The following is a 55,470-nucleotide window of genomic DNA, read 5'->3' on the forward strand; positions in this document are numbered from 1 at the left end:
CTCCGACATGCCACTGGCCACCACCGAGGCACCGACGACGACCTCCGCCATCCGCAGCACCTTCGACAAGATCGCCGGTGGCCTGAAGGTGGAGGTCGGTGATTGCGTCGAGATCGGCCACAACGGCGACACCGCCACCCTCGGCAAAGCCGCCTGTGGCAGTGCGACTTCCAACTACAAGGTCATCGACAAGGTGTCCGAGAACGCCGTCTGCCCCAGCGATGCCGACCGCACGCTCAACGACACGCTGCGCGGCATCAACCGCGCCGCCCTCTGCCTGGACATCGACTGGGTAGTCGGCGGCTGCATGGACCCGAACAAGGACAACCCCAAGCGCATCGACTGCGCCACCAAGGGCATCCCCGATGGCGTCCGCGTAGTCGATGTCAAGCAGAACACCACGAACGTCAACGTCTGCTCCGCCAGCGACCGCGGAATCGTCTACCAACAACGCCAATTCGTAGTCTGCGTCCACCGGCTGTAGACCAGCACGCCGGCTTCCCCCTGTCTCCGAACGTTATTCGCTGACTGCCAGCCGAGGGTGATCGAGCAGCGCTCCCCACGCCGCGGCCCACGGGAAGCGCTCAACCGAGTCGCCGTCGGCGTTCGGCTCATGATCTTCGATCAGCATGGTCACGCCCCACTCCGAAAGCTTGCGCACCGCCTCCCGCACGGCGGGAAAGTTGATCAGCGCTCGATTGGTGAACGGCACTGCCACCACAGGCATTTCCAAACCGACGGCCTCCACCAACAGCCCCAGCGGCAAAGTATCGGAGATACCGGCCGCCCATTTCGCAAGTGAGTTGGAGGTAACCGGCGCGACGATCATCCCGTCCGCCGGTGGTAGCTCATCCGGAGCATCCGGCTCCTTGTACTCACTGCGCACCGGATGTCCGGTCCGCGCCGCAAGGTCATCGACGTCGATGAACCGACGGCCGTTCGGCGACGCGATCACACACACATCCCAACCGTCCCGCTGGGCCAGGTCGACCAGCTTGCCGACATCCCGCGCCGCCCGTGCCCCGGTCACAATCGCGTACACAACGGGCGCTCCGTCCTTGTTCACGACTTCATAGTCCCGGTTTGTCTCCCCGGCCGCTCAATACTCCCGCGATGTGTCCGGTTTCACGCGTCCTGCGGCGCTGTCCGGAAATCCTCTGACCGGGCCTCAGCCCGATACCCGGAGCAGCCACATTGCAGACGCCGATTCCGCTCCGGTACAGCAAAGCCCGAATAGGTGAATGTTGTCTACCGCAAACGAACTACATCGATGTAACGCGCGGTACAAGCCGGGCCATTGGCGCGAAATGTTGGCAAGCCCCACCCGCTGAGACCGTGTGCGGCAGTATTCGATACTGCCGCACACGACTTATCGACGCGGGTGGGCCGGGCCACTACCTGGTGGTCACCACGGCATCCCGTTGCATCCCACAAAGTTGGCGGACAAGGTGCACATCGAGTTGATTCCCAGCAGTTTGAGGACCTTCACCGGGGCATCGGCGGATCCGGTACCACCGGCCGTGGCCTCCGCCGTCTGTGCGGTGTTCGCCGGGGCCGGTTCCAGCGCAATACCGGGCGACGCCGCGGCGGAACCCATTGCCGCACCGCCCCCGAGGGCGAATGCCACCACGGCCACGCAACCGACAACTGTCCTCTTCATTGACTTTCCTATCATCGAATTCGCTTGTCGCGTAGCACGTTAACCCGGCTTAAAACCGGCCAAAAGCCAGGTTTACGGGTGCCACTACTTCTGGGGTCCGTGCAGGTGTACCGGAATCCAGGGCTGTTGAAGTCTGGGCCACCTGGATTTCACACACCGCGTAGTCGGCCCCGGATTCGCGCGCCCGGATGCTTCGAGGGTCGCGCGTGGCGGCCTGGCAAAGAGGAAACATTATGCGCGACACCGGAATAACACGGTGCCATTCTCGAAGTGGCCTATCGAGAAGATCGTCGCCGAATTCGCTCACAGCCCCAGGCGAGGAATGCCGGCCATCACGGTAAGTCCTCCGGATCTCCCACTCACAGCTGGATCTGGGCGATAGCGCCGCCATACCCGCAACGGTTCTCAGATGCTCGCTTTAACAGGAAAGTTATGTTCTAAATGCTGTCGTTCCGGCCGAATCGTTGGGTAGCCAGCGGTATGCTAGTAATGACGCCTTCCGCGGTACCAATGACGTCTTGTTCGGTCCGGTCGATGCTGCAGCTGTCGGCCAGCGTGAATGCGCGTTCCTACCGGGACGCATCATGCACTTCACAAAGTAGCGAATCGTGTGCCACAAAGTCGATTCGGCACGGTAACGCACTCGCAGCCCCAGTCCGGTAGCTCGGCAGCGCGGCCTACTACGCGGACGTCATAACGCTCGTTGTAAGGAAGCAACATGTCCAGCAAGTTCGTCAAAACCCTAGCCGCGACTGTTATTGCCGCGCCCCTGCTCGTCCTCGCAGCGCCCGCAGCCACTGCCGATTCGACTGCCGCGGCGCCTCCGTCGCCCTCCGCCACTCCAGTCCAGGGTGGGGGATCATTCGGATCAGCTACGTGGTGTATCCCCCTCGGTAGCGCAGTCTGGTGCTTCTGAGTGAGCGTCTGAGAACTACGGTGTTGGGTCTGTGACGCTCGAGATTTGAGTGAACTCCTGGTAGAGCAGTGATTGCTGAGATCAATTGCGCTACCAGGAGTTCATTTGTCATCATCGCGTATCGGCGTGTGTCCGTCGTAAGGCTACTGCGTACTCACTGCGGGCCGAGCTCGAAATAAATCGCTACGGCAGTACCGGAGTGATAGGCATTTCTGCTGGTGAAACCAGTTAGTTCAACCCAGCGTACGAGTGCAACCCACTGATCACGATATTGATGATGAACAGGTTGAAGAGCATCGCGACAAAGGCTGCGACGTTGATATACGCGGCCTTGGTGTCGCGCCAGCCCGAGGTCGCGCGGGCGTGCAAGTACGCGGCATAGAGGACCCAGGCGATGAAGGAGCAGGTCTCCTTCGGATCCCAGCCCCAGAAGCGGCCCCACGCGGCTTCGGCCCAGATGGCGCCCAGGATTACGCCTGCGCCGAAGAGGGGGAAGCCGATGATGGTCGTTTTGTAGGCGAGACGGTCCAGGGTGCGGGCGTCGGGGAGGCGACGGGCGATGGTGCCGAGGATATTGGCGGATTCGGCGCCTTCGGGCTGACGCAGACGGTAGAGGAAGAGCAGGCTGGCGATGCCGGAGACCATGAAGACACCGCTGCCGATACTGACGATGGTGACGTGGAAGGGCAGCCAGAACGACCTCAGCGCTGGCACAACGGGTGCCGCGTCGGCATAGAGCGCCGTACCCGCCAGGAACAGCAGGATCAGGATCGGGACGAGCAGGAATACCCACATCGACCGGTAGCGCTGTTCGCGCAGGAACGCCATGCCGACGACGGCGGCCGCGGCGGTCGCCATGGTGACGAACTCGTACATATTGCCGAGCGGAAAGCGGTGGGTCGCGAAGCCGCGCAAGACGATCGAGGTCACGTGCAGGGCGATGGCGACGAACAGCACCGAGAACGCCATATTGCCAGCGCGTTCCGCGAACGGCTTGGCCTGCGGCGTCTCGACCCGCCCCGGCGCCGCGGGACGTTCAGCGCCGCCACCAGCGGTCACCAGTTCACGCGCGACGACCTTTTGTGTCCGCGCTGCCGCGTACTGCATGATCAGCAGCACCATCACCAGCGCGTACACGACGATCGCCGATTTGAAGGCGAGGTCGCTGTACTGGGCGATGGTCTCGTCGATCGGCATGGTCACTCTCCCGGTCGGTCCGTGGACGCGGCGGATTGGTCATCGAGCAGGCGCTTGCGCAGGCGATCGAACTCGCCGCCCCAGCCCGCCTGATCGGTTCTGGCGAGCCCGCCCATCTCTACTACGGTGCGTCGTTTATCAACGTTACCGGCTTCATCGTCGGCCGGGTAGCAGCGGATCCAGATGCGTCGCCGCTTCACCAGCAGCGACACCAGCAGCCCGGCCATCATGGCCAGCGCACTCACCAGCACCCACTGCTGCGCCGGATCATGCGATACCTGCAGGTTCACGAATTCCTGCGCGCCGTCGAAGGTGACCTTGGTGCCATTGGGCAGGGTGGTCGACTCGCCGGGCCGCAGGTTGACCCTGGCCTCCTTGGTCAGTCGCCCCTGCTTGATCTGCTCGGGATCCAGCGCGAACAGCGACTGCGGCTTACCGGTGTCCAGACCGGTGTCGCCGCGGTAGACGTCCACCGCGACCGCCGGATCGTTCATGGTCGGGAACGACGAGGTCAGCAGGCTGCCGTGGAGCAGGGCGGTCGGCGCGAACAGCCCCTCGACGGCGATCTGGTTCTTGCGGCGTTCTTCGTCGGTCGCGTACATGCCGCCGGGTGGATCGATCCGCAGCACACCGCTGGACAGGAAGGTCTGGGCATTATCGGGCCGCCACTGGACGGTCTCGGTTCGGGTCTGCCCGTTCGGGAAGGTCACCGTGAATGTCGGCGCGAATCCGTGGCCCTGCAGGTACAGCCGGTCCCCCGCGACGCGCAGTGGATGGTTCACCTGAATCTGCGCAGCGCGCCAGGTATTGCTCTGCAGATCGGCCTCGGCCTGATATTCGATATTCGAGGTGAACATCTCGGCCTGGCCGTTCTTCAGGTAGTCGGCCTTGAAGTCCTTGACCCGCACACACAGCGGCGCCATACCGGTGCCGTCGTTGATATTGCCCGCCTTGAACGAGTCGAAGACCGCGGGCGAGGTGGTGCAGAAGCCGGGACCGTTGTTCGCGATGACGATCACACTGCCCTCGTACCCGAAAAGCTTGCCGACCGCGATGGCGACGAGCAGTCCGACCAGGGCCAGGTGGAAGACGAGGTTGCCGAGTTCGCGGGTATAGCCCTTTTCCGCGGACAGGGTGATCTCACCGTCACGGGTGCCCTCGCGCACCTCGGTTCGCCAGCCGCGCAGTTCCTTTCGCGCGTGTTCGAGTACCGCGTCCGGGGCGCCGTCGACCGTCTCGGAGTAATGGTGCGGCAGCCGCGACAGGTTGCGCGGCACCCGAACCGGCGGTGTGCGCAGTGCGCGGTAGTGGTCCAGGCAGCGCGGCAGAATGCAGCCGACCAGCGAGATGAACAGCAGCGCATAGATCGCCGTGAACCAGAAACTGGAGAACACGTCGAACAGCTGGAACCGGTCCATCCACGGACCGAGCGTCCGGCGGTCGGCGATGTACTGGGCGACCTTGCCCTCATTGAGATTCCGCTGCGGCAGCAGCGCCCCCGGAATAGCGGCCAAGGCCAGCAGGAACAGCAGCACCAGCGCGGTGCGCATACTGGTGAGCCCGCGCCAGGCATTGCGCACGAGCGCCCACGCGCGACCCGGTAGCGATTGGCGCGGCGGTGTCACCGGCGCCTCGGGTCTGTCGATCACGGTCATATCGGCAAGGTCACCTCGGAAACGAATGCATCGCGCACCCAGGCGACGAACTGGTCCCATGCCCCGGTGACCAGCGCGATGCCGACCGCGACCAGCAGCATGCCGCCGATGAGCTGAATAGTGCGGGAATTGCGCCGCAGCCAGCCGACACCGCGCAGCGCACTCGCCGAACCGAAGGCCAGGATCACGAACGGCAGTCCGAGACCGAGGCAGTAGGCGACGATCAGCGCGACGCCGCGCACCGCCGTCGTGCCGTCGGTCCCGGCCGAGACCGCCATCACCCCGGACAGCGTCGGCCCGAGACACGGCGTCCAGCCGAGCGCGAAGACCGCGCCGAGCAGCGGAGCGCCCGCGATGCTGGTGAGCCTGCGCGGCTCCATCCGGGTATCGCGCTGCAATGCGGGGACCAGACCGATGAACACCAGACCCATCAGGATGGTGACCACACCGCCAACCCGTTGCAGCAGTTCACGATTCACATTCAAGGTCTGGATGACACCGAAAACCGTCGCGGTGGCGAGCACGAACACGACGGTGAATCCGGCGACGAACAGGCCGGCCGCGCCGGCCACCCGCAGCCGACCCGTGCGTGCCGCAGCCCGCTCCGAAACCGCCGTACCGCCAAGGCTTTTGGCTTGTGCGGCGGTGGCGGGCGGCGCCTCGGCACCGACCAGCCCGGCGAGGTAGGACAGGTAACCCGGAACCAGCGGCACCACACACGGCGAGGCGAACGAGACCAGCCCGGCCAGAAGGCAGGCGCCGAGTGCCAACAACAGCGGCCCGGTCGCCGCCGTCTGCTGGAACGAATCACCAACTGCGGCCAGCACCATCAGTCGATCTCCACCGGGGGTCGATCGTCGCGCTCGGGCACCGGCGCCGCAGAAGTATTTGTTGCGGGGGGAACAAAGTCCATCATGGAATCGGCCGCGGCGCTGCGCGGTACGGCGGCCACGCCGACCCACCGGTCATCGACGGTCCAGACACCGCGAACGAGTCGAGCGGCCTGCCGCGGGCGACACGCGCGCGGGCTACGAGTACGGCGATCGCGATTCACGATTGCACCTTCCTACCGCTCGATATCGAGCGGGATGTAATTACGGCATGGGCCGAACGGCGGCACGGGGTCACTGGGAACCTTCCGCGGCAATGCGTTCGACGACTGGTTGGAGGTCTTCCGCCAAGAGCGACCGGAGGAAGACAGCGGCCACCCGATGTTGCCGATCCAGCACCAGCGTGGTGGGAATGACACTGGTCGGGAAGTTGCCGCCGAGCGCGAGCAGGGTGCGCATGGACGGGTCGTAGACGGACGGATAACCGACCTTGTTGTCGACGACGAAGTCCTGCGCCTTGTCCTGCTGGAAATCACGGACATTGATGCCGAGAAAGACGACGCCCCTGTCCTTTGTTGCCTCGTAGACCTTTTCGAGCGCGGGCGCCTCAGCGCGGCACGGCCCGCACCACTGCCCCCACAGATTCAGGACGACCACCTTGTTGGGGAAGTCGGCGACCGAAGTGGTCTTGCCCGAGGTCATCAGATCCGGCCCGGCGAGCTTGCCGATGGTGCCACGCGCGGCGGGCGGGTCATAGTAAATATCGGTTTTGCCACCGGGCGAGACGAATTCGAACGTACCGCCGGAGGCCACCGCATCCTTCCCGGTCGAACAACCCGCGAGCACGGCGACCAGGGCCACGCACGCGAGCAGGACCGGCGCACAGCGCCGGGCCAACGGCCGGGAGGAAGTTCTCATGCGCCGTGCACCGTGGGATCCGAACCGCCAGCGGGTTCGGAGTAGACGATGTCGACGAGGGTGTCGCCCTGGTAGACCAGCGAGGTCAGCGAGGCGAGCGAGCACTGCCGGTGGCGCGGATCGTGCCAGAGCCGCTGGCCCTGCAGGAACCGCCGCAGCGTCCAGACCGGCAGCTGATGTGAGACCAGCACCGCCTCATGTCCGGCCGCCTCCACCCGGGCCTTGTTCACCGCGGCCAGCATGCGGTGCGCGATCTGCAGATACGGCTCGCCCCAGGACGGGGTGAACGGATCGCGCAGCTTCCACCAGTGCCTAGGCTTGCGCAGCGCGCCGTCACCGACCGAAACCCGCAGGCCCTCGAAGGTATTACCGGCCTCGATCAGGTTCTCGTCGGTGCGCACGATCAGCCCGTGCTGCCTGGCGATCGGCTCGGCGGTCTCCTGCGCGCGCTGTAGCGGCGAGGCGATGACCAGCGCGATGTCATGATCGGCGAGCGAACGCGCCACCGCACCGGCCTGCGCGCGCCCGGTGACCGAGAGGCTGAACCCGGGCAGGCGACCGTAGAGAATGCCCTTCGGGTTGTGCACCTCGCCGTGTCGCAACACGTGCACGATGGTTTCGATGGCGTCGTCCTCGGGCGTCTCGACGCCGGGCCCGGCGGCCTCGGCGCTCGCGACCGGAGTCGGTGGTAGTTCGCGCTCTTCGGAATCTGGCTGGTCGGAACTCACGCGCTGGATCCTTCGGGGGTGGCGGCCGCGGCCGCGTGTGCGGCGGCGGGCAGGGCTGCGGCGATACGGTCGAACGCGTCCTCGTCGAGCGCCGCGGAGACGAACCAGGCCTCGAACGCGCTCGGCGGCGCGTACACGCCGCCATCTAGCAACGCGTGGAAGAAAGCGGGAAAACGCCAGGTCTGACTGGCTTTGGCGGCAGCGTAGTCGGTGACCGGACGGTCGGCGAAGAACACGCTCACCATATTGCCCGCGAACTGAACCCGATGCTCGACCCCGGCCGCGGTGAGCGCCTCGGTGAACAGGCCGCCGAGTCGCTCGGCGTTGCGATCGAGTGCGGCGTACACCGCGTCATCGGCCGCGCGCAACGAGGCGAGCCCCGCGGCGACCGCGACCGGATTGCCGGAGAGGGTGCCCGCCTGATACACCGGGCCGAGCGGCGCAAGGTGATTCATGATCTCGGCGCGTCCGCCGAAGGCGGCGGCGGGCAGTCCACCACTCATCACCTTGCCGAAGGTGTAGAGGTCACCGGCGACGCCGTCGAGGCCGAACCAGCCGGACCGGCTGACCCGGAATCCGGTCATCACCTCGTCCATGATCAGCAGCGCGCCGTGCTCGGCGGTCAGCTTGCGCAGTCCTTGGTTGAAGCCGGGCAGCGGCGCGATCGCGCCCATATTGCCCGCGGCGGCCTCGGTGATCACACCCGCGATCTCACCCGGATGCGCGGCGAAGGCCGCGGCGACGGCGTCGATGTCGTTGTAGGGCAGCACGATGGTGTCGCCCGCCTGTGCGCCGGTGACACCGGGCGAGGTCGGCAGGCCGAGCGTGGCGACACCGGACCCGGCGTCGGCCAGCAGGGCGTCCACATGGCCGTGATAGCAACCGGCGAACTTGATGATCTTGGCGCGGCCGGTGTAACCGCGCGCCAGCCGGACCGCGCTCATGGTGGCCTCGGTGCCGGAGTTCACCAGGCGGACCCGGTCCACCGGCGCCACCCGCTCGGCGATCAGCTCGGCGAGTTCGATTTCCGCCTCGGTCGGCGCGCCGAAGGACAGTCCGCCAACGGCCGCGCGCTGCACCGCCTCGACCACCGCGGGGTGCGCGTGGCCGAGGATCATCGGACCCCAGGAACACACCAGGTCGACATATTCGTTGCCGTCGACATCGATGAGCGTGTAACCGTTGGCCGAGGCGATGAATCGCGGTGTGCCGCCGACGGACTTGAATGCCCGCACCGGCGAGTTGACACCACCCGGAATCACCGAAGCAGCCCGGTCGAAGAGCTGAGCCGAGACCGGCACCGATGCCCTGGTCGCGCGCGGAGAAGAACTCACGACGTCCAGTGTCGCAGCCCGATCCGAAGGAGTCGACGACAGGGTGTAGTGGAGGTGATGCAGACCGCAGCCACACCGGAGTCCGGCAGGCAACACGCCGATCGCGGTTCGCGGCGATATCGGTGGCTGAATGATTGCTGGTGCGTAATCTCGGAGTGTCGTCGCACCATCTATGCCATCGGGAGAGCACCATGCGGTTTGCCGTCATCAGTGCCACGATCTGTGCCGCGGTCGCGGCCGCCGGGACCTTCGGCGCCGGGTCCGCCGCCGCCGCGGATCCGGTCGTGCAGCCCGACCGGGTCGGGCTGCACCTGAATCACGCGGAGACCACGACACTCGGCGACGGACCGGTGCCCGCATTGATCACCATGGTGGTGCCGCTCAGCCGGATCGGGGCCGGGCTGAAGGCCGACTCCGAGATCTACCACGACGAAAACGGCGGCGTGCACGCCTCATTGCGTCAGGTCATCACGGAGGCGGCCAGCCATCCGGACGGCACCGTCGTGCTGTACCTCAACGCGCCGGGCACCCACAGTGGCCGCCTGCTGGACATCTACCAGAACTGGAACTAGGTGTACATGCACGGCGCCGAGGCCGAGATGGTGTGCAGCTGGCACATGAAGTTGTTGTAGACACCCGCCGAACCCGAATCGGGCACGAAGATCGGGGCGGGCTGGGCCACCTCGGTCTCCGCGGGCTCCAGCGGCAGTCCCGGTGCGGCCCATGCGGGTGCCGCACCGATCGCGGCCGCCACGGCAACCGCCGCGCACACTTTCCCGGCAAAACGAATCACAAGCATTTCTCCCAGTCGACACGGTGCGGATAGTCGGCCGAAAGCATAACGGCCACAACAGTATTCACCGAATGCCGACCGTTGCGACCGAGACACCTCGCGGCGCGGCACTTGCACGGTAACCGAGTCGCGGCACATCCGCCAGGCATCGCTGGGCGGTAACGCCCACGCAGAACAGCCCGAACCCTCAGCGCGACCGCGCGGCCCGCACCGTCCGCGCGACGGCATCAATGGCGAGCGCGCCGCCGACAATGACCAGGAAAGTAGCCAGGACCAGCCGCGGGCCGCTATAGCGGGTGGCCTGGAAGCCGGGCACCTCGCCCGAGGGGGCGAAGGTGGTGGTGATCAACCCGCTGCGCCAACTCACCACCGCGAAGACCGCGCAGGCCAGGGCGAGCGTCAGTTCGACCAACGCGGGCAGCATTCGGTCACCGAGCACGATCAATCGCTTCAACGATCCGCTCCGTTCTCGCTGTGTTCGGTTTCCTCAGTGCTCGGCGCGGCGCGGCCCGCGTCCTCGGCCTTGTCCGGGTCGGTCCCGCCCAATGCCTCGGTGAGCGCGGCCCGCAGTCCGCGGTGATTCTTCGCCCACGCCTGGACCAGAACACCGTCGACCAGTCGCAGCCCGATGCCCTTGCGCCGACGCGGCACCCCGCTCAACTCACCGAGCGAACGCGCCGATTCCCAATCCTCATCGTCCCAGGAATCCTCGTCCCGCTCGGGCAGCACCGCATCGATGGTCGCCAGCGGCAGGGTTTCGGTGCCCTCGCGCAACGCGGTATCGGTCAGCTCGACGCTCACATGCCGCTGCCCCGCGATCACCTGCAGCACAACGAAACCCGCGATCAGCGCGGCACAGAAAATGAGGGCGAACCAGTGCACCTGGGCGGCGGTCACCAATTCCAGAATCAAAACGATCAGACACAGCAGCGGCCCGTAGGCCACCGAACGCCACCGTGCGCCCGGTTCCGCGAACAGGATGGCCGTGCCATTCCCGGTATCCGTCACACCACGCTCCCGGTCACGCCGAGCGCAGCGCCGGGAATCGTCCTCCGGCCCCGGATCAGCCGACCTTGCCGGGCAACAGCAGCACCGCGACGGTAACCAAGCCGAAGAGGATCAGCAGACTCAGCACGAGCAGATCTCGTCGAATGCTCTGCGGCTGTTGGATAACCACTCGCATCGATGCCTCCGATCTTCGGGAGCCATCTGGTCGACGTTCTTACGAGACGTAAGTCAACGTGTAACAAATAACTACCGGTTCCCATTTCCGCTGTGACAACCCTCACGATACATGCTGGCGTTTCCTTGACAAACTCGCGGGCGACTCCACGCCCCATTCACCTGCGGTTCATTTGAAAGTATGCGGTCGAGTCCGGACGGTGACTCAGATAAACCGCGCCCGCCGCGAGTACACCCTGCACGATCGCGGCCGCGCCGGCCACCAGCGAGGCCGCTCCGGTCACCGCTTCCAGCGCGAACAGGGTGCCGACCGCGATCAGCACCAGCCAGACGCCGATGGCGGTCAACAGCGTCCGCGCCCACAGCTTTCCGCGCACCATCTGATGTACGAACAGCAGCGTCAATGCGGCCAGCGACAAACCGATAAGCACGCCGACCACAAAGGCCAGCGAAACCATGAGCTGCGCACTGGCCATCGTGAAGTTCGGATCGCTCGCATGCACCTGGTCGTACATCTTCTGCGCATACTCACCGCGCTGCTGCACAGCCGCCAGAATCGACCCGATCAACTGCACAATCCCAAATCCGATAACCCCCCACCACAATTGCCGCGCCGTCCGAATATCCTCCGGCGGCTCCGGCCGCAGCCCGACAACCGAACCACCCGGATGGGGGCCCGGTGCGTAGGGACCCTGTGGGTATGGACCTGGTGTGTAAGGGCCCTGTGGATACGGCCCAGGCGGATAGGTACCCGGAAGGTACGCCCCCGGCGAACTCGCGCCCTGCGGATGCTCCCAAGGTGAATTGGCTCCCGGCGAGTACGACTCCGCCGAACGCGCTCCCTCGGGATGCACCCCAGCCGAATTCGACCCCGACAATGACGGCTCAGGTCGACTCGCTCCCTGCGGATGCGACCCAGACAAATTCGGCTCCGACAAGAACGGCTCGGCCCTACTCGCTCCCGCAGAACTCAGACCATCCGGATCAGAACCCGGCAACACCGACTCGGCCGACTCCGGACCCGACGACTCAGGCGAACCCGCTCCCACCAGATCCGAACCGGAGGGACTCACTCCCCGCGGATGCGACCCAGACGAATCCGACTCCGACAAGGACAGCTCGGCCCTACTCACCCCCGCAGAACTCAGACCATCCGGATCCGAACCCGGCAACACCGACTCGGCCGACTCCGGACCCGACGACTCAGGCGAACCCGCTCCCACCAGATCCGAACCGGAGGGACTCACTCCCCGCGGATGCGACCCAGACGAATCCGACTCCGACAAGGACAGCTCGGCCCTACTCACCCCCGCAGAACTCAGACCATCCGGATCAGAACCCGGCAACACCGACTCGGCCAGCGCGGGATCCAACGACTTCGGCCCCGACGATTCGGGTGCTGACGACTCCGGCAGTGGTGACTCCGGTGCTGGCGAATCCGAATCGGACGGATTCGGAGTGGGCGTATCCGATCTAGACGAATTCACGACAGCCAGTGTGCGGCCTCGGTCGCCCAGTAGGTGAGCACGATGTCCGCGCCCGCCCGGCGGATGCCGATCAGTGATTCCAGGATGGCGGCGCGGCGGTCGATCCAACCGCGCTGGGCGGCGGCGGTGATCATCGCGTACTCACCGGAGATCTGGTACGCGGCGACCGGCACGGTCGAGTGGTCGGCGACATCGCGGAGGATATCCAGATACGACATCGCGGGTTTCACCATCACGATGTCCGCGCCTTCGGCCAGATCCAGCTGCAGCTCCCGGATCGACTCGCGGCGGTTCGCCGGATCCTGCTGGTAAGTGCGCCGATCCCCCTCCAGCGAGGAGGCGACGGCCTCACGGAACGGGCCGTAGAACGCCGAGGCGTACTTGGCGGCATAGGCGAGGATGCCGGTATCGGTGCGCCCGACCGCGTCGAGGCCGCGTCGGATCGCGCCCACCTGGCCGTCCATCATGCCGCTGGTGCCGAGCAGATCCGCACCGGCGTCCGCCTGCGCGAGGGCCATCTCCACATAGCGGTGCAGGGTGGCGTCATTGTCGACGGCGCCGTCGGCGGACAGCACGCCGCAGTGCCCGTGATCGGTGAATTCGTCCAGGCAGGTATCGGCCATGACAACGGTCGCATCGCCGACCTCCTCGGCCAGCGCGCGCAGACCGCGGTTCAGGATCCCATCGGGATCGCTGGCCTTGCTGCCGGTGGCGTCCTTGTCCTCGGGCAGCGGCACGCCGAATAGCATCAGCCCGCCGACCCCCGCGGTGACCGCCTCGACCGCCGCCTTGCGCAGCGAATCCATCGAGTGCTGGCGCACCCCCGGCATGGACCCGATCTCGCGCGGCTCGTCCAGCCCATCGGCGACGAACATCGGCAACACCAATTGCCGTGGCTGGAGAGTTGTTTCGGCCACGAGACGGCGCAGGGCGGGAGTACGGCGCAACCGCCGCGGGCGGTCCAATCCGGTCATAAACCGCACGATACGCCCGGTCCGAATGCCCGTTGCACGCGGCGGGTACACCGGCGGATCAGCGGGCCGGGAAGCCCGGCGGCATCTGCATCTTTCCGCCGCCGAACGGACCGCCACCGACCAGCACGGTGGCGCCGGCCATATAGCCGAGATCGTCGCCACACAGTGCAAGGATCGCGCGGGCGATCTCGGCGGGCTCGGCCATCCGACCCAGCGCGGATACATTCAGCGGACCCCACGCGTCCTTGAAGACCGCCCACATCGGATCCGGCAGCCCGGCCGGTCGGATCAGCGCGGTATTCGTGGTGCCCGGCGCGATCGCATTGACCCGGATGCCGCGCGGGCCGTACTGCTGCGCCATCGATCCCACCAGCCCCTCGATCCCGGCCTTACTCGCGGAGTAGGCGGGCGCGCTCGCCATCAACGACTTGGAGGCGGTACACAGGATCACCCCGCCGCCGGAGCGTTCCAGCAGCGGCACTTCGTATTTCACCGACAGGAAGATTCCGCGCAGATTGGTGTCGAGTACGTCGTCCCACTGCTCGACCGAAAGGTCCTCGGCCGCGCCCTCGATCCTGATCCCCGCATTGTTCAATGCCACATCCAGGCGGCCGAACCGGCGATCCACCTCGGCGACCAGCCGCTCGACCTCGGCCGGAACGCGGATATCGGTACGCACATAATGCGCGGCCCCGCCGATGGATTCGGCAATCCGCTCGCCGAGCTGTTCGCGCCGTCCGCAGAACACCACTGATGCGCCCTCGGCGGCGAACGCGCGCACGGCGGCCTCGCCGATACCCGTTAAGGATGTCTCGAGGATTCGGTAAGGCCACCGCGCGACACTGCGGCCACGCGGCGCCGGGCGGCCGTGCTGAGAATTGTGAGGTGCGGTGGCAGGGGGATGATGGTGGTGGGTGGCCGGTCTGGTTCCAGGAGCAGACGATGACCGAATTCACGATTCCGCCACGGCGGACCGATTGGAGTGGTCTGCGCAAGCTGGCGCGCGGCGGGGATCCGGGCGTCATCCTGCAGTTGGCGCAGCGGCTGTACGAGGCGGGCGAGTCGGCCGAGGCCGAACAGTGGTTCCGGCGTGCCGCCGCACAGGGCAGTGGACCGGCCATGGCGGGGCTGGGTGCGCTGCTCGCCTCGGACGGACGGATCTCGGAGGCGATCCGGTGGCTGGAGTTCGCGATCGCAGCCGACTGCCCCGGGGCCGATCAGCAGCTGGGAACGCTGTATCTGGAACGTGCGGACCTCGACGCCGCCGAGATGTGGTTCCTGCCGGCGGCCGAGGACGGATTGCCCGAGGCGCTGTGCAATATGGGAGTTGTCGCGAGTCGCCGCGGCTTCGACAACGAGGCTCGGCATTGGTACGAACGCGCGGTGCGGGCCGGAAGTCCAACGGCCATGCGCACTCTCGGAGTGTGGCTGGCGCGCGAGGGCAAGGTGGAGCGAGCGGTCGCCCTGCTGACCGAGGCCGTTCGGCGCGGCCGGGCCGATGCCATGGCGGTGCTCGGTGTGATCTTCCTCGAACACGGCGACTGGGTCGAGGGTGAACGGTGGCTGCGCCGTGGCGCGGAAGCTGGCGATGCCGATTCGATGTTCCACTTGGCGCGATTCCTGCGCGAACAACATGTGCGCGTGGATTTCTCGGACAATCCGGCCGCGGCCGCGGCAAAAGCCAAGGCGTACCGGGACGCTCGGTACTGGTTGGAACGCGCCGCAACACTGCGCCACCCCGAAGCCATGCGGCTACTGCACGACCTGTGAACCCGCGCGCCGATGCGGGCGTTGCAATGGTGGCCGAAACCCCTTGTGAGCGGGCGTTTTTGTCGGTGGGCAGTAGTAAAATCGAAGGCGTGTTCGAGGGAACTTTCCACGGTTCCCGATCGCGACGGGAGGACGCCACAGTGCCCAAAACCGCACCCGAGTCGAAGGTGATCGATCGACCTTATGTCCCGCTGCGCAAGCAGCCGCTGCCCGCCGGGCGACCGCGCAAGTGGTACATCTCGCACAACCGCCGCCTCAAGGCGATGCGCCTGACCATCGCGCTGCTGGACTCCGGCATCTACCTGCCGAGCCAGGCCAGCAATGAAAGAATCCGGCGGACAGCCGAACTCATCGATATCCGACCCCCGTCCGACACCACCTGCCGGTTGGTGCGGACCCTGATGCGCTACAGCCGCTGATCAACGGCGCTCGACGGTTGCGGCTCCGGTTGCGCGGCGAAGGGCCGACGCTAGCGACTGTTTGCAGGTCGCTCGAAACGGCCTGCCTTCGCCGCGCAACCGGGTAAGGCCGGGAAAGCTACCGACTGCGGCGGCTCTTCTTACGGGGCGGCGGCAGCAGCCCCTCGGCACGCAGGCGTGCCGCATGCTCGGCCAGCGCCTCCACCAGCGGGCCGACCTGGGCGACCTCGGGCTGCACATCCACGCGCAGACCGAATTCGATGGCCGTCTCGGCGGTCTTCGGGCCGATGCAGGCAACGATGGTGCGCGCGTGCGGCTTACCCGCGATGCCGACCAGATTGCGGACCGTGGAGGACGAGGTGAACAGGACCGCGTCGAAGCCGCCGGTCTTGATCATCTCGCGGGTCTCGGCGGGCGGCGGCGAGGCGCGCACCGTGCGGTAGGCCGTGACGTCATCGATCTCCCAGCCACGGTCGCGCAGACCCTCGGCGAGGGTTTCGGTGGCAATATCCGCGCGCGGCAACAGCACTCGGTTCACCGGGTCGAAAACGTCATCGTAGGGCGGGAAGTCGGCGAGCAGGCCCTCGGAGGACTGTTCGCCACTGGGCACCAGCTCCGGATTGATGCCGAACGAGCGCACCTTATCCGCGGTGGCCTCGCCGACGCAGGCGATCTTCACGCCCGAGAAGGCCCGTGCGTCCAAACCGAATTCGGCGAACTTCTCCCATACCGCGCGCACCGCATTGGTCGAGGTGAACACCACCCACTGGTAGCGACCGTCGACCAGTCCCTTGACCGCGCGCTCCATCTGGGCCGGACTGCGCGGCGGCTCGACCGCGATGGTCGGCACCTCCATCGGGATGGCGCCGTGGGTCACCAGTCGCTCGCTCATCTCGGCGGCCTGATCCTTGGTGCGCGGCACCAGCACGGTCCAGCCGTACAGCGCGCGCGACTCCCACCACGACATCTTCGACCGCTGCGCGACCACCTTGCCGATGGTCACCACCAGCGGGCCGACCAGTTCGGACGCCGCGCTGTTGAGCGTGGCCAGGGTGGCCTCGATGGTGCGCTGCTGGCGGGTGGTGCCACGCACCGTCACCGCGACCGGGGTCTGCGGCGCCATACCGTGTTCGACCAGCGCGCTCGCGGTTTCGGCCAGATGACCCGAGGTTGCCGAGAGCACCAGCGGGCCGGGTGCGGCGGCCAACGCGGCCCAGTCGACCTCGCCGCGCACATCGGCCTCGGTGTGCCCGGAGCCGAGCGCGATGCCGGCGAAGCTCGGCACCGCCGAGCCATTGGGCAGACCCGGCAGCACCTCGAAGACCATATGCGAACGAGTAACCGCATTGACCTCGGCGATCACCGAATCGGTCGTCAGCGGATCACCCGCGACGACCCGGACCACATCGTGGCCGCTACGCGCCTCGGCGATCAGCGTCTTGGCCACCTCGGCGGGATCGCCGAGCGCGGGCCGCACATCGACCGGACGCTCGCCGTCCGCGCCCGGCTCGACCTCGATACCGATCAGCGCGAGCACGCTCTTGTCGACATCGGGATCGGTGAACGCCAGCGTCGCGCGACCGAGCACCTCGCGAGCACGCACTGTCAGCAGTGCCACATCGCCGGGACCCGACCCGACGAACAAGATCCGACCAGGGTGCTTCTTGTGTGCTCGGCTCATGCCAGTACCTCGCTAGCGCTCGGCACCGGCATACCCGAAGGCGCTGTGCTGATGATTCGCACGCTGCACTCGCTCATTGGCTGTTCTCCATTGGGCTGGAATTGATGAAGTCAGTGGCGGGCGGGTTCACCGCCGATGTGGGGGAACCGGCAGACTCCGGTTCCGGCGCGCTGAGCAGCTCGCGGGCGCCCAGTTCGAGCAGTTCCCTGGCCAGCTCGCGGCCCAGTTCCGCGGCGCGCTCCGGCGGGCCGACCACGGAGGCACGCAACACATCGGAGCCGTCGACGGCCGCCGCGCAGCCGCGCAGCGAGAGTTCGTCGACGATCTTGCCGTCATCGTCGAGCGATTCGACGACCTCGGCAATGGCGCCGATCGGCGCGGTGCAACCGGCCTCGAGTTCGGCGAGCAGCGACCGCTCGGCAATGACGGCCGCACGGGTGGCGGCGTCGTCGAGTTCGGTAAGCACCTTGATCAATTCCGCGTCATCACTGCGGCATTCGACCGCCAGCGCGCCCTGCGCGGGTGCGGGCAACATCTGCACCGGCTCCAGTGCCTCGGTGACCGCGTCGAGCCGCCCGATGCGGGCAAGTCCGGCCCTGGCGACCACCACCGCGTCCAACTCGCCCGCGCTGACCTTGCGCAGGCGGGTATCCAGGTTGCCGCGCAGCGGCACAATGTCCAAGCCGAGTCCGAGGGCGCGCAATTGGGCCGCGCGGCGCGGTGCGGAGGTGCCGACCTTTGCACCGGCGGGCAGCTCACCGAGCACCAGACCATCGCGGGCCACCAGCGCGTCGCGCGGATCCTCGCGGTTCGGGATGGCGGCGATGGTGAAGCGCGGATCCTGTGCGGTCGGCAGGTCTTTGTACGAGTGCACCGCGATGTCGATATTTCCGGCGGCCAGTTCGTCGCGCAGCGCCGAGGTGAACACGCCGACACCGATCTTCTGCACCGGATCCGAGGACAGATCGCCCGCGGTCTTGATGACCACCAGCTCCGCATCGTGTCCGGCCGCGATCAGGGTGTCGCGAACCGTGCCCGCCTGGGTGAGGGCGAGCAGACTGCCTCTGGTGCCGATCCGCCACGGCACGCGTGTGCTGCCTGCGGTCACGTTTTCCTCTTCCTGCACAGCTGTCATGCCGTCTGCCCCTGTTCGTCGCCGCGGTGTCCGGCGGTGAAGTCGTCGGCAAGCGCGATCTCGCTGTCCCCGGTAAATCGCAGGGCGCCGCGCTCGTCGCCGATCGGACTGATTTCCATCGGTGTCGCAACCGCTTGCGCCGCACCGGGTTTGAGCTCGAACAATTCCCGCAGCGCCTCGGCGTAGGTATCCCCGCCCGGCGTCGAGGCCAGCTGCTTGACCCGCACCGTCGGCGCGTGCAGCAGTTTGTCGACGACGCGGCGCACCGTGCGCGCCACCTCGTCGCGCTCCGGATCGGCCAGCCCCGGCAGCCGGGAGTCGAGTCTGAGCAGTTCCGCCTCGACCACCTCGGCCGCGCGCTGACGCAGTGCGGCCACCGTCGGGGTGACCTCCGCCATGCGCTGGCCCGCAAGGTATTTCGCGAGTTCGTCGGCAACGATCGAGCGGGCGGCTGCGGTGTCGTCGGCGGCCGCACCGGCCGCCGGATCGCGCTGCAACGTCTCGATATCGATGACGGTCACACCCGGCAGACCGGCGACGGCGTGTTCGACATCGCGCGGCAGACCGAGATCGCAGAACACCAACGGCCGCTCTGCCGCAGCGAATTCGCTGCCGCGCTCGCGTTCGGCCAGGGCCCGATGGCTATCGGCCAGCGTCACCACCGCACCGACCGCACCGGTACAGGTGATCACGACATCGGCGGACGCCATCGCCTCGGTCAACCGCGACAGTTCCATCGAATCGGCCTCGACACCGTGGCTGCGCGCGGTGTCCGCCAGCCGCTTGGCCCGCGCGAGGGTGCGGTTCACCACGACAATGCGGCCGATGCCGGCACGCGACAGATGCGCCACCGCGAGTCCGCCCATGGCACCGGCCCCGACCACCACCGCGGTCCGACCGGCGAGCGGGCCGAGCACCTGCTGTGAGCGATCCAGCGCCACCGAAACCACCGAGGCACCGGCCCGGTCGATACCGGTCTCCGAATGCACCCGCTTGCCCACGCGCAATGCGTGCTGGGCCAGTTCGTGCAGGGTCCGCCCGACCGCCTGCTGGGCATCGGCGGAGGCATAGGCGCCGCGGATCTGGCTGAGCACCTGCTGCTCGCCGATCACCATCGAATCCAGGCCGCTGGCCACCGCGAACAGATGTTCGGCGGCGGCCTCGCTGTAGCGGACGTAGGCGTGCTTGGTCAGATCCGGCAGCGGCAGTCCGGAATGTTTGGTCAATAGTTCGCCGACCTCGGCGAGACCGCCGTGGAAGGCGTCGACAACGGCGTAGACCTCAACGCGGTTGCAGGTCGAGACGATCATCGCCTCGGAGACGTGGCTGGAGGTGAGCATTCGGTCGATCAGCTTCGGCCGGTCCGCGTCGGTGATCGCGACCTTCTCCAGAATCGAGACAGGCGCGCTGCGATGCGAAATCCCGACTAACAGAATGCTCATGGTGTAACCACCGATCCCTTGCTGGATGGCTCCGTTGCCGAATGCGAGGTCGTCGAGTGTTTGAGTGCCGGATGTCCGGCAGCAGTGTGCGCGGGTACGCGGTGGGCGATGCGGCCGGAGACCGCGTGCGCGATCTCGGGCAGGGCCGGAGCATTGCGCGCGGTCTCGAACGACAGCATCTGCAGCTCGACCGCCAGGTCGACCCGGCGGACCTCCACGGTCTCCGGCGCGGTCAGCTCACACGGGGCAAAGCTCAGGATCGACTGCAGCCCGGAGGCGACCAGCTGGTCGCAGACGTCCTGCGCCGCATCGTCGGGCACGGTGATCACTGCGATGGTCGGCTTCAACGCATCGATGGCCGGAGCCAGATCCGCGACATCGCGCACCACCAGACCGGCGACGGATAAGCCGATCACCTCGGGATGGCTGTCGAACATGCCGACCACGGTGAATCCACGCCGCCGGAAGCCGCCGTAGCCCACCAGGGCCCGGCCCAGATTTCCGGCGCCGACCAGCACCACCCGATGTCCCTGCGACAGACCGAGCACATCCTCGATCCTGGTGCGCAACTTGGCGACGTCATAGCCGACACCCCGAACGCCATTGGGGCCGAGGAAGGAAAGGTCCTTGCGTAACTTGGCGGAATTGACACCCGCCGCGACAGCCAGTTCCTCACTCGATACGATGGCAACACCGTCGTCGGCCAACATGGCGAGGACCCGGAGATAGGTGGCCAGCCGCGCCACCGTGGCCTGCGGGATGTCCTTCTGCAGAGCCCTGCCGGAGACGCCGCTTGGCGCCTCATGCTGCTCTGTCACGTCGTCGGCTCCTCGTTCCGGCCTCCGGCGAGGTCCGGTTCATCGTTCGACCTCGTGTGCCCGGGGCGGTCCGGTGCCATGGTCGAAGTATTCGGAATGCTGGGTTCACTACGCGGTGGATCCGCAGCCTCTGCATGCGGGTCGCGTGCCACCACCGTAACCGCTTGTGCAGCCCTTCACAAAGTCGGTGAATTTGGCCTCATTTTCCGCCGCGACCAGCAGCGCGGCGGAATCGGGCCGGATCAGCTATCGCTCAGCGAGTCAAGTCGGCCCGCAATCGGGGCTCGTCGACATCGAAATAGCTGTGCTCACGGCCGTCGAGCAGCACGACAGGAAGCCGGTCGCCGTACTCCGCGCGCAGGCCAGGGTCGGTTCCGGCGATTTCGTCGACATCAACGGTCGAGGGTTCGATGTCGAATTCGGCACAGATCGCCCGGAGTTGCTCGAGCGCGGTGACGCAGAGCCCGCAGCCCGATCTCGTCAGCAGCGTCACCGAATGTGTGGGATTGGTCATGGCCGATATTAAATCGCCTCGGCACGCCCCGATCGGAGCGTGCCGTACTGCCTTAACTGTCACCGCGGCCAGCTAATGTGGGGGTGGTTCGCGCGACGGGCGGAGGTACTGGTGCCGGAACGATCGAAGGTGGCAAGGGCAGGTTTCATCGCGGGACGATTCGGCGAGTTTCCGGTGCGGTGGAATCAGGGTCGGCTCGGCCAGGGTCTGCAGGACCAACTCGCACGCATCTCTCGCAGCCCCTTCGGCCCGAGCGAGGAAGAGCTGCGGGCCAATCTGGCCGGTGAGGCCAGTGCCGAGGCGGCGCTGTCACTGCACGACGCCGAACTCGCCGAGGCCGATGTCGAGGCGCTCGGGCCCGAGGTACCACGTGACCTGACCGCGGCCGCGTTCTTCGATGTCGACAACACCATGGTGCAGGGTGCGTCGATCGTGCATTTCGCCCGCGGGCTGGCCGCGCGCAAATACTTCAAGACCTCTGATCTGGTGGACGTCGCCTGGAAACAGGTGAAGTTCCGGGTCACCGGCAAGGAGAACAGCACCGATATGGCCGCAGGCCGGGAGAAGGCACTCGCATTCATCGCGGGCCGCCCGACCGCCGAATTGGCCGCCCTCGGCGAGGAGATCTACGACGAGATCATCGCCGACAAGATCTGGCCGGGGACAAGGGCTTTGGCACAGATGCACCTGGACGCGGGGCAGCAGGTATGGCTGGTTACCGCGACGCCGGTCGAGTTGGCGCAGGTGATCGCGAAGCGGCTCGGGCTGACCGGCGCACTCGGCACGGTTGCCGAGAGCGTGGACGGCAAGTTCACCGGACGGCTGGTCGGCGACATTCTGCACGGGCTCGGCAAGGCACATGCGGTGCGCACGCTGGCGGTCCGAGAAGGGTTGAACCTCAAGCGTTGTACGGCCTACTCCGACAGCCACAACGATGTGCCGATGCTGTCGCTGGTCGGCACCGCGGTGGCGATCAATCCGGATTCGGATCTACGCGAGGTGGCGAAGAATCGCGGCTGGGAGATCCGCGACTTCCGTACCGGACGCAAGGCCGCCAAGATCGGCGTGCCGACGGCGCTGGCGCTCGGTGCCGCCGGTGGCGCGGTAGCCGCGGCGGTCACCCGACGCCGCGAGCACTGATCAGCCCGCACCGTCGCCCCTGCGAACGCCGGAATCCAGTGCGGTCGAGGGGTTTCCGGACTGGGTCCCGGCGTTCGCCGGGACGACGGGTCAGGCTAACGTCCGGGTCGTCCGCTAACCCGTGAACGGGTTGCGACGCTTGGTGAGTAGCTTGTAGAGCGTCTGCTGGATGGTTTCGCGGACCTGGTCGGTGACCTCGAACATGGTCATCGGATCGTCGGCCGCCTCGGCCTCGTAGCCGGTGGTCGGGATCGGCTCGCCGAATTCGATGTACCACTTGGACGGCAGCGGCAGCGCGCCGAGCGGGCCCAAATGCGGGAACAGCGGTGTCACCGGGAAATACGGCAGATTGAGCAGTCGCGCCAGCGGCTTGATATCGGCCAGCTTCGGGTAGATCTCCTCGGAGCCGACGATCGAGCACGGGATGATCGGCGTGCCGGTCCGCACCGCCGCCGCGACGAAGCCACCGCGACCGAAGCGCTGCAGCTTGTACCGGTCGGTGAACTGCTTACCGACGCCCTTGAAGCCCTCGGGGAAAACACCGGTCAATTCGCCAGCGCGCAAAAGCCTTTCGGCATCCGGGCGGCAGGCCAGGGTGTGGCCCGCCTTACGGGCCAGCACGCCGAGCACCGGCATCTCGAAGATGAGGTCGGCGGCCAGCAGGCGCAGCGCGCGTTCCTTCGGATGCCGATCGTGAACCGCCAGTTGCAGCATCAGCCCGTCGAGCGGAACCGTGCCCGCGTGGTTGGCGACGATCAGCGCACCGCCTGCCTCCGGAATGTTCTCGATCCCGTTGACCTGCACCCGGAACCAGTAATCCGAGAGCGGGCGCAGCGTGGGCAGGATGAGCGATTCGAGCAGATGCTCGTCGAAACCGAATTCGTCGACCTGGTAGTCGCCGGTCATGCGGCGACGCGCGAATTCCGCGGTGCTGCGGATCTGCTTGCCGACGGCGCCGCGCAGCATATCCGATAGGGACTGCGGCGCGGGCGGTTCGCTCGCGGCCAGACGTTCGGTGAGCGAGGTCACCACCTGGCTCGGCGTTGCCTCGCCGGTCACCGGCTCCGGCCAGCGCCGGGGCGCGGTTCGCTGACGCGTTTCTATGTTCAGATCGTGGAGTTGGATGACTTTGGCTACGTCATTCATGAATGTGCTCCCGTACCGGCCCCTAACAGGCCGAGCAGTTTATGTTCTGCGGCATCGACCCAGGCGGGATCGATGACGGGCCGCGACGCTGCGCCCCCAATGAAGTCGTCGAATGCCTGCACCGTCGTCCAGCGCGGTACGAACCCGAGCTCGGTGCGCATGCGGGTGGTGTCGAGGCCACAGCCGAAATGGAAATAGTCGAGCTGTTCACTGGTGAAATCACGCATGATCGGCCCCATGAGCGCGCGACCCGCGGTGCGGAACACCATCCACGGGATCGGCAGCTCGATGCGGCCAGCGCGCCGGATGGCCTGTGATAGCGCCAGCGCGCCGTCACCGGCGATGTTGTAGGTGCCGCCGGGTGCCTGCCGCGCAGCGTGCGCCATCGCGGCGATGGCGTCCTCCTCGTGCAGCAACTGCAGCCTGGCATCGCGGCCGAAGACCGTCGGCGCCACCGGCGAACGCAGATACTGCACACCGCGCCCGGCCAGGCGCGGGCCGACAATGGGCGCCAGACGCAAAATCGCGGTAGCAATATCGGGGCGGCGCCGACCGAGTCCGCGAACGAATCCCTCGATTTCGATCATGTCCCGAGCAAACCAACCGCTCGGTGGCGTTCGCGCGCTCATTTCCTCGGTGAATTTCGCCGGATCCTTGGCGCTGCATCCGTAGACCGCGGAGGTCGAACGCACCACCACCCGACGCACCGAAGGCGATTTCTGACAGACCGCGAGCAGTTGCATGGCGCCGAGGACATTGAGATCCTTCATCACCGCCCGGCCGCCACCGGCCGGGGGATGCGCGACCATCGACGCGTGCACAACGGTATCGACCTCGTTGCCGCCGATTACCTTGCGGATCAAGGGATTTCGAATATCGGCGCGAATGAACTCGGCGCGGCCCATGCGCCGTTGCAGGTCACGACCGGGGGTCATGGTGTCGACGGCCAGGATGCGTTCGATGTTCTGATCCTGGGCCAGCCGCGCGACCACGTTGCCGCCGAAGAATCGGCTGGCACCGGTCACCATCACCACCTTGGGTGTATGTCCATCCCGTACCTCAGAACCCACCGCACCGGATCCCAACTGTGACAGCCCCCCATTCCATTGACTGCGCTACCAGCGTAACTGGTCGATTCGCATACGCCGGGATTATTAACCAGGTTCTAACGATGACTTCAGTCACCCGAAACACGAGCAACATTCAAAACTCGCTGTTTCAAAAAGAAAAGCCCGCCACCAATCGGTGACGGGCCTCCCAGCTAACGCGCTGACCGTTTCGAGCGACCTGCAAGCAGTCGCTACGCTTCTTACTTGCCGAGTTTGCGCCGCTGAACACGCGTGCGGCGAAGCAGCTTGCGGTGCTTCTTCTTCGACATGCGCTTGCGGCGCTTCTTGATCACAGAACCCATAGGGTTGTCCTCGCGTTCTCTCTACTCGGCGCGCACGCCAATCACGTACGCCTGTTTCAGCGTCCGCGCCGCCAGCAGGCACCGGACACCACAAAGCGGTGCCGCCAGGCAGGCGCACACGAACCGAGGGTTCATCCTACCGGGACACCGACAAGCGGATGAAATCGCCTCATCCAGCGTCGAAGTAGGACGTCTCCAGGTAGTCGTGGACCGCTTTGGCGTGCACCCGGAACGAGCGACCGACCCGCACGGCGGGCAATTCACCCGAGTGCACCAGCCGATAGACGGTCATCTTGGATACCCGCATGAGATTCGCCACCTCGGCGACGGTGAGGAACTGGGTACCACCGCCGAGCACCGATTGCGTCGGAGACGCCGAGCCGCCTTGCGTCCGGGAACCGGCCCGGCCGCCCGATGGTCCTGAGCTACCTGGCGACGTCCCTGAGCTATTTGCAGACATCTTGTTAGACATCATTGCACCACTGACCTCCGGCACGTCCGCGCCGCCGGCTTCCCCACCGGCGGAACAGACACGCACGTGCTCCTTGAAGCTTAGCGGGACCAGTGGGATTACTGCGACGGGTGTGAGAAATCAGGTTTACATGCAGGGAACCGACCGGTCACCATGAATATGCGCTGAGTTTGATTTCGGTCACCCCGGACTACCCCCTACGGGCAAGCTACCGCCTCCGGGCCGGTCGCGCGCCGCTGTCGGCACTTCCGGGGCCTTGCGTGGTCACGCTGCGCTACCGCCTCCCGGCCCATCGCCTGCGCCCTGCTCCGCCGACCTGTGCTTGGCAGCATGCAATGCCTCGAGAAAGGCCGAGCGCACCCCGCCCCGCTCCAATTCACGCATCGCGGCGGCGGTGGTGCCCGCCGGAGAGGTCACGGCGGCGCGTAGCTCGACGGCAGTCTGCCCGGACTCCTCGAGCAGCGCGGCCGAGCCGATCATCGTCTGCACCACGAGCTGGGTGGCGACATCGCGGGCCAGGCCGAGTCCGACACCGGCATCGATCATGGCCTCGACCACCAGGAAGAAGTACGCGGGTCCGGAGCCCGATACCGCGGTCACCGCGTCCATCTGCGCCTCGGTCACGGTGGCCACCTTGCCAACCGCGGCGAGCAATTCGGTCACCTGGGCCAGTTGTTCGGAGCGGGCATAGCGGCCCGGTGCGAGCACACTCATGCCCTCACCGACCAGCATCGGGGTATTCGACATCACCCGCACCACCGGGAATCCGGCGGGCAGTTTGTTCTCCAGGCGCGTCGTCGGCACACCCGCGGCCAGCGACACCAGGATCTGATCCCGGTCGCTGTCGAGTTCGGCCTTGGCCAGCTGGGTAAGGACGGTATCAACATCACCCGGCTTGACCGCGATGACCAGGACATCCGCGCCGACGATCGCGTCGGCGATCGAATCGGTCACCCGTACACCGAGCCGGTCGCCGATCAGTTCGGCGCGATCCGGATGCGTCTCCACGACGACCAGATCCCTGGCCGCCCGTCCCGATTCCAACAACCCGGCGATCAACGCCTCCCCGATGCGACCGCCACCGATCACCGCAACTCTCGTCATAGGACTACAGGCTAATCGCGCGGCAATATCGCCCCGGCGCTGGGGAACCGGTGCCAGTGCGGAAAACCCCTGCTACCGCTGCTGCGGCACCAGCGCGAGCTGGCGACTCTGCGCCACGACCGCACCGGTGGAGTCCAGGACCAGCTGGTCCTCGTCGAACATGCGGCCGCCGACCTCTTGACTGGTCGCGATGATCCGCAGCCAGCCCGGAGCGGGCCGACGGCGCAGGTAGGTGGTCATCTGCACCGTCGGAGCCCAGCCGAAGTGGCCCAGGTTGACCGGAACCGGCGGGCTGATATCGGCGGACATCATCGCGAAGTACATGGCGACATCGAGGTCCTGCTGATCGCCGTCGAATGGACGCATCCAAAGACGCAGGCGCGGCTCACCCTTCTCGCCGTCGAGGAACGGCGCCCAGGAACGGTCGAGGTACAGGTCGGCACCCTGGGCGACATGGACGAACTTGCCCATCGACGAGCCCTGGTACCCGATCGCATCGGCGGGCGGTTCGACCGGCATATCGCCGTGCTGCCGCGCGAAGACCGGCTCGACGTCATCGAGCTGGCCGAAGGTGAAGGCGGTGCGCACCAGCTTGCGTCCCTGCTGGATCAGGTTCACATCGACCAGGCAGATCTGTCGACCCACCTTGCTGATGTGCACCTCGTATTCGACCTCACCTGGTTCGGGGGCACCGAGGAAATCGGAGCTCGCCGCGATGGGGGCCATTGCCACCAGGGCCGGATCGGAGGCGCGCAGCCAGCGGGTGGCCGCAGCGGCGCTGGTCGCGACCATGGTGCCGCCGTGCACCTTCGGGCCGATGGTCCAGATTTTATCGATGAAGCCCAGGTAGCGGCCGGTTTCTGGAGTTGCCGACAGCAGTTCGGTCAGGGTGACCACTCGGCTGAAAGGTGCATTGCTGGCGACTGCTTGCGGGTCGCTGGAAGCGACACCGCTAGCGGCGGTTCGCTCGAGATCGGCGGTCAGCTCCGGCATCGTCACTCCTATCGTCGGTCGGCCCGCAAAAGCGGGTCGCGGCGTTCGTACAGCGTAAACGAGGCGGATTGCGGTTCGAATTCCGCTCTGCCGGGAGATCGGCGCAAGATCACACCTCGGTGCCGGATCCGCAGCTCGGTGTCGGATCAAACGCGGTTCGCGTGCCTCGGCGCTGGCGCGGGGGCGGGTGCGTTGAGGTGCTGTCTGGCAAAGGCCAGCGTGCGGTGCAACATGCCAGCGCGGTCCGGTGTGGTGCGGGCGTTCTGGGTGTTGATTTCGGCGATCGCGTGCCCGGCGAAACCGGATCGGATCAAGGTCGCGCACAGCTCGGCGCACGGCTGAGTGCCCTCGCCCGGTACCAGATGTTCGTCGTGCGCCGCGCCGCGGCCGTCGGCGAGATGCAGGTGGGCCAGGCCGTGACCCATCCGCGCGGCCAGCGCCAGCGGGTCGGCGCCCGCCGTCGCAGTATGCGAAAGGTCGAGGGTGTAGTGCCGGAATCCGGTATCGGTCGGATCGTAGGAGGGGCTGAACGCGGTCACCCCGGGTCCGGGCCCGCCGCGGCGCTCCAGCCGCTTCGCCGAACCGGCGCCGCGACCGAAGAGGGTGTCCGCGCGCATCGGGAACATATTCTCCACCGCGACGATGACGTGGCTGTGCTCCTCCAACTCCGCGACCTGGTCGGCGAAGCCCTGCGCATAGCGGCGCTGCCAGCGGAATGGCGGATGTACCACCACGGTGCCGGCACCGAGCGCCTCGGCGGTGCGCACGCTGCGCTCGAGTTTGGCCACCGGATCCGAACCCCATACCCGCTGGGAGATCAGCAGGCACGGTGCGTGGATGGCCAGGACCGGCATGTCGTATTTGCGGGAGTAGGCCTGGACCGTGGCGATGCTCTGACTGGCCGGTTCGGCCCAGACCATCAATTCGATTCCGTCGTAACCGATTTCGGCCGCATACCGGAAGGCTGCCTCGGTGTTCTGCGGATACACCGATGCCGTCGAGAGGCCGACGAGGATCTGCTGTCCACCGGGCCCGCCGAGCGGGTGGGGTTCGGTATGCACGTCATGATCCGGCGCGGGCCCCCGCTCCGCGCTGTCCGCCCTGATGTCGTTCGCCTGCCCGATGTTCCCCACAACTGCTCCCTGCTCAGTTCGTACTGAGAAGAAAGGCTAGCGGTCCCAACGTGACAAAGATGCCTACGACGACGGCGATCACCGTACTGAGAATGTCATCGGTGCGCCGCAATATTCGCACCAATGCCACCAGCCCGAGGATCACGATCATCGCCAGGCACAGCGCCACCCAGGGAAGCATCTCCCACATCCGCTCGAAGCCCTTGAACAGCAACATTCCGGCGACGGCCGCGCCGGTGCTCTGACCGCCGAGAATCATCCACTGGCGGCGATTGACGTCGTACTCCGCCTTCCGTGCTCGGCGTGAGCGGCGCGGGAACGATGCGGCACGCGAATGTTCCGAGTCCGAGTCAACGTCGTAATCGTCGTCGTAATCGTCGTCGTAATCGTCGAGGGCATCGCCTGTCGAGAACGGTTCGTACACATCGGTTCGACCGTCATACCCATCGGCCAGATCGGTAGGTGCCGGACCCGCGTCACGTTTCGATCGGCCACGTCGGCCGCGGCCGTTCGCACGCTCGGCATCGGCGCGCTCGGCCCGTTCGACACCGTCGCGCAGCAGGTCGCCCGCCACGGTCTGGCCGGAGACGAGCTGTTGATCCTGACTGGCCAGTGACCACGCAGCGGTGGGGATGCCAGCGGATTCGGGCGCGCTGTTGTTGGGTGGCACATGTCTTCGCGCCGACCACGCGGGCAGACCGCCGTCGGCCGGTCCGCGCGAACCGTCGCGTCGTGCGGATCTTCGCTGCTCGGATTCGGGATCGACCCCGCGATTCGCGGCCCGGTCGGGAGCCTGCGATCTCGATGGACCGTCCGGCAGCGGCAGCGGCGCCGACTCGGGCGCGAAGCCATTGGTGGACGGTGACCACGCCGCGGTGGAAGGTCCGACTTCCGCCTCGGCCTCGGCCTCGGCCTCCGCGGCGCGCCGCCGGGCGGCTCGGCCACCGGTTCGCGATCCGTTCTGCTGCGGGGCGGGTGCGGCATCCGCACGGTGGCCGGTGCTGCGGCCGATATCGTGCAGCGGCCGGACCTCGGTGGTCTCCTCCACCGGTTCCGCGTGCCGGTGTCGACGACCGGTGCGTCCGGACCCCGCGGCGGATGCGCCATCCGAGAGCGGTGACGCGTACGGGTCCGGCGCCGGGGCATAGAGATCCGACAGCGGTGCCGACAACGGATCGGCGGGAGCCGAGTGCCGCGATGGCGCCACATCCCGACTCGGCATCTCCCGCCCCGGCATGACCCGGCTGGACCATCCGGGTTCGGGCAATGGATCGGCGTCCGGAGCGGCATAGGCCGAAAGCGGGTCGTATCTGGTGATCGGCCCCGACATCGGCGAGTAGTTGGGCAGTTCGGGCGCCGGCGGTGCATACGGTTCCGGCGCGGGATACGACGCCGGTTCCGGCGCGGCATACGAAACCGGTTCGGGCGCAGGCGTTTCGAACCCGGCGGAGCCGTAGCCGCCGGACTCGAATCCGGAGGACCGGTAGCCGGAAGCGTCATACCCGGTGGATTCATACGACGGTGGTTCGTATGCCGGTTCCTCGGCGGCCTCGGGCGCGGCGTGCGCCGAATGGCCGCCACCGCCGCCGGCCGGAATGGCCGGGAGGTCACCGGTCAGCTCGGCTACCGAAATGCCACGGCCGCCGCGCCGCCGCCGACCACCGCCACCGGATGAGGCCGCGCCCTGCGCACCGTTGCGTGCCAGCAGCTCGGCAACCGATAGCTGCTTGGAATCCTCACTCATGACGACACCGTTTCGATCGGGCCCGATATACCGCCGCCGGGCACCGGCTTACCACTGGCGTCCACGACGACACCCGGCAATGCCCTGGCCCTCGGTCCACCGTTCATATCGGTATCCAGTTTGCGCAAGATGAGCCCCTCGCGCAGTGCCCAGGGACAAATCTCGAGGGTATCCAGCGATAGTGCCCGCATACTCGCCTCCGCGACCAATGCGCCAGCCACCAATTGCTGTGACCGATCGGAACTTACGCCTTCCAATTCTGCACGGTCCGCCGCCGTCATTCTCGAGATGAAGGCGATCAGTTGGCGCAGACCTGAGCTGGTGAGTGTACGGCGCACCCGCAGCCCGGCCGAAGAGGGTGCCGCTCCGGTGAGCCGGGCAAGGGACCGAAAGGTTTTCGATGTCCCCACCGCGAGATCCGGTTTACCGGCCTCCATCAGCTGTTTTGTCGGCGTGACCAGTTCCGCGTCGAGCCAATCGCGCAGCACCGCGACGCGACGCTTACCCGGCGGATCCTCGCGCAGCCATTCCCTCGTCAACCGTCCGGCGCCGAGTTGCAGCGAGAGTGCGGCATCGGGTTCCTCGTCACCGCCATTGGTCATTTCCAGTGAGCCGCCGCCGATATCGAGATTCAGGATCCGCCCCGCACTCCAGCCGTACCAGCGGCGCACCGCGAGGAACGTCAGCCGCGCCTCGTCGACACCGGAGAGCACCTGCAGCTCGACACCGGTCTCGGCCCGGACCCGGGCCAGGACTTCATCGGAGTTCGTCGCCTCGCGCAGCGCGGAGGTAGCGAACGGCATCAACTCGACGCATCTGGATGTCTCGGCAATGCTGGCGAATTCGGCGACCGTCGCGATCAGGCGTTCGGCACCCTGGACGGTGATGCGGCCCTGGCCGTCCAGGTTCTCCGATAGCCGTAACGTGGCCTTTGTCGAGCTCATGGGCATCGGGTGACCACCACGATGGGCGTCCACCACGAGCAGGTGAACGGTATTGCTTCCGACATCGAGAACCCCAAGCCGCACATGAACACGGTACTGGGTGAACCGGCACTTTAGACCAGGCGACTGAGCTGTTAGCGTCCTGAGTGTGACGGTAGGCGCAGCAGTGAGTGAGCGCGGCGAGCGGACCAGCAAGCACAGCGCGGCGCCGCGTACGACGGAGCCGCGCGCCAGCGAGGCGCAGTCGTGAGCGGCTCCAAGAGACCCCGACCAGCGGGAAAGATCGATCCGGCACCGGAGGTCGATCTCGACTTTCCCCGGGAATGGATCGAGTTCATCGATCCAGCAAACGACGAGCATGTGATCGTCGCCGATCTGACGTGGCTGCTGTCGCGTTGGACGTGTGTCTTCGGCACTCCGGCATGCCAGGGAATTCTGAGCGACCGCCCCGACGACGGCTGCTGCTCGCACGGTGCATTCCTCTCCGATAAGGACGATCGCAAGCGCCTGACCAATGCTGTGAAAATGCTCACACCGCAGGACTGGCAGCTGATGGACGAGGCGACCGATGCCGAGGGCAAGATCACCAAGAAGGGCTATCTCGAGCTCGACGAGTTGGAGGACGAGCCCGCACTGCGCACCCGCCGATTCGACGGCGCCTGCATTTTCCTGAACCGGCCCGGCTTCGCGGGCGGCGTCGGCTGCGCACTGCACACCATGGCGCTGCGCAAGGGCATCGAACCGCTCGAGGTGAAGCCGGATGTGTGCTGGCAGCTGCCGATCCGGCGCACCCAGGATTGGGTGGAACGCCCCGACGGGGTGCAGATCCTGAAGACCACCATCACCGAGTACGACCGGCGCGGCTGGGGCCCCGGCGGTGAGGACCTGGATTGGTACTGCTCCGGCTCCCCCGACGCGCATGTCGGGGCCCGTCCGGTGTGGCAGTCCTATGCCCCCGAACTGAAGGAACTGCTCGGCGTACCCGCCTACGAGGAACTGGCCAGACACTGCAAACGCCGGGAGGGGCTCGGGCTCATCGCGATCCACCCGGCGACCGTGCACGCGAATCGGATGAAACCCGAAGCGAACATCACAGACCAGTCAGCGTGACATACGCAGTCGTCCGCGGCGACAGCTGATTTCGTGCGTACCTGGGTGACTCGTCGGGCACGCCCAGCGAACGATCACGCACCCGGCCAGCCCGCGACGTGATCTCGCGGCACCGACGACCGACAAAAGATTCGGGGAGGCGGATGAGGGTGAGGTTTGCATAGCGAGCGATTCACCTACCCGCCATGCGAGCTTTACCCGGATGGGGTTGGATGTGCGGTCATGTTGAAGAAAGCACTCGCCCTGACCACCATCGCGCTCGGTGCCACCGTCGCGCTGACCGGGGCCGCGCACGCGGAACCCAATGGTGACCCGGCCAAATACGCCGATTTCACCGCCGACTTCCTGCCCGCCAACACCCCCGAGGCGATCAACGCCCAGGCGAATGGCAAGAACCTGATCATGAGCCCGTATGGCATCAGCCGCACCATCGCCTGCCGCGGCACCAGCGCGGCCGATGTCTACGACTGCATGCAGGAAGACGATCTCGGCTGGATCACCCTGCGCAAGAACGACGTCCCCGGCATCGGCCCCACCTGGGTTTACCTGCCCTGATTTCCCCGACGTAGCGTGCAGCCGAGGTTGTCGGGGCCTCGGCGGCTGCGCCCGTCATCAATTCGCGGTAATTCGCCGCCGTACGCCATGCGCCACCGCTGCGCGGGGGACGATCCGTACGGCTGGCACGCCTCGCTGGCGCCGATCAGGCCTCGAGCTTGTAACCGAGGCCGCGCACCGTCACCAAATGCTCCGGCTTGGCCGGATCGCCCTCGATCTTCGAGCGCAGCCGCTTGACGTGCACGTCGAGGGTCTTGGTGTCACCGACATAATCGGCACCCCAGACCCGATCGATCAGCTGGCCGCGGGTCAGCACCCGGCCGGAGTTGCGCAGCAGGTACTCGAGCAGATCGAATTCCTTGAGCGGCAGGGTGACCTGCCTGCCGTTGACATGCACGGTGTGGCGGTCGACATCCATCCGCACCGGTCCGGCCTCGAGCACACCGCTCTCATTGCCGCCGTCCAGTTCATCGCCAGCGCCACGGCGCAGCACCGCCCGGATGCGGGCGATCAGTTCGCGTGCGGAGTACGGCTTGGTGACGTAGTCGTCGGCACCGAGTTCCAGACCGACCACCTTATCGATCTCGCTGTCGCGCGCGGTCACCATGATCACCGGGACACCACTGCGCGTACGCAACTGTTTGCACACATCGGTGCCGCTCATACCGGGCAGCATCAGATCGAGCAGCACGATATCGGCACCGGAGCGGTCGAATTCGGCGAGCGCGGACGGTCCGTCACCGACCACGGTGACCTCGAAGCCCTCCTTGCGCAGCAGGAACGCGAGCGGATCGGCCAGCGACTCCTCATCTTCGACGATCAGAACACTCGTCATCTGCGTGCCTCCACACCATTCGGTCTACCCGCCCCCGTGGGGCGCGGGTGTGTTTCTCTCATGCTCACCACGGCGCCGTCGACCTCTTCCTCGCCGCCGGATTCGTGGTGGGCAGGTATTCGCAAGGTGAACGTCGATCCGGTGCCCAGCTTGCTCCACAGGGTGATTTCACCGTTGTGGTTGGCTGCCACGTGTTTGACGATAGCCAGGCCGAGCCCGGTACCGCCGGTTGCGCGCGAGCGTGCCTTATCGGATCGGAAGAAGCGTTCGAACACCCGCTCCTGGTCTTCCTTGGCGATGCCGATACCGCGATCGGTCACCGCCATCGCGACGTGATCGCCGCGCAGTGAGCGGCTCACCGAGACATGGGAGCCGGTCGGCGAGTACGCGATGGCGTTCTCCACCAGGTTGGACAGCGCGGTAACGAGCAGCGTTTCGTCGCCGAGCACCTCGAGTCCGCTCGGGCGATCGGTGCTGACGGTGATGCCAGCGGCCTCAGCGGCGGTGCGGGAGCGGTCGACCGCCTGCATCACCACCGTGTCGACGTCCACCACCTCGAGTTCGGGCAGCTTTTCCGCACCCTGCAGCCGCGATAGCGCGATCAACTCGGTGACCATCTTGCCCAGGCGCCGGGATTCGCCGAGTACCCGCTGACCGAAGTGCCGGACCGCCTCGGGATCCTCCGCCGATTCCAGCATGGCCTCGGCCAGCAGGCTCATCGCGCCGACGGGGGTTTTGAGTTCGTGACTGACATTGGCGACGAAGTCCCGACGGGTGGCCTCCATCCGCGCCTGCTCGGAATCGTCGTCGGCGAACAGCACGGTGAAGCTGGTTTCTTCGCGCGATAGCTGCCTGGCCACCCCGCGCACGGCGATCCGGCTGCGGCCGGGCATCGGATTTTTGGCGGTGAGATCGAATTCGGCGGACTCGCCGGTAGCGAGCACCTTCTCCACCGCCGCCCAGGCACGCTCGTCGAGCAGCCGGTTGCGAACCAGGCCCAGCTCCTCTGCGCGCGGGTTGACCAGCACCACATCGCGGTATTCGTCGACGACGGCGATACCGCTCTCGGACGCGAGCACGATCAGGTCGAGGACCTGGGACATGGTGAGGCCGGAATCTGCCTGCCTGCGGGCGGCCTGCCTGGCGTTCATGAACGGGATAAGTAGCCCGCCGACTGCCAGGCCGACGACAGCCGCGAGGACTGCCAGCAGGACGGCCTGGGGAACACTCACCCTTGAATCGTACGGTCGCCGACCGACAAGCCAACTCGGGGTACGTGAAGTTTCGCGCAGGTCATGGGTACTTCGAGCCTTGTTAGCCGATCGTTTACGAGTTGTTACCCCCCGCCTCCGCGAGCATCAGTCGTCTTCGCCTGCCAGCGCTGCACCGACCGCACGACCGTGCTTGTCCACCCATTCACCCAAGGCATAGATCGGGGTCAGCAGGTCGCGTCCGGCTTCGGTGAGTTCGTACTCCACCCGCGGCGGAGCCTCGGCGTAGCGGTGGCGCTCGATGAGGGTCATGGACTCCATCCGGCGCAGGGTCTGGGTCAGCATCTTCTGACTGATGCCGCCGATGGCCGCGCGGAGTTCGCCGGGACGCATCGGGCCATCGCGCAGCATGTAGACGATCACCGTGAGCCAACGGTTGCCGAACAGGTCGACACCGAGTCGGGCCGGGCAGTCGGCCTCGTAATCGCCGTATGGCGCGAATTCCACCTGCTGTGCGGATTCGACCGTCATGACACCAGCCTGCCACCGCCATTACGCACCTTCGGGTGCCTATCGGAATCCCTAGCGTCGCTTCCGAATACATCCCGAGCTAGGAGTTGGTATGCGAATCGGAATCATCGGGGCCGGAGCGATGGCGAGGGCACTGGGCGGCGGCTGGGCCGCGGCCGGACATGAGGTTGTCATCGGTGCGCGGTCCCGCGTGGCAGCGGACGAGTTAGCGGCATCCATCGGGCACGGGGCACGCGGCGGAAGTATCGGCGCGGCGGCCGAATTCGGGGCGGTCGTACTGCTCGCGCTTCCGGTAAGTGCCCTTGACGAAGTGTTGGGCGAAATCGGCGGCTCACTCGCCGGACGAACGGTGATCGACTGCACCAATGCGTTCCTGCCGGACGCGGCCGCGCCGGCGGGGGTGCCGGCCTTCGTGCTGTCCGAGGACGCGGTCGCCGCACGCATCGCGGCAACGGTTCCGGATGCGCATGTGGTGAAGGCGTTCAATGTCTGTGCGGCCGAGGTGTGGGAATCGGAGAGCCGCGTCTTCGAAAACAGCAGGCTGGCGGTCCCGATCTGCGGCGACAACGCGGACGCGGTGCGACAGGTCGCAATGCTCGCCGAAGATCTCGAGCTGCAACCGATTTCGGCAGGCGGACTGCATCGCGCCAAATACCTCGAGGCCACCTCGGTATTCACCGTCGGCCTCTGGTTCGCCGGTGCGGATGCCCGCGCGATCTTCCCGCCACTGGCGGCGGCATTCGCCGTGGCCGACTAGGGCCGAGTGGCCCAGGTCCGAGCGTGCACAACCGCCCATACCCCGCGGGTTCGAGCATGAATGCGCGAGAAGTGCACGCTCGGGCCGGATTCGGCTTACCAGCCCGGGTTCCCCCGCACCGGGATATTGACGAAACTCGGCGCACGGACACCCGACCGCGCGGCAGCCGGAAACAGCAACGCGCCGCGACCGATGCCGGTCGCGGCGCGTTGTTGTCGGCCTCAGCCGAAGGAAATACCTACTTGCCGCCCTGGCTGGCGACGGCCGCGGCACCCGCGGCGGCGGCCTCGGGGTCGAGGTATTCGCGCGGGCGAACCGGGCGCAGGTTCTCGTCGAGTTCGTAGCGCAGCGGGATGCCGGTGGGGATGTTCAGGCCCGCGATATCGTCATCGGAGATCCGGTCCAGGTGCTTGACCAGTGCGCGCAGCGAGTTGCCGTGTGCCGCAACGAGAACAGTCTTGCCGGAGAGCAGGTCCTTGGAGATGGTCGACTCCCAGTACGGGACCATCCGGTTCACCACGTCGAGCAGGCATTCGGTCTTCGGAACGTCGATGCCCTGGTAGCGCGGGTCACCCTCCTGGCTGTACTCGTTCGCCGGGTCGATCGGCGGCGGCGGGGTGTCGTAGCTGCGCCGCCACAGCATGAACTGATCGTCGCCGTACTGGTCGCGGACCTGCGTCTTGTTCTTACCCTGTAGATCGCCGTAGTGGCGCTCGTTCAGGCGCCAGTCGCGCACGACCGGGATCCAGTGCCGGTCGGCGGCGTCCAGCGCGATATTCGCGGTGCTGATCGCGCGCCGCAGCACGGAGGTGTAGACGATATCGGGCAGAATGCCGTGTTCGGCCAGCAGTTCCCCGGCGCGCTTCCCCTCGGCCATGCCCTTATCGGTCAGGTGCACATCCACCCAGCCGGTGAACAGGTTCATGGCATTCCATTCGCTCTCGCCGTGGCGCAGCAGCACGAGGGTGTACGTCATGCCCGCCATTCTGGCATGTGCGCGAACCGCGCTCGCACCCGTTCCCGCCGGTCAACCGACCGCTCAGGAGACGGCGTCGGCGGTATCGTGCCCCGCGGCCAGGACGCCGGCGCCAACGAGGGTGGCGCCGTTGGTGATTCGGGACGGCACCACCCGCAGGTCGTGCAGGAAGTCCAATCCGGCGTGCCGGGTCAGCGCCGCACGCAGCGGTTCCCAGAGCGGTTCACCCGACTGCGCGAAGCCGCCGCCGATCACCACCCGATCGATATCGAGGGTCGACGCGGCGGAGGCGATGGCCGTGCCGAGCGCCGTTCCGGCCCGGTGCAGCGCGGCGAGCGCGATCTCGTCACCGGAGTGCGCGGCCTTGGCGAGTCCGGCGCCGGTTTCGCCGCGCCAGCCCTGCTCTCGCGCCCAACGCACCGATGACATGCCGCTGGCGATCGCCTCCACACAGCCGACGCCGCCGCATTCGCACGGCACATCCCAGCCCGGCACCACAATATGACCGACATGCCCGGCATTGCCGGTGCGACCGAGCACCACCCGGCCATCGGCAATGATGCCGCCGCCGATGCCGGAGGAGACCGTCATCGCCAACCCGTTCGGCACCCCGCGCAGCGCACCGACATGATGTTCGGCCAAGGCCAGACAGGCGCCGTCGATGGCGAATCGGACCGCGGCGGAAGGAAAGAGCCGCTGTACCTCGGCGACGATCGGAAAGCCCCACTTCCATTCCGGAATGTTCAGCGGACTGGTCATACCGGTACGCACATCAACGGGTCCGGCCGAACCGATTCCGATCGCCGAGACCGTCGCATCTCCCGCCACCTCGCGCAACAGCTCGCGGCAGGCCGACCACACCGATTCGCGAGGCACGTCGACGCGCCGCACATCGCGCACCTGCCGACCCGCATAGACCACGCCGACGGCGAACTTCGTGGCACCGATATCCAGAGCAAGAACCATCATCGTCGTGCGGCCTCCTATGCCTCGCGGCCCATTCACACAATGCGCCACAGCGCGATTGTCGCCTACACCGGACGTGTCGGTGCGCGATCGCTCAGGGCTGGTCCGCGGCCTCGACCAAGTGCTCGAAGGCGCGCAGGTTCTTGAGTGATTCGCCGCGCGAGACCCGCCACTTCCATTCCTTCCGAATGGACTCGGCGAAGCCGAGTTCGAGCAGGGTGTTGAAGTCGGCGTCCACGGCCTCGAGGACCTGGCCGAAGACCCGGTCCAGTTCGTCGGGGGTGACGGCGTGGGTGGCGATGCGGCCGACCAGGTAGATATCGCCGACCCGGTCCAGGGTGTAGGCCACACCGTAGAGGCGGCGGTTGCGCCGCAGCAGGAATTTGTAGACGCCCTCGAAGTTCTCATCGGGCTTGCGGCAGACGAACGATTCGATCCGCACGCCGTGCTTGCCGACGGTGAGCATCACGGTGGTCGCGAGCTTGCGCTCGCCGGGCAGGATCACGACGAAGGTGTCCTGGCTCGGGTGGGTGTACTCGATCTCCCGGTCCCGCAGCGTTTCGTCGATCAGCTGCGCGGTCGCGGCCGTACTCATCGGTGCGCTCCCGTCCGGCGCCGCCACAGCGCCCGCGATCTGGCCTGACTGCTCTCGCCGAGGAGAGCAGCACTGCGTTCACCAGCGAGGCTAGCCCGTTCACCGGGCGGTTCGGCCCGCGCGCTGTCGAGGACCAGGCTGCGGCGGGCACTGAAACCCGAGCGGATCGCCCGGAAATCGGCCAGCGCCGCAGAGTAACTGGTGAGCAGTCCGTCGGCAGTGTGTTCCCAGGAGAAGTGCGCGGCGTGCTCGACCGCGTGCAGCCCCATCCGGTGCAGTCGCCCGGCATCGTCGAGCAGGTGGCCGAGGGCGTCGGCCCAGTCCGGCGTCCGGTGTCCGGGCACCAGCAGACCGGTCTCGCCATTGCGCACCGCGGTGCCGAGTCCGCCGACATCGGCCGCGAGCACGGGGGTGCCGCTGGCCTGGGCCTCGATGGCGACCAGCCCGAACGATTCGTTATAGCTGGGCACCGCGACCAGATCGGCGGCCCGGTACACCTGGACGAGCCGATCCGGCGGCTGCGGCGGCAGGAAGGTGACGTGGTCGGCGATGCCGAGCGCGGCGGCGAGTTCGATCAGCACATCCGGACGCTCCAGTCCGGTGCCGGACGGTCCGCCGACGATGAGCACCCGCAGCTTGCGCGCCGGATTCCGGTGCAGCAGTTCGGCCGCGGCTCGGACCAGCACATCGGGGGCCTTGAGCGGCTGGATGCGGCCGATGAACGCGACGATCTGCTCGTCGGCGCGCAGGCCCAATTCGGCCCTGGCGGCGGCCTTTTCACCCGGACGGTAGCGGGTCAGGTCCGCACCGGGCGGCACCACATCGATGCGCTCGGGATCGGCGCCGTACAGCTCGACGAGCTGACGCGCCTCCTCCGCGGTATTGGCGACCATCCGATCGGCCTCGGCGATCACCTGCTTCTCGCCGATCTCCCTGGTCGCAGGTTCGGGACAGTCCCCTTCGGCCAGCGCCGCATTCTTCACCGCGGCCAACGTGTGCGCGGTGTGCACCAGCGGCACCCGCCAGCGGTCGCGCGCCAGCCAGCCGACCTGACCGGAGAGCCAGTAATGCGAATGGACGAGGTCGTAGTGACCGGGCAGATGTCTGGCCTCTTGGCGCAGCACCTCGGCGGTGAACGGGCACAGCTGGGTCGGCAGATCGCGCTTATCCAGTCCCTCGAACGGTCCGGCCACCACATTGCGCACCAAGACCCCGGGGGCCGCCTCCTGAACCGGCGGAACATTCGAGGAGGTGGCCCGGGTGAAGATCTCGACCTCGGTGCCGCGTCGGGCCAGCTGAATGGCGGTTTGCAGCACGTAGACGTTCATGCCGCCCGCATCACCGGTACCCGGTTGAGCAAGTGGTGAGGTGTGCACCGATAGCACGGCAATCCGATTGGGCCGTAGGTCCGGGCGTTGACTCACACTTCCATAGTGCACGGTGCATTGCCGAACTCAGACGCCGTATCCGAGCCAAGTGACAGCTGTCACAGCGCTTCGTGCGGCTTCTCATCCGCTCGTGCCGCTATTACCCCGGCTAGAGCACGCAACCAAGTCTGTTCGAGCCGGGCGCGCGGCGCCAGCGAATTTCGGACGGCTAATTCAGCCCGTCGATGAACGCGCCGACCTCGGCGACGAACCGGGCGCGATCCTCGATGAACAGCCCGTGCTGCGCATCCTCCCAGAACGAGGCGCTGACATCGGGCACCGCGTCGACGATGTAGCGGCCGTTCTCGATCGGTACCACCGGATCCTTGGTTCCGTGCAGGACCAGCACCGGAATATCGAGGGTGCGCAGCGTTTCGGTGTTGTCCACGGTGCGGTAGAACAGCGCCTTGCGCACCCGAGGCGGTGTGCACAGGCTCGCCCCGAACAGTCGCTGCGCATCGACACCCTTATCCGGGCCCGGCCCGGTATTGGCGTTGCCGAAGGCACCGAATGCGCGCACCGCACGTCCGGCGCTTTCGTCGAAGACGCCGGGCATGGCCTCCTGCATGGCCGAACCGGTCTCCGCGCCGGGCGCTCGGCCGATATTGGCCATCGAACCCGAGTAGATGACGCCCGCGACCGCACCGGTGCCGTACGCGGTCAGGTAATCGGTGAGCACGATGCCGCCGTAGGACCAGCCGAGCAGCACCGCCCCGGTTTCGACGCCCTCGGCCGCCAGCACCGCGGCGATATCGGCGGCCCAGTTCTTCGGATCGTCGTAGCCGGTCTCCGGTGCGTCGGAGTAGCCGTGACCACGCAGGTCGATGGCGATCACGCGGAAGCGCTCGGCCAGTTCGTCCGCGGCCGCACCCCAGCACTGCAGGTTGGCCGACCAACCGTGCACCAGCACCAGCGGCCTGCCCGCCGCCGGGCCGCTGACCCGATAGACGATGTTCGTTCCGTCCGCACTGACCGCATCCCGAATAGCCATGCCCCGAGGCTAGTAGCGCCCAAGCCCGGGGCGTGATCCGGGCAACAGCCGGACTCGCCAGCAAATGTGGAGCGCGGCGACTGCATAGGATCGGCAATATGAGCATTCGCACCGCCGTCGTCACCGGAGCCAGCTCGGGAATCGGGGAAGCCACCGCCCGGGAACTCGCCAAGCAGGGTTATCACGTGTACGTCGGTGCGCGCAGGCTCGACCGACTGCAGGCCCTGGCCGACGAAATCGGCGGCACCGCACTCGAACTCGATGTGACCTCGGATGACTCCGTGCGCGCGTGCACCGATGCGATCGACAGCGCCGATGTGCTCGTCAACAATGCGGGCGGCGCGAAGGGTCTGGCCCCGGTGGCCGAGGCGGACCTGGACGACTGGCGCTGGATGTGGGAAACCAATGTGCTCGGCACGCTGCGGGTGACCAAGGCGCTGCTGCCGAAGCTGATCGCCTCCGGCGACGGCCTCATCGTCACCATCACCTCGGTCGCCGCCTTCGAGGCCTACGACAACGGCTCCGGCTACACCTCGGCCAAACATGCCCAGGCGGTGCTGCACCGCACACTGCGCGGCGAATTGCTCGGCCAGCCGGTGCGGCTCACCGAAATCGCGCCCGGCGCCGTCGAAACCGAATTCTCGCTGGTCCGCTTCGCGGGGGACGCGGAGCGCGCTGCGAAGGTCTACGAGGGCATCGACCCGCTGGTCGCCCAGGACATCGCCGAGATCATCGGGTTCGTCGCGTCGCGACCGTCACATGTGAACCTGGACCAGATCATCGTCAAGCCCCGTGACCAGGCCGGGCCGGGTCGCTTCGCGCGCCGCGGCTGACGGAATCGGCGATACTCCATCTGGATTCGAGCGGTCGCGATAGCTGTAAATTCGCCCCGATCGCTGGCGGCGGTTAGCATCGCGAGTTTGAAACGCGTATAGACCAGATTGGAGTTGTTCGGCTCATGCTCAAGGGTTTCAAAGATTTCCTGATGCGCGGGAACGTTATCGATCTTGCGGTCGCGGTGGTCATGGGCACCGCGTTCACCGCGGTCGTAACGGCGGTGACGAAGGGAGTCATCAATCCATTACTCGCGGTCATGGGCAAGACCAATGAGTTGGGGCTCGGCGTTCAGCTGGTCGCCGATAAACCCGCCACCTTCATCGCGGTCGGGCCGATCATCACCTCGCTCATCGACTTCGTCATGGTCGCCGCGGTCCTGTACTTCGTGCTGATGGTGCCGATGAAGACCCTGAAGAACCGGTTCGGCACCGCCAAGGTAGCCGAGCCGACCGAGGTCGAACTGCTCATCGAGATCCGGGATCTGCTGGCCAGACAGCAGGCGGATTCGATCATCGATGCCGAAACGTTCGGCAAGGACGGCTCGCTGGTCAAGGACGGCGCCGCCCGGTAATCACCTGGCGGCGAATACGATTCGCCCCCGCCACGATTGCGATCGTGCGGGGGCGAAATTTATCGGCTAGCGCGGCGGTCCCGGGGCCACCGGGGTAGCGGAGATGCTGGCACCGGAGGTTCCGTCCGAGGCGGACAACGACTTCCACTGATTCCAATCGATGGTCCAGTCGTAGAGGTCACCGTCGGCGGCGGACAACTGGATCGATGTGCCGGTCACCTCGACCGGATCGCCGTAGAGCGCGGTCGGGAAGAATGCCTGCGCGTCAGTGGGCGACAAATTGATGCACCCGTTGGTGACATTCGAGGAGCCCTGTGCCGAAACCGATTCCGGGTTGGCGTGGATGAATTCGCCATTGTTGGAGATGCGTACGGCCCAGCGTTCGCGAACGTTGCTGTAGAACGGCGGATTCGACATCAGGAAGTCTTCGTACTTCTCGGTGACCACGTGCACACCCGTACGGGTGACATTGCGTGCCTGATTGCCCTCGCCGTAGCTGACCGCGAAATCGAAGACGGTCTGTCCATCGCGCACCACCTGCATGCGGTGACTCGGCGCGCTCGCCTTGACGATCTGGCTGCGGCCGATGCGGAAATCCGAAGTGAGATCGGAGTATCCGTAGTTTCCGCCGCCGAGATCCAGGCCGTAGAGCTTGGCCGCGACGTGCACGGTGGTACCGGGCACCCAGTAGTCCTTGGGCCGCCAGTGCACGCGGGAGCCGCCGTTCTCGTCGGGGAACCAGGCCCATGCGCCCTCGGTCGGCGGGGTGGTGGTGACCGTGAGCGCCTTCTCCACCGCGGCCTTGTTCTGCACGGATCCCTTGAACTGCAGGATGATCGGCGCGGCGATGCCGACGTCCTGGTTGTCGGCGATATTGAGCGTCGCGGGGAAGGTGTTCTTCGGCGCGAGCGTGGTGAAGGCGCCATCGATCGGAACCGGCTTGCGGTCGGCGCCGATCGCGGTGCCGGACCAGGTGTATTTGGCGTTGTAGCCGAGCGGTTCGGTGATCTGGTAGCTGCGCTTGTCCGGGGCGAGCTCACCGGTGACCTGCTTGCCATTGGCATTGGTCAGTACGATCTGGTCGATGGTGCCGTTGGCGACGGTGACCGAGACCGGTGCGGTCGGGTTGACGTTCTTGGCATCGGCGGCCGGTGCCAGTGTGACCTTGGCGACCGGGGTGTTGTCTGCGGCGGCGTCGGCTTTGCCGCCTTTGTCGGTCGTGCATCCGGCCACTAGCGCGACCACGACGAGCAGCACGGCGGAGACGGCGACGGCCGGTCTATGAAGGCCTGGACGAATGCTCACCGCATCGAATTTACGCGGCGAGAACCGTTCGCTCGGCTAGCGAAGAGTGTGGTGTACGTTGCACCCGTTCAAAGCTCGACTCCGATGGGTACCGGCTCCGGTTCCAGCCGGATCCCGAACCGATCGGCCACCCCATCACGGACCGCACGGGCCAGCGCGACCAGATCGGCGGCGGTTGCGGCACCGCGGTTGGTCAGCGCCAGCGTATGTTTCGTGGACAGCCGGGCTGGGGCGTCCGGCCCCGGGAAGCCCTTGGCGAAACCAGCCCGCTCGATGAGCCAGCCCGCGGAGAATTTCACCCCATCGGGCGCGGGGTAGGTGGGGATAGTGACATTGCCCACATGAGCGGTGATGGCAGCCTTCACTTCGGCGACGCGGTTGTCCGCGATGACCGGATTGGTGAAGAACGAGCCAGCGCTCCAGGTGTCGTGATCGGCGGGGTCTAGCACCATGCCCTTGCCCGCCCGCAGCTTCAGCACCGCGGATCGGACCTGGTCGGCGGGACGGGTGTCACTATTGGTCGCGCCGAGCGCGTTGGCGAGTTCGCCGTAGCGCAGTGGTGCGCTCGATCCGTCGGGGTTGAGTGCGAACTCCACCGCGAGCACCACGGCGGTATCGCGGTGCTTGAGCGCGCTGGTGCGGTAGCCGAAGCCGAGTTCGGACGGGTCGACCCAGCGGATCTCACCACTCGCGCGATCCAGCAGCCGCACCCGGCGCAGCAGACTCTCGACCTCGACACCGTAGGCCCCGACATTCTGTACCGGCGTCGCACCGGCCGAGCCGGGAATGCCCGACAGACACTCGAGCCCGCCGAGCCCGGCCTCGACCGTGGCCGCGACCACGGTGTCCCAGTTCGCGCCCGCCTCTACACGGACGCCGTCCGCATCGATCTCGACGCCGTCGTTGGCCACCCGAACCACGACGCCGTCGAAACCGTCGTCGCCGATCAGCAGGTTGGAGCCGCCGGCGAGCAGCAGCAGCGGAATGCCCGTCGCGTCCAGCGCGCGCACCGTCTCGACCAGCGCTTCGGTTGTCGCGCACTCGGCGACCGTCGCCGGACCGCCGACCCGCAGCGTGGTCAGCTCGGCCAGCCGGACCGATTCGCGCATCCGCGCACCGCTATCGGTCAGCAGCTCGCGCAGTTGATCCGACGACACCACCCGTGAAGTTCGCACGCTCCAGACGGTAGCCTGTTCGACCATGGCTACACCGCTGGCGTACACGGCCCGCTACTCGTATCCGGTCGCCGTCGTGCGCGCGGCCTTCGCCGATGAGCAGTACTGGAAGCACCGCGTCGCCGAGGTGGGCGGCGACAATGCCCGGCTCGATTCGGTCACCGTCAGCGGCGACCAGGTCAAGGTCGAGATGGTGCAGTCCATCTCCGCCGAACTGCTGCCACCCGCGATCACCGCGGTGCGCCCCGGCGATCTGATCATCCCGCGCACCGAGAACTGGACCGCCGATTCGGCCACCTTCACCGCACGCGTCGAGGGTGCGCCCGCCGAAGTCCGCGGGACCATCACCCTCTCGGCCGACGGCTCCGGGTCGGTAGCTCAGACCGACGGCACCATCGAGGTGAAGGTCCCGCTGTTCGGCGGCAAGATCGAGGCCGCGATCGCCGAGCGGCTGACCGAACTGCTCGCATCCGAGGAAGAGTTCACCAACAACTGGCTCACCCAGCACTGAGTTCGACACTGCACCGCCGCGCCACCAATAACAGCGCGCTCACCCCAAGCTTCGTCCGACGAACCCACCGCCAAGGCCGAGCGCGTCCCGAACCGCTCGCATCCAAGGACGAGTCCACCAACAACTGGCTCACCCAGCACTGAGTTCGACACTGCACCGCCGCGCCACCAATAACAGCGCGCTCACCCCAAGCTTCGTCCGACGAACCCACCGCCAAGGCCGAGCGCGTCCCGAACCGCTCGCATCCAAGGACGAGTCCACCAACAACTGGCTCACCCAGCACTGAGTTCGACGCCGGACCGCCGCGCTACCCATAACGGTGTGCTAGTCGCGAGCTTGGTCTGACGAGCTCGCCTCAGGGCCGAGCGCGTCAGGGGCTGACACCCACCAGCGGAATGATGCGAGTCCGGCGAGCAGTGCTCCGATGGCGTTGACGAGGACATCGTCGACCGACGAGTGACGGCCGATGCCCAAGGCGAACTGCAGCATCTCCACCGCGCTCGACAGGCATGCGCCGACCAGCAGCAGTCGCCACGGGTCGGCGAACCACGCCCACCGCAGGGGCAGTAGCGAGCCGAGGGCGGCGAATACCAATAGGTTTCCGCCGAGCTGCTCGATGATTCGGTCGTCGCGCAGCTGATCGGTCAGATCGCGCAGCGGCACCGGATTCAGCGAGCGGCCGCTGCCCGCCGGGGTGAGGAGCATCCACAGCCACGGCGCGGTGCCGACCACCATGCCCACCTCGGCGAGGGCGGTGCGCCATTCGCCGCGACGCCGCGCCAGCCACCACGCGACCCAACCGGCGAGCGGTAGTGCGGCCATCGACGCCAGTATCACCGCGCCCCACGCCGCCCACGTGCCATTCATCCCACAAGTCTGGCCGGACGATGTGGCGATTCCGCATGCCGCCGGTGTGGGGTTTGTAGCCAAGCCCCACAGTCAGCGCCGGGCGATGGGGCGGCAAGCGCTGCCGGTAACGTAGACGCTCATGGCTCGCCGACTGGACTATTCAGCCCGCTATCCGCTGCACACCACAAAAGAGCTGTACGCGGCGATGTCGACCCGTGAGTACTGGGAAGACCGGTGCGCGGAGCTGTCGAAGTACTCGCCGGGCAACGAGATCGCCAGCCTCGAGGTCAGCGACTCCGGCATCGATGTCGTGTTCAACCACATCCTGCCGCGCGAGATGCTGCCGGAGATCGCGCAGGCGGTGGTGCGCAAGGACATGGTCATCACCCGCAAGGAGAGCTGGGGACCGTTCGACGAGAACGAGTCCGTCGGCAAGTTCTCGGCCTCCATTCCGGCCGGGCCGGGCAGCCTCGGCGGCACGATTCGGCTGTTCCCCACCGACACCGGCTGCACCGTGCGGTTCTCCTCCGAGGCCAAGGTGTTCATACCGATGGTCGGCCCGCGGCTCGAACAGCTGATGCTGGTGAACCTGGTCGACCTGTTCCGCGGCGAGGCCGAACAGACCGTGAAGTGGCTGGAAGAGCAAAACCCGACCCATTGAAACCGGTCGGCACCATCACCAGGGGCACCACTGGTGTCAACCGACTTCGACGCAGCGACCGCTGGCTGATCCACGACGAGCTGATCGCCACGCGCCTGCGCGCGGCCGCCGATCCCCTGGTCATCGACCTCGGCTACGGCGCGAGTCCTTGGACCACGCTGGAGTTGGCGGCCCGACTACGCACGGTCCACCCCGATGTGCGGGTGGTCGGGCTGGAGATCGATCCGGAACGGGTGGTGCCCGGCCGCGACGGCGTCACCTTCGCCCGCGGCGGCTTCGAATTGGCCGGTCTGCGACCGCATCTGGTGCGCGCGTTCAATGTGCTGCGGCAATATCCGGAAGCGGCCGTGCCCGATGCGTGGGCCACCATCCTGTCCGGCCTTGCCGCGGACGGTTTGCTCGTCGACGGTACCTGCGATGAGCTGGGCCGACGCTGCGCATGGGTGCTGCTCGACCGCACCGGACCGCTGTCGCTGACCCTGGCCTGGGACCCCTTCACCGTCGAGCGCCCGTCCGATATCGCCGAGCGCCTGCCAAAGGCCTTGATCCACCGCAATATCCCCGGCGAACCGGTCCACGCACTGTTGACCGCCGCCGACCGCGCCTGGGCGCGGGCCGCACCACTGGCACCGTTCGGCCCACGAGTCCGCTGGCGCACCGCCGCTGAATACCTGCGCCAAGAGGGCTTCCCGGTGCGCAGCTATCGCCGCCGCATGCGCGACTGCGTACTCTCCGTGCCGTGGTCCACGGTCGCCCCAAATTGATCGCGCACCGAAATACCGGCCGGGCACGCACCGCATCGATCACACGCCGGTGAGGGCACGGCGCACCCGGGCCGCCGCCCGGGGCGGCAGACGCACACTCGCGGAACGGATTTCGTCGATATCACAACGGCGGATGGCGACCGCGTCGCCGACCACCTCGTCCAGCGCGGACTGTCCGATATCGGCCTCGGCCAGATCGAGCACCGTGCGCACGGGTGTCGTCACCAGAAACGGACCCGCGGATTCGAGATCGGCGGGGACCAGTGCGCGCCGCAGCACCACCAGCCTGGGCGTAACCGGGGGTCGGCCCGCGCCGACCGATAGGTGCAGAAATCGCGGACGTAGTCGCCCGAGTCCATGCAGATCCGCCGCGCTCTGATGGGATACCGCGGCGGCACCGTCGAACCAGGCGGCCCACATGGCGTATTCATCGAGCGGGCCAGCCGGCCAATCGGTCAGGCGCAATAGCCCCACCCCGGCCCGCGTCACCGATCCGTCGCCGAGTCCGGCGCGCACTCGCGCCTCACATCCGGTGCGCAAGACCTGTCTGGTGGTGAAGAACCCCGCGTGGCGCCCGGCCAATCGCCGCAGCACACGCCACCCGTGCTCGGCGGAATCGAGGGAGCGGCCCGCCGCGTCGCCAGCCATATCGACCAGGCTACGCCCGAATCTTGTGTCACATGTCACAATCGAACCCCTCACCGCGCCCACAGAGCGAGCTCAGAAAAGTCCGGAAGAATCGAGCGCATGAGTATGAAGAGCCCATCCACCCTGAAGGTGAACCGGCGTGCCCTGGTGATCGCCCTAGTCGTGGTCGCGATTCTGCTCGCTACCGTGCTGGTCGGCGGGGAGGCGTATGCCAGACATCAAGTTTCGCGTTGCATCAGCACGCAATTCGAGAAGGATATGGGCTCGAAGATCGATGTGAGCTTCGGCCCCAAACCGATGCTGATCACCTGGATCGACGGCAAGGTCGGCCAGGTGAAGGTGGACAGCGCCGACACCAAATTCGGCCCCGCCGTCGGCATGGTGGTACATGCCAGGTTCAACGATCTCGAGATCACCGATAGCGGCCGTACCGGCGGCACGATCGGCAGCTCCTCGGCCGATGTCACCTGGGGCAACGACGGCATCCGGGAGACCCTCGGCGGCTTGGTCAGCGGCGTGTCGTCCTCCGCATCGACCGGGATGCTGACCCTGGATGTGCTCGGCGGGATCGCGCAGTTGCAGGTAAAGCCGCAGGTGAAGAATGGCGCCGTGGAGATCGAGACAATGTCGGCGGCACTGCTCGGCATCGGACTGCCGACCGATCTGGTGTCGGGCATCGTCGGTGTCTTCACGCAGAGTCTGCAGAGCTACCCGCTCGGCATGAAGGCCACCGAGATCAAGGTCACCGATAACGGCATCGCGGTGAAGTTGGCCGGCGGTCGCACCGAACTCCCCGCCGCCCAGGGCAATAACGTCAGCTGCTGAGGTATCCGGACAGCAATGCCGTTCGTCCCCTACGGAGTTCACCAGGCCCGAACACTGCCGCGCCGGATTCCCGCTCTCCGAGCAGCTCGGTCACGAGGTGCCATTGATGTTCGCGAATGAGCCTGGCAGGGAACACTCCGGGGAACTGCGCGCCCCCAGCCCGCGTCGCGGAACTGGTCGCGGACACCACCTCGCCGCACCTTCTCGCCGGATCGGCCGACCCGAAGAGCGCCACCCCGGAGCTGAGGCGCTGGCCGACGTCATGTCCGAATGGGTGACCGCCTGACAGACAACCGAATTCGCGGACCGTGCTCAACGTGCACCGTTTTGTCCGATCCAGCGACTTCTGCCATGTCGGACCACCCAACACCACAACCCCATTCACCAACTACGCGCGACGTGCACATCCCAGCCCGACCCAGCAACCACTGCCATGTCGGACCACCCAACACCACAACCCCATTCACCAACTACGCGCGACGTGCACATCCCTGCCCGATCGAGCGATCACTGCGATGTCGGAGCACCCAACACACAACCGCACCCGCCGACTGCACGTGCGCATTCCTGCCCGATTCGGCGACTACCACCATGTTTGGGGCGAAAGGTGCACGCGGTATCGACGGATCGGGCGAGCGAGCTTCGGATCAGTCCCGGAAACCGTCGAGCACCGCACCGGATTTCGAGAGACCGAGTCGCGTGGCACCCGCGGCGATCAGCTCCGCGGCGGCCTCGGAGGTGCGGATGCCGCCGCTGGCCTTCACGCCGAGCCGCCCGCCGACCGTCTCGGCCATCAACCGAACCGCGTGCACGCTCGCCCCACCGGCCGGGTGAAATCCTGTGGAGGTCTTCACAAAATCGGCACCGGCGCGCTCGGCGACCCGGCATACCTCGACGATCGCGGCGTCGGGCAGCGCCGCCGATTCGATGATCACCTTGAGTACCGCACGGTCACCCACGGCCTCACGCACCGTCACGATGTCGGAGAGCACCGCGGTGTAATCGCCTGCGAGCGCGGCACCGACGTCGATCACCATATCGACCTCGGCCGCGCCCTGTTCGACGGCGAGGCGCGCCTCGGCACCCTTGATCAGCGAATGGTGTTTCCCCGATGGGAATCCGGCGACGGTCGCGACCACCAACCCGGGGGCGCGCACCGGCAACATAGACGGCGATATGCAGATCGCGTACACGCCGAGTTCGCGTGCCTGCGCGACCAACGCGTCCACATCGGCGTCCGTCGCCTCCGGCGCCAGTAACGTGTGGTCGATCATGGCGGCCACTTCGGCCCTGGTAAGCGACGCGGAATTTGCCACAGGGTGAGAGTCTGGCATACCGGTGGCGAATTCCATTGCGCGCCTCGGATGCATCGCGCACACTCGATAATGTCGGTGGAGCCGCTGCGACTGCCCTACCGACAGCTGCGGATGGCCCAATTTCGTTCAGGAGGAGACGACACCGTGCTGATCCGTCGCGAACGTGCCGACGATGCCACCGCGATCGCGGCCGTCCACCGCAGCGCCTTCGGACCGCATTACGCGAATGGCGATACCGATCGGCGGGAAATGGCCGAACTCACAGGTGAACTCGCCGATGTGGCCGATCCACCCGAAGTCGATCTCGTCGCTCGGCTGCGCAGCGATTCCGGCTGGATCCCCACCCTCTCGATGGTCGCGGTGGAACACGATGCCGTAATCGGCCACGTCTGCCTCACCCGCGCCGGTGTAGGCCCGTTCCCGGTGCTCGCACTCGGCCCCATCGGCGTCCTAGCCGAACATCAGGGCCATGGCGTAGGCGCGGCCATGATGCACGCCGCCCTCGGCGCCGCGGACGCCCTCGATGAACCCCTCATCGGCCTACTCGGCAGCCTCGACTTCTACCCCCAATTCGGATTCGTCCCCGCCGCCCGCCTCAGCATCACCCCCGACACCCCCTCCTGGATCTCCCACTTCCAGATCCGCCCCCTCTCCGCCTACGACCCCCAGATCACCGGCGAATTCCACTACGCCGAACCATTTTACGACCTGTAACAGCAACGACCAGGTCCCGCAATCGCAATCAACTCCAGCACCCCAGCTTCACCCCCTCCCCCCACTCCATCACCCCAAGCGATGTTTCATGATCAGAATGCGCTGATGCAGGCAACCGCCAAGAGCGACACCTCTCGCATACCTAGTTCAAGATCACCATGCGATCACGCAGGCAAATGTCGAGAGCGACACTGCGTCAGTGCATTCTCGACGAAGCCAGCTCGGCTCGCGACTGCGGCGGCGGGGCTCGGGTGCCTGGTTCAAGATCGTCACGTGGTGGTGGGGCAACGTTGAGAGTGGGGCTGGGGAGTGCATTTGGAGGGTTAGTCGTGGTGGAGCATGGTGTAGATGTAGGAGCGTTCGTGTTTGCGGGAGACCCAGGTGCCTTCGGGAGGTAGGGGGCCTTGGCCGGGGTTGTCGAAGGGGCGGCTGAGGACTTCGCCGGAGTCGGTGCAGATGGACCAGCCGAAGTCGGGGAGGCGGCGGCACCAGAGGTCGTGGTCGACTTGTTTGTAGGAGGGGTGGCCGTAGGCCCAGCCTTCGCGGACGAATTCGTAGGTCAGGCCATCGAGCTGTCGGACGAACTTCACACGCGTCACGGCCGCATCCTCACATCGGGCCCTCGAGCGGTACGCGGGCCACTCAGGTTCATTATCCGGCGTCGGCGAGCACCGCGCGAGCAAACCTGTTGCGCGGGCGTCCTGGGCGACCTGGGAGGATGAGGCCATGAGTTCCGCTCCACCCGCTCTGGACGACCGCCGCTTCGTGCTCACCCTCGGCTGCCCGGACCGTCCCGGCATCATTGCGAGGATCACCTCGTTCATCGCCGAATTCGGCGGGTCCATTGTGGAGGCCGGTTATCACTCCGTGCCGGGAGCGTCCGGCCCGGAGGCAGCAGCTCGTGTCGGCCAGGGAGCGCCGCGGGATGCCGCCGCCGATACCGGCTGGTTCTTCACCCGTCAGGCGATCAAGGCGTCGACGGTGCCGTTCGGCATTGCGGAACTGCGTGACCGATTCGCGGGCGTGGCGGCCGACTTCGGCCCGGAGACGGAGTGGCAGCTGCTCGACTCCGGTGCACGCCGCCGCGCCGTTCTGCTGGTCAGCAAGGACGGCCACTGCCTGCACGACCTGCTCGGCCGCGCCACCAGCGGCGAACTGCCCGCCACCATCGAAGCGGTGATCGGCAACCACCCGGATCTCGCCGGTATGACCGAAGCACACGGCGTCAAGTTCCACCACGTGCCCTTCCCCAAAGATCCGGCCGAACGCGGCCCCGCCTTCGACGAGGTCCGCGCCCTGGTCGACGCCCACGACCCGCACGCCGTCGTCTTGGCCCGCTTCATGCAGGTGCTGCCCGCCGAACTCTGCGAACACTGGGCGGGCAAGGCGATCAATATCCACCACAGCTTCCTGCCCTCATTCGTCGGCGCCCGCCCGTATCACCAGGCCTTCGCACGCGGCGTCAAGCTGATCGGCGCGACCTGCCATTACGTCACCGCCGAACTCGACGCGGGCCCGATCATCGAACAGGACGTGATCCGCATCGACCACGCCGACGAAGTCCGCGATATGGTCCGCCAGGGCCGCGATATCGAACGAGTGGTCCTGGCCCGCGGCCTCCGCTGGCACCTGGAGGGCCGAGTCCTGGTCCACGGCCGCCGCACCGTCGTCTTCTCCTGACCCACCGAATCGGCTCGATACGCCGACGACCATATGATTCGCCTCGACAAGTAAGCGCTCGACAACGCGACAGCCGGTCGAGCTGGCTGGCGACTGCGGGCTCACCTGCCTGCAATCAGGCAGCTGGACAACAGCTTCCAGCGTGCTCATCTGTCTAATGTTGCACCGCAGCAGAACTTGAACAGTGGCACCCGACCACAGGCGGTCGACCGAGCAGCAGACGGCGGCTTGCCCCCGCAGCTTTGGCGTGGTCGCCCGCCTGCGGTCGCGCCGCAGGCGGCATTCGATCAGCGGCGTCCGGTGGGCAGGGGCATGAGGTGGCTCAGCTGACGGCTGCGGCGGGCTGGTGGACGGACTCGAGGATCATGGCTAGTTCCTCGTTGAAGCGATCGAACATCTCGGCATTGCCGAGGTGTCCCTGGGGTAGGACCTCGTATTTGACCAGACTGCCGGTTTCGCTGAGCATCTCGGCGATTCGTTCTGAATGCACCGGCGGTGTCATGTCGTCGAACTCGCCTGCCAGGATCGTTGTCGGCACAGTGAGATCGCGTGCGGATTCGCCGAGATCCAGTTCGGCGAGCAGGATTCCGAATTCCGCACGTACCCGGGCGGGGCAGGAGCGGACGATGGCGAGGCTGTAGTCGACCACGTCACCGGCCGAGCGCGGGCTCATGATCTGCCGGGTGAAGGCCCACTTCACGGGGGCGATCGGCGGGAAGACGATCGGTGCGCCCAGGCCGAGGCGGCCGATGAAGTGCGGCAATGGGATTCGCAGGTGCAGCAGCGGGAGCGGCGTGTTGAACAGCGGTACGACGGTGGTCTCGGCGACCAGCTGCCCCGGTGCGGTATTGGTCAGCAGTACCGCGCTGGCCTGCTTCGCGACACGGTCGGGATAGCGTCCGGCCCATGCCTGCAGCGTCATGCCGCCCAGGCTGTGGCCAACCAGCACGGCCCGTTCGCCGGGGTGCAGGGTCGCATCGAGCACGGCGGCCAGATCGTCGGCGAGCAGATCGGTGGTCAGCGGACTGGAACCCAGTTCGCTCTCGCCGTGGCCGCGCACGTCATAGGCGATGACGCGGTATTCCCCGGCGAACGCGTTGATCTGCGCATTCCAGTATTCGATGGCGCAGGTCCAGCCGTGCACCAGCACGATCGCCGGAGCATGGGCCGGTCCGTAGGCGTGCACTCGCAGCCGCGCACCATCGCGAGTGACAACGGGAACGACCTCGTACGGCGCCGTCGGCGGGTTCAGCGCCGCGATCGCATAGGTACGCGACCGCAGGTTGGCGCGGTGTGTACGGACCAGCCCCCGGACCTGACCAGGGAAGTCCCTATCGGCAGGCACCATTGCACGCATCGGACACTCCTTTGTGTAACTGTTAGAAACAGTAACCCGGAGTGCTAGCTAGTGCAAGCACCATAAGTTATCCGATGTTCCGCCGCCCACGCTCGCACCCCACCCCACATCCGACCAGCAACCCCCACCCCAACCGGCCCCTGAGCACCGCCCCCTCCCCTCCGCCCCGCACAAAGAACACCCCCATTCGACGACCGAGGACACAGCCGTTCGCCTTGCCCGGGACACAGCCGCCAGCCCACGTCGACCCGCTTCCCCTCGACCGCACATGCTCCCAACTACCCCTCGAGATGACGGAGAAAGTGACCCCCGAGGTAACGAAAACATCGCCCGCCCTCCCCAACCGCACCCAGAGCAGCCACCACGCCGACCGCCTCCTATGAGCACACCCTCCCCCTCTGACACCTCGTAAACAGCGACCGCACGAGGACCAAAGCCCCCGGACCACGCCAAGTCGCATCCACCTCGACCGCACAATCAGCCACGCAGATAACCGTCGCGCTAACGGCGAAATGAGCAACGGCTCGCTCCCCGACCTCCCCAAGGCCCCAAGGACACCGCCGCGCTCCTAGCCGCCCGCCGCGCCCAACCGCCCCCAAACGAGCACCGGCTCGACTCCCTCTGGCCCCAAGGACACTCGATCGAACCAGCTACAACAGCGCGGCGCCCGCACTGAATCTCGTCCAATTGCGGCCGCATCGGCAAATAGATGCCGTTCACGATGATGCAACGGTCACACCCCGGTCACCGAGCGAGCAACGCC

Annotated in this window: 60 protein-coding genes (1 of these 60 only partly in view); 17 read left to right on the forward strand and 43 right to left on the reverse strand. The window is 66.7% G+C overall.

The window, feature by feature from the left end:
* Window positions 1-484, forward strand: the 3' portion of a protein-coding gene (lppU, locus tag ACWEO2_RS07455; protein WP_452404566.1) for an LppU family putative lipoprotein. It extends 182 nt beyond the left edge of the window; the window shows 484 of its 666 coding nt (coding positions 183-666); the start codon falls outside the window, past its left edge; its stop codon occupies window positions 482-484.
* A gap of 33 nt (window positions 485-517) precedes the next feature.
* Here lppU and ACWEO2_RS07460 read toward each other — a convergent pair whose 3' ends face one another.
* The 8 genes from ACWEO2_RS07460 to hemL form a co-directional block, all read right to left on the reverse strand.
* Window positions 518-1,066 carry a flavoprotein gene (locus tag ACWEO2_RS07460; RefSeq protein WP_452404567.1) on the reverse strand — a complete coding sequence of 183 codons (549 nt, stop codon included), beginning with the start codon at window positions 1,064-1,066 and terminating at the stop codon, window positions 518-520.
* A 339-nt stretch (window positions 1,067-1,405) separates the two neighbouring features.
* A complete protein-coding gene (locus ACWEO2_RS07465; protein ID WP_452404568.1) occupies window positions 1,406-1,660 on the reverse strand; it encodes a hypothetical protein in 255 nt (84 codons plus the stop codon).
* A 1,144-nt stretch (window positions 1,661-2,804) separates the two neighbouring features.
* Window positions 2,805-3,773 (reverse strand): c-type cytochrome biogenesis protein CcsB, encoded by a 969-nt coding sequence (gene ccsB / locus ACWEO2_RS07470; RefSeq protein WP_452404569.1) that lies wholly within the window; start codon window positions 3,771-3,773, stop codon window positions 2,805-2,807.
* A 2-nt stretch (window positions 3,774-3,775) separates the two neighbouring features.
* Window positions 3,776-5,428: a cytochrome c biogenesis protein ResB gene (gene resB, locus ACWEO2_RS07475; RefSeq protein ID WP_452404570.1), complete on the reverse strand. Its 1,653-nt coding sequence runs from the start codon at window positions 5,426-5,428 to the stop codon at window positions 3,776-3,778.
* Window positions 5,425-6,258 (reverse strand): cytochrome c biogenesis CcdA family protein, encoded by an 834-nt coding sequence (locus ACWEO2_RS07480; protein WP_452404571.1) that lies wholly within the window; start codon window positions 6,256-6,258, stop codon window positions 5,425-5,427. Before ACWEO2_RS07480 ends, resB begins: the two co-directional genes overlap by 4 nt.
* A 294-nt stretch (window positions 6,259-6,552) precedes the next feature.
* The gene (locus ACWEO2_RS07485) at window positions 6,553-7,176 is read right to left on the reverse strand and encodes a TlpA disulfide reductase family protein (RefSeq protein WP_452404572.1); all 624 of its coding nucleotides are present in this window, start codon (window positions 7,174-7,176) and stop codon (window positions 6,553-6,555) included.
* A complete protein-coding gene (locus ACWEO2_RS07490) occupies window positions 7,173-7,799 on the reverse strand; it encodes a histidine phosphatase family protein (protein ID WP_354959903.1) in 627 nt (208 codons plus the stop codon). Before ACWEO2_RS07490 ends, ACWEO2_RS07485 begins: the two co-directional genes overlap by 4 nt.
* Before the next feature lie 101 nt (window positions 7,800-7,900).
* Entirely contained in the window at window positions 7,901-9,238 is a 1,338-nt protein-coding gene (gene hemL / locus ACWEO2_RS07495; RefSeq protein ID WP_452404573.1) for a glutamate-1-semialdehyde 2,1-aminomutase, read from the reverse strand.
* A 191-nt stretch (window positions 9,239-9,429) separates the two neighbouring features.
* Here hemL and ACWEO2_RS07500 point away from each other — a divergent pair, with 191 nt between their 5' ends.
* Window positions 9,430-9,810 (forward strand): hypothetical protein, encoded by a 381-nt coding sequence (locus tag ACWEO2_RS07500; RefSeq protein ID WP_355179517.1) that lies wholly within the window; start codon window positions 9,430-9,432, stop codon window positions 9,808-9,810.
* Here ACWEO2_RS07500 and ACWEO2_RS07505 read toward each other — a convergent pair.
* The 6 genes from ACWEO2_RS07505 to ACWEO2_RS07530 form a co-directional block, all read right to left on the reverse strand.
* Complete coding sequence (locus tag ACWEO2_RS07505; RefSeq protein WP_452404574.1) at window positions 9,807-10,037, reverse strand: hypothetical protein; 231 nt, start codon at window positions 10,035-10,037, stop codon at window positions 9,807-9,809. The genes ACWEO2_RS07500 and ACWEO2_RS07505 overlap by 4 nt on opposite strands.
* A 181-nt stretch (window positions 10,038-10,218) precedes the next feature.
* On the reverse strand, window positions 10,219-10,485 hold the full coding sequence (locus ACWEO2_RS07510; RefSeq protein ID WP_354959876.1) for a hypothetical protein: 267 nt from the start codon (window positions 10,483-10,485) through the stop codon (window positions 10,219-10,221).
* On the reverse strand, window positions 10,482-11,039 hold the full coding sequence (locus tag ACWEO2_RS07515) for a hypothetical protein (protein ID WP_452404575.1): 558 nt from the start codon (window positions 11,037-11,039) through the stop codon (window positions 10,482-10,484). The genes ACWEO2_RS07510 and ACWEO2_RS07515 overlap by 4 nt, the downstream gene beginning before the upstream one ends.
* A 332-nt stretch (window positions 11,040-11,371) precedes the next feature.
* Entirely contained in the window at window positions 11,372-11,788 is a 417-nt protein-coding gene (locus tag ACWEO2_RS07520) for a hypothetical protein (RefSeq protein WP_452404576.1), read from the reverse strand.
* A 908-nt stretch (window positions 11,789-12,696) separates the two neighbouring features.
* A complete protein-coding gene (gene hemB, locus ACWEO2_RS07525) occupies window positions 12,697-13,674 on the reverse strand; it encodes a porphobilinogen synthase (RefSeq protein ID WP_452404577.1) in 978 nt (325 codons plus the stop codon).
* A 58-nt stretch (window positions 13,675-13,732) separates the two neighbouring features.
* Window positions 13,733-14,626 carry an SDR family NAD(P)-dependent oxidoreductase gene (locus tag ACWEO2_RS07530; protein WP_452404835.1) on the reverse strand — a complete coding sequence of 298 codons (894 nt, stop codon included), beginning with the start codon at window positions 14,624-14,626 and terminating at the stop codon, window positions 13,733-13,735.
* On the opposite strand from ACWEO2_RS07530, the gene ACWEO2_RS07535 reads away from it, so the two are divergent.
* Both ACWEO2_RS07535 and ACWEO2_RS07540 read left to right on the forward strand, forming a co-directional pair.
* A complete protein-coding gene (locus ACWEO2_RS07535) occupies window positions 14,617-15,444 on the forward strand; it encodes a tetratricopeptide repeat protein (RefSeq protein WP_452404578.1) in 828 nt (275 codons plus the stop codon). The genes ACWEO2_RS07530 and ACWEO2_RS07535 overlap by 10 nt on opposite strands.
* Complete coding sequence (locus tag ACWEO2_RS07540) at window positions 15,441-15,863, forward strand: hypothetical protein (protein ID WP_452404579.1); 423 nt, start codon at window positions 15,441-15,443, stop codon at window positions 15,861-15,863. The genes ACWEO2_RS07535 and ACWEO2_RS07540 overlap by 4 nt, the downstream gene beginning before the upstream one ends.
* A gap of 118 nt (window positions 15,864-15,981) precedes the next feature.
* Here the strand turns inward: ACWEO2_RS07540 and ACWEO2_RS07545 are convergent, their stop codons facing one another.
* The 5 genes from ACWEO2_RS07545 to ACWEO2_RS07565 all read right to left on the reverse strand — a co-directional run bounded on the left by ACWEO2_RS07545 (window position 15,982) and on the right by ACWEO2_RS07565 (window position 21,453).
* Window positions 15,982-17,544 carry a bifunctional uroporphyrinogen-III C-methyltransferase/uroporphyrinogen-III synthase gene (locus ACWEO2_RS07545; RefSeq protein ID WP_355179509.1) on the reverse strand — a complete coding sequence of 521 codons (1,563 nt, stop codon included), beginning with the start codon at window positions 17,542-17,544 and terminating at the stop codon, window positions 15,982-15,984.
* 73 nt (window positions 17,545-17,617) lie between these two features.
* Entirely contained in the window at window positions 17,618-18,679 is a 1,062-nt protein-coding gene (gene hemC, locus ACWEO2_RS07550) for a hydroxymethylbilane synthase (RefSeq protein WP_452404580.1), read from the reverse strand.
* Window positions 18,676-20,121, reverse strand: coding sequence for a glutamyl-tRNA reductase (locus ACWEO2_RS07555; RefSeq protein ID WP_355179505.1), 1,446 nt, complete (start codon window positions 20,119-20,121; stop codon window positions 18,676-18,678). The genes hemC and ACWEO2_RS07555 overlap by 4 nt, the downstream gene beginning before the upstream one ends.
* Complete coding sequence (locus ACWEO2_RS07560) at window positions 20,118-20,939, reverse strand: redox-sensing transcriptional repressor Rex (RefSeq protein ID WP_452404581.1); 822 nt, start codon at window positions 20,937-20,939, stop codon at window positions 20,118-20,120. The genes ACWEO2_RS07555 and ACWEO2_RS07560 overlap by 4 nt, the downstream gene beginning before the upstream one ends.
* Before the next feature lie 253 nt (window positions 20,940-21,192).
* A complete protein-coding gene (locus ACWEO2_RS07565) occupies window positions 21,193-21,453 on the reverse strand; it encodes a glutaredoxin family protein (protein ID WP_354961370.1) in 261 nt (86 codons plus the stop codon).
* A 129-nt stretch (window positions 21,454-21,582) separates the two neighbouring features.
* Between ACWEO2_RS07565 and ACWEO2_RS07570 the strand changes: the two genes are divergently transcribed.
* Window positions 21,583-22,593 (forward strand): HAD family hydrolase, encoded by a 1,011-nt coding sequence (locus ACWEO2_RS07570; protein ID WP_452404836.1) that lies wholly within the window; start codon window positions 21,583-21,585, stop codon window positions 22,591-22,593.
* A gap of 114 nt (window positions 22,594-22,707) precedes the next feature.
* On the opposite strand, the gene ACWEO2_RS07575 is transcribed toward ACWEO2_RS07570, so the two are convergent.
* The 9 genes from ACWEO2_RS07575 to ACWEO2_RS07615 form a co-directional block, all read right to left on the reverse strand.
* Window positions 22,708-23,739, reverse strand: coding sequence for a lysophospholipid acyltransferase family protein (locus ACWEO2_RS07575; RefSeq protein WP_452404582.1), 1,032 nt, complete (start codon window positions 23,737-23,739; stop codon window positions 22,708-22,710).
* A complete protein-coding gene (locus ACWEO2_RS07580) occupies window positions 23,736-24,767 on the reverse strand; it encodes an NAD-dependent epimerase/dehydratase family protein (RefSeq protein WP_354961380.1) in 1,032 nt (343 codons plus the stop codon). Before ACWEO2_RS07580 ends, ACWEO2_RS07575 begins: the two co-directional genes overlap by 4 nt.
* Before the next feature lie 281 nt (window positions 24,768-25,048).
* The gene (locus ACWEO2_RS07585) at window positions 25,049-25,150 is read right to left on the reverse strand and encodes a 30S ribosomal protein bS22 (RefSeq protein ID WP_003402602.1); all 102 of its coding nucleotides are present in this window, start codon (window positions 25,148-25,150) and stop codon (window positions 25,049-25,051) included.
* A 169-nt stretch (window positions 25,151-25,319) separates the two neighbouring features.
* The gene (locus tag ACWEO2_RS07590; protein WP_433198628.1) at window positions 25,320-25,610 is read right to left on the reverse strand and encodes an excisionase family DNA-binding protein; all 291 of its coding nucleotides are present in this window, start codon (window positions 25,608-25,610) and stop codon (window positions 25,320-25,322) included.
* A 276-nt stretch (window positions 25,611-25,886) separates the two neighbouring features.
* Window positions 25,887-26,726, reverse strand: coding sequence for a pyrroline-5-carboxylate reductase (gene proC, locus ACWEO2_RS07595; protein WP_452404583.1), 840 nt, complete (start codon window positions 26,724-26,726; stop codon window positions 25,887-25,889).
* 72 nt (window positions 26,727-26,798) lie between these two features.
* Window positions 26,799-27,710: a thioesterase family protein gene (locus ACWEO2_RS07600; protein WP_452404837.1), complete on the reverse strand. Its 912-nt coding sequence runs from the start codon at window positions 27,708-27,710 to the stop codon at window positions 26,799-26,801.
* A gap of 155 nt (window positions 27,711-27,865) precedes the next feature.
* Window positions 27,866-28,780, reverse strand: a complete 915-nt coding sequence (locus ACWEO2_RS07605; RefSeq protein WP_452404838.1) for a sugar phosphate isomerase/epimerase family protein — start codon at window positions 28,778-28,780, stop codon at window positions 27,866-27,868.
* Window positions 28,781-28,865: 85 nt separating this feature from the next.
* Window positions 28,866-30,596 (reverse strand): hypothetical protein, encoded by a 1,731-nt coding sequence (locus ACWEO2_RS07610; RefSeq protein WP_452404584.1) that lies wholly within the window; start codon window positions 30,594-30,596, stop codon window positions 28,866-28,868.
* A complete protein-coding gene (locus ACWEO2_RS07615; protein WP_452404585.1) occupies window positions 30,593-31,624 on the reverse strand; it encodes a Ppx/GppA phosphatase family protein in 1,032 nt (343 codons plus the stop codon). Before ACWEO2_RS07615 ends, ACWEO2_RS07610 begins: the two co-directional genes overlap by 4 nt.
* Before the next feature lie 162 nt (window positions 31,625-31,786).
* Between ACWEO2_RS07615 and ACWEO2_RS07620 the strand changes: the two genes are divergently transcribed.
* Both ACWEO2_RS07620 and ACWEO2_RS07625 read left to right on the forward strand, forming a co-directional pair.
* Complete coding sequence (locus ACWEO2_RS07620) at window positions 31,787-32,650, forward strand: hypothetical protein (RefSeq protein WP_452404586.1); 864 nt, start codon at window positions 31,787-31,789, stop codon at window positions 32,648-32,650.
* Between the two features lie 222 nt (window positions 32,651-32,872).
* The gene (locus ACWEO2_RS07625) at window positions 32,873-33,205 is read left to right on the forward strand and encodes a hypothetical protein (protein ID WP_452404587.1); all 333 of its coding nucleotides are present in this window, start codon (window positions 32,873-32,875) and stop codon (window positions 33,203-33,205) included.
* A 145-nt stretch (window positions 33,206-33,350) separates the two neighbouring features.
* Here ACWEO2_RS07625 and ACWEO2_RS07630 read toward each other — a convergent pair whose 3' ends face one another.
* The 3 genes from ACWEO2_RS07630 to ACWEO2_RS07640 all read right to left on the reverse strand — a co-directional run bounded on the left by ACWEO2_RS07630 (window position 33,351) and on the right by ACWEO2_RS07640 (window position 35,782).
* Complete coding sequence (locus ACWEO2_RS07630; protein ID WP_040696229.1) at window positions 33,351-34,040, reverse strand: response regulator transcription factor; 690 nt, start codon at window positions 34,038-34,040, stop codon at window positions 33,351-33,353.
* Window positions 34,037-35,272, reverse strand: coding sequence for a sensor histidine kinase (locus ACWEO2_RS07635; protein ID WP_452404588.1), 1,236 nt, complete (start codon window positions 35,270-35,272; stop codon window positions 34,037-34,039). The genes ACWEO2_RS07630 and ACWEO2_RS07635 overlap by 4 nt, the downstream gene beginning before the upstream one ends.
* Before the next feature lie 126 nt (window positions 35,273-35,398).
* On the reverse strand, window positions 35,399-35,782 hold the full coding sequence (locus ACWEO2_RS07640; RefSeq protein ID WP_452404589.1) for a winged helix-turn-helix transcriptional regulator: 384 nt from the start codon (window positions 35,780-35,782) through the stop codon (window positions 35,399-35,401).
* 91 nt (window positions 35,783-35,873) lie between these two features.
* Here ACWEO2_RS07640 and ACWEO2_RS07645 point away from each other — a divergent pair, with 91 nt between their 5' ends.
* Entirely contained in the window at window positions 35,874-36,539 is a 666-nt protein-coding gene (locus ACWEO2_RS07645; RefSeq protein ID WP_452404590.1) for an NADPH-dependent F420 reductase, read from the forward strand.
* A 238-nt stretch (window positions 36,540-36,777) separates the two neighbouring features.
* Here the strand turns inward: ACWEO2_RS07645 and ACWEO2_RS07650 are convergent, their stop codons facing one another.
* The 5 genes from ACWEO2_RS07650 to ACWEO2_RS07670 all read right to left on the reverse strand — a co-directional run bounded on the left by ACWEO2_RS07650 (window position 36,778) and on the right by ACWEO2_RS07670 (window position 41,494).
* Window positions 36,778-37,524, reverse strand: coding sequence for a phosphoglyceromutase (locus tag ACWEO2_RS07650; RefSeq protein ID WP_355179485.1), 747 nt, complete (start codon window positions 37,522-37,524; stop codon window positions 36,778-36,780).
* Window positions 37,525-37,578: 54 nt separating this feature from the next.
* Entirely contained in the window at window positions 37,579-38,484 is a 906-nt protein-coding gene (locus tag ACWEO2_RS07655; RefSeq protein WP_452404591.1) for an ROK family protein, read from the reverse strand.
* A gap of 91 nt (window positions 38,485-38,575) precedes the next feature.
* Window positions 38,576-39,076 (reverse strand): YbjN domain-containing protein, encoded by a 501-nt coding sequence (locus ACWEO2_RS07660; RefSeq protein WP_452404592.1) that lies wholly within the window; start codon window positions 39,074-39,076, stop codon window positions 38,576-38,578.
* The gene (gene mshA / locus ACWEO2_RS07665; RefSeq protein ID WP_452404593.1) at window positions 39,073-40,500 is read right to left on the reverse strand and encodes a D-inositol-3-phosphate glycosyltransferase; all 1,428 of its coding nucleotides are present in this window, start codon (window positions 40,498-40,500) and stop codon (window positions 39,073-39,075) included. The genes ACWEO2_RS07660 and mshA overlap by 4 nt, the downstream gene beginning before the upstream one ends.
* A 172-nt stretch (window positions 40,501-40,672) precedes the next feature.
* Window positions 40,673-41,494 (reverse strand): alpha/beta fold hydrolase, encoded by an 822-nt coding sequence (locus tag ACWEO2_RS07670; RefSeq protein ID WP_452404594.1) that lies wholly within the window; start codon window positions 41,492-41,494, stop codon window positions 40,673-40,675.
* 98 nt (window positions 41,495-41,592) lie between these two features.
* Here ACWEO2_RS07670 and ACWEO2_RS07675 point away from each other — a divergent pair, with 98 nt between their 5' ends.
* Window positions 41,593-42,327: an SDR family NAD(P)-dependent oxidoreductase gene (locus tag ACWEO2_RS07675; RefSeq protein ID WP_452404595.1), complete on the forward strand. Its 735-nt coding sequence runs from the start codon at window positions 41,593-41,595 to the stop codon at window positions 42,325-42,327.
* 125 nt (window positions 42,328-42,452) lie between these two features.
* Window positions 42,453-42,902 carry a large conductance mechanosensitive channel protein MscL gene (gene mscL, locus ACWEO2_RS07680; protein WP_452404596.1) on the forward strand — a complete coding sequence of 150 codons (450 nt, stop codon included), beginning with the start codon at window positions 42,453-42,455 and terminating at the stop codon, window positions 42,900-42,902.
* A 66-nt stretch (window positions 42,903-42,968) separates the two neighbouring features.
* On the opposite strand, the gene ACWEO2_RS07685 is transcribed toward mscL, so the two are convergent.
* Both ACWEO2_RS07685 and ACWEO2_RS07690 read right to left on the reverse strand, forming a co-directional pair.
* On the reverse strand, window positions 42,969-44,207 hold the full coding sequence (locus ACWEO2_RS07685; protein WP_452404597.1) for a L,D-transpeptidase: 1,239 nt from the start codon (window positions 44,205-44,207) through the stop codon (window positions 42,969-42,971).
* 68 nt (window positions 44,208-44,275) lie between these two features.
* A complete protein-coding gene (locus ACWEO2_RS07690) occupies window positions 44,276-45,409 on the reverse strand; it encodes a UDP-N-acetylmuramate dehydrogenase (protein ID WP_452404598.1) in 1,134 nt (377 codons plus the stop codon).
* Between ACWEO2_RS07690 and ACWEO2_RS07695 the strand changes: the two genes are divergently transcribed.
* Window positions 45,408-45,893 (forward strand): DUF2505 domain-containing protein, encoded by a 486-nt coding sequence (locus ACWEO2_RS07695; RefSeq protein WP_452404599.1) that lies wholly within the window; start codon window positions 45,408-45,410, stop codon window positions 45,891-45,893. The two genes, ACWEO2_RS07690 and ACWEO2_RS07695, sit on opposite strands and share 2 nt — an antisense overlap.
* Window positions 45,894-46,217: 324 nt before the next feature.
* Here the strand turns inward: ACWEO2_RS07695 and ACWEO2_RS07700 are convergent, their stop codons facing one another.
* Complete coding sequence (locus ACWEO2_RS07700) at window positions 46,218-46,760, reverse strand: VanZ family protein (RefSeq protein ID WP_452404600.1); 543 nt, start codon at window positions 46,758-46,760, stop codon at window positions 46,218-46,220.
* 121 nt (window positions 46,761-46,881) lie between these two features.
* Here ACWEO2_RS07700 and ACWEO2_RS07705 point away from each other — a divergent pair, with 121 nt between their 5' ends.
* Together ACWEO2_RS07705 and ACWEO2_RS07710 are read left to right on the forward strand one after the other, a co-directional pair.
* Entirely contained in the window at window positions 46,882-47,403 is a 522-nt protein-coding gene (locus ACWEO2_RS07705) for a DUF2505 domain-containing protein (protein ID WP_452404601.1), read from the forward strand.
* On the forward strand, window positions 47,373-48,167 hold the full coding sequence (locus ACWEO2_RS07710; RefSeq protein ID WP_452404602.1) for a class I SAM-dependent methyltransferase: 795 nt from the start codon (window positions 47,373-47,375) through the stop codon (window positions 48,165-48,167). The genes ACWEO2_RS07705 and ACWEO2_RS07710 overlap by 31 nt, the downstream gene beginning before the upstream one ends.
* Before the next feature lie 39 nt (window positions 48,168-48,206).
* Here the strand turns inward: ACWEO2_RS07710 and ACWEO2_RS07715 are convergent, their stop codons facing one another.
* Window positions 48,207-48,815 carry a hypothetical protein gene (locus ACWEO2_RS07715; protein ID WP_354956893.1) on the reverse strand — a complete coding sequence of 203 codons (609 nt, stop codon included), beginning with the start codon at window positions 48,813-48,815 and terminating at the stop codon, window positions 48,207-48,209.
* Between the two features lie 99 nt (window positions 48,816-48,914).
* Here ACWEO2_RS07715 and ACWEO2_RS07720 point away from each other — a divergent pair, with 99 nt between their 5' ends.
* Complete coding sequence (locus ACWEO2_RS07720; RefSeq protein ID WP_452404603.1) at window positions 48,915-49,640, forward strand: LmeA family phospholipid-binding protein; 726 nt, start codon at window positions 48,915-48,917, stop codon at window positions 49,638-49,640.
* Between the two features lie 106 nt (window positions 49,641-49,746).
* Entirely contained in the window at window positions 49,747-49,926 is a 180-nt protein-coding gene (locus ACWEO2_RS07725; RefSeq protein WP_452404604.1) for a hypothetical protein, read from the forward strand.
* Window positions 49,927-50,287: 361 nt separating this feature from the next.
* Here the strand turns inward: ACWEO2_RS07725 and deoC are convergent, their stop codons facing one another.
* The gene (gene deoC / locus ACWEO2_RS07730; protein ID WP_452404605.1) at window positions 50,288-50,974 is read right to left on the reverse strand and encodes a deoxyribose-phosphate aldolase; all 687 of its coding nucleotides are present in this window, start codon (window positions 50,972-50,974) and stop codon (window positions 50,288-50,290) included.
* A gap of 126 nt (window positions 50,975-51,100) precedes the next feature.
* On the opposite strand from deoC, the gene ACWEO2_RS07735 reads away from it, so the two are divergent.
* Window positions 51,101-51,670, forward strand: a complete 570-nt coding sequence (locus tag ACWEO2_RS07735; RefSeq protein ID WP_452404839.1) for a GNAT family N-acetyltransferase — start codon at window positions 51,101-51,103, stop codon at window positions 51,668-51,670.
* Window positions 51,671-51,993: 323 nt separating this feature from the next.
* Here the strand turns inward: ACWEO2_RS07735 and ACWEO2_RS07740 are convergent, their stop codons facing one another.
* Window positions 51,994-52,269 carry a hypothetical protein gene (locus ACWEO2_RS07740; RefSeq protein ID WP_354956888.1) on the reverse strand — a complete coding sequence of 92 codons (276 nt, stop codon included), beginning with the start codon at window positions 52,267-52,269 and terminating at the stop codon, window positions 51,994-51,996.
* Window positions 52,270-52,396: 127 nt separating this feature from the next.
* Here ACWEO2_RS07740 and ACWEO2_RS07745 point away from each other — a divergent pair, with 127 nt between their 5' ends.
* Window positions 52,397-53,350, forward strand: a complete 954-nt coding sequence (locus ACWEO2_RS07745; protein ID WP_452404606.1) for a formyltetrahydrofolate deformylase — start codon at window positions 52,397-52,399, stop codon at window positions 53,348-53,350.
* A 322-nt stretch (window positions 53,351-53,672) separates the two neighbouring features.
* Here ACWEO2_RS07745 and ACWEO2_RS07750 read toward each other — a convergent pair whose 3' ends face one another.
* Entirely contained in the window at window positions 53,673-54,707 is a 1,035-nt protein-coding gene (locus ACWEO2_RS07750; RefSeq protein ID WP_452404607.1) for an alpha/beta fold hydrolase, read from the reverse strand.
* Window positions 54,708-55,470: the final 763 nt, after the last annotated feature.

The organism is Nocardia sp. NPDC004278 (genome assembly GCF_053602975.1).

Coding starts and splice junctions, on each gene's coding strand:
- ACWEO2_RS07555 (WP_355179505.1), bottom strand. CDS start 20,121: ATGAGCATTCTGTTAGTCGGGATTTCGCATCGCAGCGCGCCTGTCTCG.
- ACWEO2_RS07535 (WP_452404578.1), top strand. CDS start 14,617: ATGACCGAATTCACGATTCCGCCACGGCGGACCGATTGGAGTGGTCTG.
- resB (WP_452404570.1), bottom strand. CDS start 5,428: ATGACCGTGATCGACAGACCCGAGGCGCCGGTGACACCGCCGCGCCAA.
- ACWEO2_RS07645 (WP_452404590.1), top strand. CDS start 35,874: ATGCGAATCGGAATCATCGGGGCCGGAGCGATGGCGAGGGCACTGGGC.
- ACWEO2_RS07500 (WP_355179517.1), top strand. CDS start 9,430: ATGCGGTTTGCCGTCATCAGTGCCACGATCTGTGCCGCGGTCGCGGCC.
- ACWEO2_RS07640 (WP_452404589.1), bottom strand. CDS start 35,782: ATGACGGTCGAATCCGCACAGCAGGTGGAATTCGCGCCATACGGCGAT.
- ACWEO2_RS07485 (WP_452404572.1), bottom strand. CDS start 7,176: ATGAGAACTTCCTCCCGGCCGTTGGCCCGGCGCTGTGCGCCGGTCCTG.
- ACWEO2_RS07720 (WP_452404603.1), top strand. CDS start 48,915: ATGAGTATGAAGAGCCCATCCACCCTGAAGGTGAACCGGCGTGCCCTG.
- ACWEO2_RS07565 (WP_354961370.1), bottom strand. CDS start 21,453: ATGACCAATCCCACACATTCGGTGACGCTGCTGACGAGATCGGGCTGC.
- proC (WP_452404583.1), bottom strand. CDS start 26,726: ATGACGAGAGTTGCGGTGATCGGTGGCGGTCGCATCGGGGAGGCGTTG.
- ACWEO2_RS07675 (WP_452404595.1), top strand. CDS start 41,593: ATGAGCATTCGCACCGCCGTCGTCACCGGAGCCAGCTCGGGAATCGGG.
- ACWEO2_RS07660 (WP_452404592.1), bottom strand. CDS start 39,076: ATGAGTACGGCCGCGACCGCGCAGCTGATCGACGAAACGCTGCGGGAC.
- ACWEO2_RS07695 (WP_452404599.1), top strand. CDS start 45,408: ATGGCTACACCGCTGGCGTACACGGCCCGCTACTCGTATCCGGTCGCC.
- ACWEO2_RS07480 (WP_452404571.1), bottom strand. CDS start 6,258: ATGGTGCTGGCCGCAGTTGGTGATTCGTTCCAGCAGACGGCGGCGACC.
- mscL (WP_452404596.1), top strand. CDS start 42,453: ATGCTCAAGGGTTTCAAAGATTTCCTGATGCGCGGGAACGTTATCGAT.
- ACWEO2_RS07630 (WP_040696229.1), bottom strand. CDS start 34,040: ATGACGAGTGTTCTGATCGTCGAAGATGAGGAGTCGCTGGCCGATCCG.
- ACWEO2_RS07715 (WP_354956893.1), bottom strand. CDS start 48,815: ATGGCTGGCGACGCGGCGGGCCGCTCCCTCGATTCCGCCGAGCACGGG.
- ACWEO2_RS07725 (WP_452404604.1), top strand. CDS start 49,747: ATGTTCGCGAATGAGCCTGGCAGGGAACACTCCGGGGAACTGCGCGCC.
- ACWEO2_RS07655 (WP_452404591.1), bottom strand. CDS start 38,484: ATGATGGTTCTTGCTCTGGATATCGGTGCCACGAAGTTCGCCGTCGGC.
- ACWEO2_RS07750 (WP_452404607.1), bottom strand. CDS start 54,707: ATGCGTGCAATGGTGCCTGCCGATAGGGACTTCCCTGGTCAGGTCCGG.
- deoC (WP_452404605.1), bottom strand. CDS start 50,974: ATGCCAGACTCTCACCCTGTGGCAAATTCCGCGTCGCTTACCAGGGCC.
- ccsB (WP_452404569.1), bottom strand. CDS start 3,773: ATGCCGATCGACGAGACCATCGCCCAGTACAGCGACCTCGCCTTCAAA.
- hemB (WP_452404577.1), bottom strand. CDS start 13,674: ATGACCGGATTGGACCGCCCGCGGCGGTTGCGCCGTACTCCCGCCCTG.
- ACWEO2_RS07700 (WP_452404600.1), bottom strand. CDS start 46,760: ATGAATGGCACGTGGGCGGCGTGGGGCGCGGTGATACTGGCGTCGATG.
- ACWEO2_RS07670 (WP_452404594.1), bottom strand. CDS start 41,494: ATGGCTATTCGGGATGCGGTCAGTGCGGACGGAACGAACATCGTCTAT.
- ACWEO2_RS07580 (WP_354961380.1), bottom strand. CDS start 24,767: ATGGTGACCGGTGCCAGCCGATTCTTCGGCGGCAACGTGGTCGCGCGG.
- ACWEO2_RS07625 (WP_452404587.1), top strand. CDS start 32,873: ATGTTGAAGAAAGCACTCGCCCTGACCACCATCGCGCTCGGTGCCACC.
- ACWEO2_RS07610 (WP_452404584.1), bottom strand. CDS start 30,596: ATGAGTGAGGATTCCAAGCAGCTATCGGTTGCCGAGCTGCTGGCACGC.
- ACWEO2_RS07690 (WP_452404598.1), bottom strand. CDS start 45,409: ATGGTCGAACAGGCTACCGTCTGGAGCGTGCGAACTTCACGGGTGGTG.
- ACWEO2_RS07585 (WP_003402602.1), bottom strand. CDS start 25,150: ATGGGTTCTGTGATCAAGAAGCGCCGCAAGCGCATGTCGAAGAAGAAG.
- ACWEO2_RS07590 (WP_433198628.1), bottom strand. CDS start 25,610: ATGTCTGCAAATAGCTCAGGGACGTCGCCAGGTAGCTCAGGACCATCG.
- ACWEO2_RS07505 (WP_452404574.1), bottom strand. CDS start 10,037: ATGCTTGTGATTCGTTTTGCCGGGAAAGTGTGCGCGGCGGTTGCCGTG.
- ACWEO2_RS07545 (WP_355179509.1), bottom strand. CDS start 17,544: ATGAGCCGAGCACACAAGAAGCACCCTGGTCGGATCTTGTTCGTCGGG.
- ACWEO2_RS07465 (WP_452404568.1), bottom strand. CDS start 1,660: ATGAAGAGGACAGTTGTCGGTTGCGTGGCCGTGGTGGCATTCGCCCTC.
- ACWEO2_RS07745 (WP_452404606.1), top strand. CDS start 52,397: ATGAGTTCCGCTCCACCCGCTCTGGACGACCGCCGCTTCGTGCTCACC.
- hemC (WP_452404580.1), bottom strand. CDS start 18,679: ATGACAGCTGTGCAGGAAGAGGAAAACGTGACCGCAGGCAGCACACGC.
- ACWEO2_RS07650 (WP_355179485.1), bottom strand. CDS start 37,524: ATGGCGGGCATGACGTACACCCTCGTGCTGCTGCGCCACGGCGAGAGC.
- ACWEO2_RS07575 (WP_452404582.1), bottom strand. CDS start 23,739: ATGAATGACGTAGCCAAAGTCATCCAACTCCACGATCTGAACATAGAA.
- ACWEO2_RS07705 (WP_452404601.1), top strand. CDS start 46,882: ATGGCTCGCCGACTGGACTATTCAGCCCGCTATCCGCTGCACACCACA.